The sequence below is a fragment of the Streptomyces sp. NBC_00996 genome, assembly GCF_045162675.1.
Taxonomy (GTDB): domain Bacteria; phylum Actinomycetota; class Actinomycetes; order Streptomycetales; family Streptomycetaceae; genus Streptomyces.
This window is the reverse complement of the sequence record NZ_CP108723.1, coordinates 228,988-285,016: the sequence shown is the minus strand read 5'-3', so window position 1 is coordinate 285,016 and position 56,029 is coordinate 228,988. Positions and strand designations below refer to the sequence as shown.

General features: G+C 68.3%; 52 protein-coding genes and 10 pseudogenes (2 of these 62 running past the window's edge). 34 read left to right on the top strand and 28 right to left on the bottom strand.

The window, feature by feature from the left end; genetic code table 11:
* Positions 1 to 436: the 3' end of an alpha/beta hydrolase gene (locus OG390_RS01425; protein WP_406164609.1), read on the top strand. It extends 620 nt beyond the left edge of the window; 436 of the gene's 1,056 nt are visible here — the last part of the coding sequence; the start codon falls outside the window, past its left edge; it ends in the stop codon at positions 434 to 436.
* Positions 437 to 801: 365 nt separating this feature from the next.
* Positions 802 to 2,700, top strand: a complete 1,899-nt coding sequence (locus OG390_RS01420) for a glycoside hydrolase family 15 protein (RefSeq protein WP_406164608.1) — start codon at positions 802 to 804, stop codon at positions 2,698 to 2,700.
* Between the two features lie 506 nt (positions 2,701 to 3,206).
* Here OG390_RS01420 and OG390_RS01415 read toward each other — a convergent pair.
* Positions 3,207 to 3,866, bottom strand: coding sequence for a response regulator (locus OG390_RS01415; RefSeq protein ID WP_406164607.1), 660 nt, complete (start codon positions 3,864 to 3,866; stop codon positions 3,207 to 3,209).
* Complete coding sequence (locus tag OG390_RS01410) at positions 3,863 to 5,050, bottom strand: sensor histidine kinase (protein ID WP_406164606.1); 1,188 nt, start codon at positions 5,048 to 5,050, stop codon at positions 3,863 to 3,865. Before OG390_RS01410 ends, OG390_RS01415 begins: the two co-directional genes overlap by 4 nt.
* A gap of 209 nt (positions 5,051 to 5,259) precedes the next feature.
* On the opposite strand from OG390_RS01410, the gene OG390_RS01405 reads away from it, so the two are divergent.
* Both OG390_RS01405 and OG390_RS01400 read left to right on the top strand, forming a co-directional pair.
* Positions 5,260 to 5,859, top strand: coding sequence for a DUF308 domain-containing protein (locus OG390_RS01405; RefSeq protein WP_406164605.1), 600 nt, complete (start codon positions 5,260 to 5,262; stop codon positions 5,857 to 5,859).
* A complete protein-coding gene (locus OG390_RS01400; RefSeq protein ID WP_406164604.1) occupies positions 5,856 to 6,287 on the top strand; it encodes an aldo/keto reductase in 432 nt (143 codons plus the stop codon). The genes OG390_RS01405 and OG390_RS01400 overlap by 4 nt, the downstream gene beginning before the upstream one ends.
* Before the next feature lie 327 nt (positions 6,288 to 6,614).
* On the opposite strand, the gene OG390_RS01395 is transcribed toward OG390_RS01400, so the two are convergent.
* Together OG390_RS01395 and sigJ are read right to left on the bottom strand one after the other, a co-directional pair.
* The gene (locus tag OG390_RS01395) at positions 6,615 to 7,067 is read right to left on the bottom strand and encodes a VOC family protein (RefSeq protein ID WP_406164603.1); all 453 of its coding nucleotides are present in this window, start codon (positions 7,065 to 7,067) and stop codon (positions 6,615 to 6,617) included.
* A gap of 121 nt (positions 7,068 to 7,188) precedes the next feature.
* Positions 7,189 to 8,121: an RNA polymerase sigma factor SigJ gene (sigJ, locus tag OG390_RS01390; protein WP_406164602.1), complete on the bottom strand. Its 933-nt coding sequence runs from the start codon at positions 8,119 to 8,121 to the stop codon at positions 7,189 to 7,191.
* A 207-nt stretch (positions 8,122 to 8,328) separates the two neighbouring features.
* Between sigJ and OG390_RS01385 the strand changes: the two genes are divergently transcribed.
* The 3 genes from OG390_RS01385 (at position 8,329) to OG390_RS01375 (ending at position 10,785) form a co-directional block, all read left to right on the top strand.
* Positions 8,329 to 8,907: an NADPH-dependent FMN reductase gene (locus tag OG390_RS01385; protein WP_406164601.1), complete on the top strand. Its 579-nt coding sequence runs from the start codon at positions 8,329 to 8,331 to the stop codon at positions 8,905 to 8,907.
* Positions 8,908 to 8,960: 53 nt separating this feature from the next.
* Positions 8,961 to 9,806, top strand: coding sequence for a nuclear transport factor 2 family protein (locus OG390_RS01380; protein ID WP_406164600.1), 846 nt, complete (start codon positions 8,961 to 8,963; stop codon positions 9,804 to 9,806).
* Positions 9,807 to 10,311: 505 nt separating this feature from the next.
* The gene (locus OG390_RS01375; protein ID WP_406164599.1) at positions 10,312 to 10,785 is read left to right on the top strand and encodes a carboxymuconolactone decarboxylase family protein; all 474 of its coding nucleotides are present in this window, start codon (positions 10,312 to 10,314) and stop codon (positions 10,783 to 10,785) included.
* 213 nt (positions 10,786 to 10,998) lie between these two features.
* Here OG390_RS01375 and OG390_RS01370 read toward each other — a convergent pair whose 3' ends face one another.
* On the bottom strand, positions 10,999 to 11,532 hold the full coding sequence (locus OG390_RS01370; protein WP_406177443.1) for a dihydrofolate reductase family protein: 534 nt from the start codon (positions 11,530 to 11,532) through the stop codon (positions 10,999 to 11,001).
* A gap of 341 nt (positions 11,533 to 11,873) precedes the next feature.
* Between OG390_RS01370 and OG390_RS01365 the strand changes: the two genes are divergently transcribed.
* Positions 11,874 to 12,410 carry a hypothetical protein gene (locus OG390_RS01365; RefSeq protein WP_406164598.1) on the top strand — a complete coding sequence of 179 codons (537 nt, stop codon included), beginning with the start codon at positions 11,874 to 11,876 and terminating at the stop codon, positions 12,408 to 12,410.
* Between the two features lie 176 nt (positions 12,411 to 12,586).
* Here OG390_RS01365 and OG390_RS01360 read toward each other — a convergent pair whose 3' ends face one another.
* From OG390_RS01360 to OG390_RS01350, 3 genes are all read right to left on the bottom strand, one after another.
* On the bottom strand, positions 12,587 to 13,027 hold the full coding sequence (locus OG390_RS01360) for a VOC family protein (protein WP_406164597.1): 441 nt from the start codon (positions 13,025 to 13,027) through the stop codon (positions 12,587 to 12,589).
* A gap of 82 nt (positions 13,028 to 13,109) precedes the next feature.
* Positions 13,110 to 13,502 carry a helix-turn-helix domain-containing protein gene (locus tag OG390_RS01355; protein WP_406164596.1) on the bottom strand — a complete coding sequence of 131 codons (393 nt, stop codon included), beginning with the start codon at positions 13,500 to 13,502 and terminating at the stop codon, positions 13,110 to 13,112.
* Positions 13,503 to 13,664: 162 nt separating this feature from the next.
* Positions 13,665 to 14,483 (bottom strand): maleylpyruvate isomerase family mycothiol-dependent enzyme, encoded by an 819-nt coding sequence (locus OG390_RS01350; protein WP_406164595.1) that lies wholly within the window; start codon positions 14,481 to 14,483, stop codon positions 13,665 to 13,667.
* A 604-nt stretch (positions 14,484 to 15,087) separates the two neighbouring features.
* Between OG390_RS01350 and OG390_RS01345 the strand changes: the two genes are divergently transcribed.
* Positions 15,088 to 15,720 (top strand): TMEM175 family protein, encoded by a 633-nt coding sequence (locus OG390_RS01345; RefSeq protein WP_406164594.1) that lies wholly within the window; start codon positions 15,088 to 15,090, stop codon positions 15,718 to 15,720.
* A gap of 198 nt (positions 15,721 to 15,918) precedes the next feature.
* Here the strand turns inward: OG390_RS01345 and OG390_RS01340 are convergent, their stop codons facing one another.
* Together OG390_RS01340 and OG390_RS01335 are read right to left on the bottom strand one after the other, a co-directional pair.
* Complete coding sequence (locus OG390_RS01340; RefSeq protein ID WP_406164593.1) at positions 15,919 to 16,302, bottom strand: hypothetical protein; 384 nt, start codon at positions 16,300 to 16,302, stop codon at positions 15,919 to 15,921.
* Positions 16,299 to 16,505 (bottom strand): hypothetical protein, encoded by a 207-nt coding sequence (locus OG390_RS01335; protein WP_399097371.1) that lies wholly within the window; start codon positions 16,503 to 16,505, stop codon positions 16,299 to 16,301. The genes OG390_RS01340 and OG390_RS01335 overlap by 4 nt, the downstream gene beginning before the upstream one ends.
* A gap of 272 nt (positions 16,506 to 16,777) precedes the next feature.
* Between OG390_RS01335 and OG390_RS01330 the strand changes: the two genes are divergently transcribed.
* A complete protein-coding gene (locus OG390_RS01330; protein ID WP_406164592.1) occupies positions 16,778 to 16,912 on the top strand; it encodes a hypothetical protein in 135 nt (44 codons plus the stop codon).
* A gap of 260 nt (positions 16,913 to 17,172) precedes the next feature.
* On the opposite strand, the pseudogene OG390_RS01325 reads toward OG390_RS01330, so the two are convergent.
* Positions 17,173 to 17,681: pseudogene (locus OG390_RS01325) on the bottom strand (CGNR zinc finger domain-containing protein).
* Positions 17,682 to 18,015: 334 nt separating this feature from the next.
* Here OG390_RS01325 and OG390_RS01320 point away from each other — a divergent pair.
* The 3 genes from OG390_RS01320 to OG390_RS01310 all read left to right on the top strand — a co-directional run bounded on the left by OG390_RS01320 (position 18,016) and on the right by OG390_RS01310 (position 21,146).
* Entirely contained in the window at positions 18,016 to 18,885 is an 870-nt protein-coding gene (locus tag OG390_RS01320; protein WP_406164591.1) for an alpha/beta fold hydrolase, read from the top strand.
* 135 nt (positions 18,886 to 19,020) lie between these two features.
* Positions 19,021 to 20,307, top strand: a complete 1,287-nt coding sequence (locus OG390_RS01315) for a DUF427 domain-containing protein (protein ID WP_406164590.1) — start codon at positions 19,021 to 19,023, stop codon at positions 20,305 to 20,307.
* 350 nt (positions 20,308 to 20,657) lie between these two features.
* Positions 20,658 to 21,146, top strand: coding sequence for a DUF4265 domain-containing protein (locus OG390_RS01310; RefSeq protein WP_406164589.1), 489 nt, complete (start codon positions 20,658 to 20,660; stop codon positions 21,144 to 21,146).
* Positions 21,147 to 21,694: 548 nt separating this feature from the next.
* On the opposite strand, the gene OG390_RS01305 is transcribed toward OG390_RS01310, so the two are convergent.
* Both OG390_RS01305 and OG390_RS01300 read right to left on the bottom strand, forming a co-directional pair.
* Positions 21,695 to 22,024, bottom strand: coding sequence for an antibiotic biosynthesis monooxygenase family protein (locus OG390_RS01305; RefSeq protein ID WP_406164588.1), 330 nt, complete (start codon positions 22,022 to 22,024; stop codon positions 21,695 to 21,697).
* Between the two features lie 359 nt (positions 22,025 to 22,383).
* On the bottom strand, positions 22,384 to 23,007 hold the full coding sequence (locus OG390_RS01300) for a BlaI/MecI/CopY family transcriptional regulator (protein ID WP_406164587.1): 624 nt from the start codon (positions 23,005 to 23,007) through the stop codon (positions 22,384 to 22,386).
* A 1,226-nt stretch (positions 23,008 to 24,233) separates the two neighbouring features.
* Between OG390_RS01300 and OG390_RS01295 the strand changes: the two genes are divergently transcribed.
* The 7 genes and pseudogenes from OG390_RS01295 to OG390_RS01265 all read left to right on the top strand — a co-directional run bounded on the left by OG390_RS01295 (position 24,234) and on the right by OG390_RS01265 (position 29,799).
* Positions 24,234 to 24,905, top strand: a complete 672-nt coding sequence (locus OG390_RS01295; RefSeq protein WP_406164586.1) for a TetR/AcrR family transcriptional regulator — start codon at positions 24,234 to 24,236, stop codon at positions 24,903 to 24,905.
* A 535-nt stretch (positions 24,906 to 25,440) separates the two neighbouring features.
* Positions 25,441 to 25,647: pseudogene (locus tag OG390_RS01290) on the top strand (transcriptional regulator); the annotation flags it as partial.
* Between the two features lie 253 nt (positions 25,648 to 25,900).
* Positions 25,901 to 26,062, top strand: a pseudogene (locus OG390_RS01285) (sigma factor-like helix-turn-helix DNA-binding protein); the annotation flags it as partial.
* 375 nt (positions 26,063 to 26,437) lie between these two features.
* Positions 26,438 to 27,022, top strand: a complete 585-nt coding sequence (locus OG390_RS01280) for an RNA polymerase sigma factor (protein ID WP_406164585.1) — start codon at positions 26,438 to 26,440, stop codon at positions 27,020 to 27,022.
* 596 nt (positions 27,023 to 27,618) lie between these two features.
* The gene (locus OG390_RS01275) at positions 27,619 to 28,002 is read left to right on the top strand and encodes an MmcQ/YjbR family DNA-binding protein (RefSeq protein ID WP_406164584.1); all 384 of its coding nucleotides are present in this window, start codon (positions 27,619 to 27,621) and stop codon (positions 28,000 to 28,002) included.
* 116 nt (positions 28,003 to 28,118) lie between these two features.
* Complete coding sequence (locus OG390_RS01270; RefSeq protein ID WP_406164583.1) at positions 28,119 to 28,256, top strand: hypothetical protein; 138 nt, start codon at positions 28,119 to 28,121, stop codon at positions 28,254 to 28,256.
* A 12-nt stretch (positions 28,257 to 28,268) separates the two neighbouring features.
* A pseudogene (locus OG390_RS01265) lies at positions 28,269 to 29,799 on the top strand (ISKra4 family transposase).
* A gap of 375 nt (positions 29,800 to 30,174) precedes the next feature.
* Here OG390_RS01265 and OG390_RS01260 read toward each other — a convergent pair.
* Complete coding sequence (locus OG390_RS01260) at positions 30,175 to 30,792, bottom strand: TetR/AcrR family transcriptional regulator (protein ID WP_406164582.1); 618 nt, start codon at positions 30,790 to 30,792, stop codon at positions 30,175 to 30,177.
* A 19-nt stretch (positions 30,793 to 30,811) separates the two neighbouring features.
* A complete protein-coding gene (locus OG390_RS01255; protein ID WP_406164581.1) occupies positions 30,812 to 31,165 on the bottom strand; it encodes a Rid family hydrolase in 354 nt (117 codons plus the stop codon).
* A 688-nt stretch (positions 31,166 to 31,853) separates the two neighbouring features.
* On the opposite strand from OG390_RS01255, the gene OG390_RS01250 reads away from it, so the two are divergent.
* The 4 genes from OG390_RS01250 (at position 31,854) to OG390_RS01235 (ending at position 35,607) form a co-directional block, all read left to right on the top strand.
* Positions 31,854 to 32,312, top strand: a complete 459-nt coding sequence (locus OG390_RS01250) for a carboxymuconolactone decarboxylase family protein (RefSeq protein WP_406164580.1) — start codon at positions 31,854 to 31,856, stop codon at positions 32,310 to 32,312.
* Between the two features lie 251 nt (positions 32,313 to 32,563).
* Positions 32,564 to 33,388, top strand: coding sequence for an isocitrate lyase/phosphoenolpyruvate mutase family protein (locus OG390_RS01245; protein ID WP_406164579.1), 825 nt, complete (start codon positions 32,564 to 32,566; stop codon positions 33,386 to 33,388).
* A 57-nt stretch (positions 33,389 to 33,445) separates the two neighbouring features.
* Positions 33,446 to 34,093: a nitroreductase family protein gene (locus OG390_RS01240; protein ID WP_406164578.1), complete on the top strand. Its 648-nt coding sequence runs from the start codon at positions 33,446 to 33,448 to the stop codon at positions 34,091 to 34,093.
* A gap of 599 nt (positions 34,094 to 34,692) precedes the next feature.
* A complete protein-coding gene (locus OG390_RS01235; RefSeq protein ID WP_406164577.1) occupies positions 34,693 to 35,607 on the top strand; it encodes an NADP-dependent oxidoreductase in 915 nt (304 codons plus the stop codon).
* Positions 35,608 to 35,693: 86 nt separating this feature from the next.
* Here OG390_RS01235 and OG390_RS01230 read toward each other — a convergent pair.
* Positions 35,694 to 36,032: pseudogene (locus tag OG390_RS01230) on the bottom strand (reverse transcriptase domain-containing protein); the annotation flags it as partial.
* Between the two features lie 951 nt (positions 36,033 to 36,983).
* Between OG390_RS01230 and OG390_RS01225 the strand changes: the two are divergent.
* Positions 36,984 to 37,247: pseudogene (locus OG390_RS01225) on the top strand (transposase); the annotation flags it as partial.
* A gap of 49 nt (positions 37,248 to 37,296) precedes the next feature.
* Entirely contained in the window at positions 37,297 to 37,791 is a 495-nt protein-coding gene (locus tag OG390_RS01220; RefSeq protein ID WP_406164576.1) for a transposase, read from the top strand.
* 358 nt (positions 37,792 to 38,149) lie between these two features.
* Here OG390_RS01220 and OG390_RS01215 read toward each other — a convergent pair whose 3' ends face one another.
* Positions 38,150 to 39,295, bottom strand: a complete 1,146-nt coding sequence (locus OG390_RS01215; RefSeq protein ID WP_406164575.1) for an acyl-CoA dehydrogenase family protein — start codon at positions 39,293 to 39,295, stop codon at positions 38,150 to 38,152.
* 142 nt (positions 39,296 to 39,437) lie between these two features.
* Entirely contained in the window at positions 39,438 to 40,031 is a 594-nt protein-coding gene (locus tag OG390_RS01210) for a TetR/AcrR family transcriptional regulator (protein ID WP_406164574.1), read from the bottom strand.
* A 127-nt stretch (positions 40,032 to 40,158) separates the two neighbouring features.
* Between OG390_RS01210 and OG390_RS01205 the strand changes: the two genes are divergently transcribed.
* Positions 40,159 to 41,241 carry a DUF2855 family protein gene (locus OG390_RS01205; RefSeq protein WP_406164573.1) on the top strand — a complete coding sequence of 361 codons (1,083 nt, stop codon included), beginning with the start codon at positions 40,159 to 40,161 and terminating at the stop codon, positions 41,239 to 41,241.
* A gap of 70 nt (positions 41,242 to 41,311) precedes the next feature.
* The gene (locus OG390_RS01200) at positions 41,312 to 41,962 is read left to right on the top strand and encodes a histidine phosphatase family protein (protein ID WP_406164572.1); all 651 of its coding nucleotides are present in this window, start codon (positions 41,312 to 41,314) and stop codon (positions 41,960 to 41,962) included.
* Between the two features lie 542 nt (positions 41,963 to 42,504).
* Here OG390_RS01200 and OG390_RS01195 read toward each other — a convergent pair.
* From OG390_RS01195 to OG390_RS01185, 3 genes and pseudogenes are all read right to left on the bottom strand, one after another.
* Positions 42,505 to 42,843: a transposase gene (locus OG390_RS01195; protein ID WP_406178333.1), complete on the bottom strand. Its 339-nt coding sequence runs from the start codon at positions 42,841 to 42,843 to the stop codon at positions 42,505 to 42,507.
* 94 nt (positions 42,844 to 42,937) lie between these two features.
* Positions 42,938 to 43,225, bottom strand: a pseudogene (locus OG390_RS01190) (IS5/IS1182 family transposase); the annotation flags it as partial.
* Positions 43,226 to 43,587: 362 nt separating this feature from the next.
* Positions 43,588 to 44,895, bottom strand: coding sequence for a helix-turn-helix domain-containing protein (locus OG390_RS01185; RefSeq protein WP_406164571.1), 1,308 nt, complete (start codon positions 44,893 to 44,895; stop codon positions 43,588 to 43,590).
* A gap of 132 nt (positions 44,896 to 45,027) precedes the next feature.
* Between OG390_RS01185 and OG390_RS01180 the strand changes: the two are divergent.
* Positions 45,028 to 45,387, top strand: a pseudogene (locus OG390_RS01180) (MFS transporter); the annotation flags it as partial.
* 55 nt (positions 45,388 to 45,442) lie between these two features.
* Positions 45,443 to 46,360, top strand: coding sequence for an MFS transporter (locus tag OG390_RS01175; protein WP_406164570.1), 918 nt, complete (start codon positions 45,443 to 45,445; stop codon positions 46,358 to 46,360).
* Here the strand turns inward: OG390_RS01175 and OG390_RS01170 are convergent.
* The 4 genes and pseudogenes from OG390_RS01170 to OG390_RS01155 all read right to left on the bottom strand — a co-directional run bounded on the left by OG390_RS01170 (position 46,256) and on the right by OG390_RS01155 (position 50,230).
* Entirely contained in the window at positions 46,256 to 47,080 is an 825-nt protein-coding gene (locus tag OG390_RS01170; protein ID WP_406177442.1) for a peptidase dimerization domain-containing protein, read from the bottom strand. The genes OG390_RS01175 and OG390_RS01170 overlap by 105 nt on opposite strands.
* A gap of 13 nt (positions 47,081 to 47,093) precedes the next feature.
* A pseudogene (locus tag OG390_RS01165) lies at positions 47,094 to 47,699 on the bottom strand (M20/M25/M40 family metallo-hydrolase); the annotation flags it as partial.
* Positions 47,700 to 48,235: 536 nt separating this feature from the next.
* A complete protein-coding gene (locus OG390_RS01160) occupies positions 48,236 to 49,822 on the bottom strand; it encodes an alpha/beta hydrolase (protein ID WP_406164569.1) in 1,587 nt (528 codons plus the stop codon).
* Between the two features lie 102 nt (positions 49,823 to 49,924).
* Positions 49,925 to 50,230, bottom strand: coding sequence for a hypothetical protein (locus OG390_RS01155; RefSeq protein ID WP_406164568.1), 306 nt, complete (start codon positions 50,228 to 50,230; stop codon positions 49,925 to 49,927).
* An 814-nt stretch (positions 50,231 to 51,044) separates the two neighbouring features.
* Between OG390_RS01155 and OG390_RS01150 the strand changes: the two genes are divergently transcribed.
* Positions 51,045 to 51,497 (top strand): hypothetical protein, encoded by a 453-nt coding sequence (locus OG390_RS01150; protein WP_406164567.1) that lies wholly within the window; start codon positions 51,045 to 51,047, stop codon positions 51,495 to 51,497.
* Positions 51,498 to 51,627: 130 nt separating this feature from the next.
* Here OG390_RS01150 and OG390_RS01145 read toward each other — a convergent pair whose 3' ends face one another.
* From OG390_RS01145 to OG390_RS01135, 3 genes are all read right to left on the bottom strand, one after another.
* Positions 51,628 to 51,900, bottom strand: coding sequence for an SMI1/KNR4 family protein (locus OG390_RS01145; RefSeq protein ID WP_406164566.1), 273 nt, complete (start codon positions 51,898 to 51,900; stop codon positions 51,628 to 51,630).
* Between the two features lie 184 nt (positions 51,901 to 52,084).
* Entirely contained in the window at positions 52,085 to 52,555 is a 471-nt protein-coding gene (locus OG390_RS01140) for a hypothetical protein (protein ID WP_406164565.1), read from the bottom strand.
* Between the two features lie 269 nt (positions 52,556 to 52,824).
* Positions 52,825 to 52,953 (bottom strand): hypothetical protein, encoded by a 129-nt coding sequence (locus OG390_RS01135; protein WP_406164564.1) that lies wholly within the window; start codon positions 52,951 to 52,953, stop codon positions 52,825 to 52,827.
* A gap of 178 nt (positions 52,954 to 53,131) precedes the next feature.
* Between OG390_RS01135 and OG390_RS01130 the strand changes: the two genes are divergently transcribed.
* The 3 genes and pseudogenes from OG390_RS01130 to OG390_RS01120 form a co-directional block, all read left to right on the top strand.
* Positions 53,132 to 54,598 (top strand): NB-ARC domain-containing protein, encoded by a 1,467-nt coding sequence (locus tag OG390_RS01130; protein WP_406164563.1) that lies wholly within the window; start codon positions 53,132 to 53,134, stop codon positions 54,596 to 54,598.
* Positions 54,599 to 54,655: 57 nt separating this feature from the next.
* Entirely contained in the window at positions 54,656 to 55,624 is a 969-nt protein-coding gene (locus OG390_RS01125; RefSeq protein ID WP_406164562.1) for a hypothetical protein, read from the top strand.
* Between the two features lie 279 nt (positions 55,625 to 55,903).
* A pseudogene (locus OG390_RS01120) lies at positions 55,904 to 56,029 on the top strand (ISAzo13 family transposase); its annotated part runs 831 nt beyond the window's last position; the annotation flags it as partial.

Here is a 56,029-nt window from a genome sequence, read left to right as displayed (position 1 = left end):
CATCCACCTGGGCATCTCGATGGGCGGGCACTTCTCGGCCCGCTCCGGCCTGGTCGGCGACGCCGACGCCGCGATCAACATCGGCGGCCCCGTCGCCACCGCCTTCGCCCCCGGCCGGGGCTTCGCCCACGGCATGAGCGGCATCATCGGCAACGCCCTCGGCTTCGACCAGGAACCCACCGAAGCCGAACTGGGGAACGCCTTCACGCCGTTCTCGCTGCAGCCCCTGCTCGATGACGACAAGAACGCACCCATGCTGGTCGTCAACGGCGCCGACGACGTCCATGTACCGCGGGAGGACACCCTGGTCTTCAACGGCCGCCGGGACACCGAGGTGCACCTGCTCCCCGGCACCGGACACTGCGCCATGTCCAAGTGGCCCGAAGTCGCCACTCTCATCGTCGAGTGGATCGGCCGTCGCCAGGAGAGGGAGTAAGCAGCACGCGATTCCCGCTTCCTTGGCCCTGGGGCGATGTCTGCGCCCATGGCCCGACGCCGTTGTTCCCAAGCCGCCCCCCGGCACGGCACACGTTTCCCACGACACCCGGCCCCTGCGCAGCAGCCCCCGGCCGCCCGAGACAGCAGACCCATGCTTCACGGGCCCTGCCCGCACGAGCCCCGCCACCACGAGACCAACGGCGCGTGCTTGCGCCGGGCTGCGCTGAGGGGGCCCGTGCACCCGCCCGCCCCACACCGCCTTTGAGGCCCCGCTCCCGCAGGTCCAGCACCCCGCCGACTCGTTAGCCTTAAGAGGACCCGCACAACGGGGGGCGGCTCGGGCACCAGCCCAGGGAGGCCGACATGGCTGAAACACCCACTGAGGCCACAGCGGACGACACCGCAGGCGGCGCCCGCAGCAGTAGTCCCCAAAGCCCCTGGAGCGCCGGCAGCACGCCCCGCTACCTGCCGATCGCCGAGCACGGCCTGATCGGCGACCTGCGCAGCGCGGCCCTGGTCGCCAGCAACGGCACCATCGACTGGTACTGCTGTCCGCGTTTCGACGCCCCGAGCGTGTTCGCCTCGATCCTGGACGCGGACCGCGGCGGGTCCTTCGAACTCGCCGCGGACGTTGCGGCGCGCACCAAGCAGTTCTACTTCCCCGACACCAACGTGCTCATCACCCGCTTCTTCGCCGACGACGGGGTCGGCGAGATCCAGGACTTCATGCCGGTCGTCGACGACTCACGCGAGGCCGACCGGCACCGCCTGATCCGCCGGGTGGTGTGTGTCCGCGGCGCGCTGCCCTTCCGCGCCCGCATCGCCCCCCGCTTCGAGTACGGGACCGTGCCGCACACCGTGCACGCCCAGGGCGGCCAGGCCCTGTTCGTCTCGCCCCACCTCAAGCTCGCCCTGACCTCCACGGCGCCGATCGAGGTCACCGGAGGGGACGTGTGGTCGCTGTTCAAGCTGCACGAGGGCGAGTCCGCGGTGTTCACCATCGACCGCGTCGGCGGGGAGGTGGCACCCCGCTTCTGCGCGGTGGCCGAGGCCGAGCGGGAATTCAACGCCACCGTGGCCTACTGGCGGCGCTGGCTGTCCCAGTCCCGCTACCGCGGCCGCTGGCGGGAGATGGTGCACCGCTCCGCCCTCACCCTCAAGCTGCTCACCTACGCCCCGACCGGCGCCATCATCGCCGCGCCGACCACCAGCCTGCCCGAGCAGATCGGCGGCGAGCGCAACTGGGACTACCGCTATGTGTGGATCCGCGACGCCGCGTTTTGCGTGTATGCGATGCTCCGCCTCGGCTTCGCCGACGAGGCCGAGGCCTTCATGGGCTTTCTGTCCGAGTGCGTGTGCCTGGAGGCGTCGCAGGCCCCCGGCGACAGCGGTCCGCTGCAGATCATGTACGGCATCGACGGCCGCCGCGAGCTGCCCGAGCGTGAACTGCCCCATTTCGAGGGCTACCGCGGCTCGGCACCGGTCCGCGTCGGCAATGCCGCCGTCGGCCAGCTCCAGCTGGACATCTACGGCGCGCTCGTCGACTCCCTCTACCTGTACGACAAGTGGGGCAGGCCGCTGTCCAGCGCGCACTGGGACTCCATCAGCGCGCTCGTCGACTGGGTGTGCGAGAACTGGGACCAGCCCGACGAGGGAGTGTGGGAGACCCGCGGGGGACGCAAGACCTTCCTGTACTCGCGGCTGATGTGCTGGGTGGCGATCGAACGCGCCATGCGGCTGGCCCGGCACCGCGGCCTGCCCGCCGACCTGGTCCGCTGGGGCAGCGCCCGCGACGGCATCTACCGGCGCATCATGGCGCGCGGCTGGTCCGCTGAGCGCCGCGCATTCGTGCAGTACGAGGACAGCGACATCCTGGACGCCTCCCTGCTGATGATGCCGCTGGCGAAGTTCATCTCCCCGACCGACCCGAAGTGGCTGGCCACCCTGGACGCGCTGGGCCAGGACCTGGTGTCCGACTCACTGGTCTACCGCTACGACCCCCAGGCCAGCCCCGACGGCCTCAAGGGCGAGGAAGGCACCTTCTCCATCTGCTCGTTCTGGTACGTCGAAGCCCTCACCCGCGCCGGCCGCCTGGACGAGGCCCGCCTGGCCTTCGAGAAAATGCTCACCTACGCCAACCACCTGGGCCTGTACGCGGAGGAGATCGGCCGCACCGGCGAACAGCACGGCAATTTCCCCCAGGCCTTCACCCACCTCGCCCTGATCAGCGCGGCCTTCAACCTCGACCGCATGCTCGGCTAGACAGGGCCGCCCGGATCACCCATCGCCGGGCGGACCGCAGGAGGAGGCCCTGTTCTCGGATAACTACGGCGAACGGACATGTAGCACTGCGTGATGCTCGGGGCTGGACCCAGCGCGAGGGTCAGCGGTACAGCAAATGGCGGTAGCAGCCGTTCCGCTTCCTGGGCGAATGAGTCCGATACCCGGGCCGGTGTGCGAGCTTGAAGAGACGGCGCTCAAGATCATGTTGTGACGCAAGACCTGAACACCCTTTTGACCGCGCTGTACGTGAAGATCGACGACGAGATCGGAGGGACCCGGTGGATGGGACGGCCGCCGCCGATGACCGACTCCGAGCTCGTCTGCGTTGCCGTGGTGCAAGCCCTGCTCCGCAGATACAGGTCCAGGTACGCCGCTCGCGCAGCGCGACGGCGAGGTCTTCCTGGTACGCGCCCACGCTGTCCCGCCCACCGGACTGCTCGGCATCGCCGCGGCGGTCACCTGTTTCGGGGTTCTGCTCGGCAGGCTCAGGGGTAGAGGCCGGCCCGGAAGGTGAACGAGACGAGTTGCGCTCGATCACGTGCGCCGACCTTCGTCATGGCCCGCACCGCATGCGTCTTCACGGTGAACGGCGACACGGACATCTGGGCCGCGATCTCGTCGTTGCCGAGACCGCTTGCAACGAGAACGACCACGTCCCGCTCCCTGGGTGTCAGAGCGCCGAAGCGTCGTAGCAGTTCCTGGTCGATCACCGCGGGCGGACTGTCGGTCATGTGACCGATGAGCGCGGCCGTCGCGGCGGCCGACAGCGCACCGCCACCGCCAACGACCTCGGTGATTCCGGCGACGAGTTCAGCAGGGCTCACGGTCTTGCTCAGGAAACCGTTGGCGCCCGCGCGCAGGGCGGCGAGAACGACGTCGTCCTGGTCGAAAGTGGTCAGCACGATCACCTTCGTCTTTTCGGGTGGATGCTCTTCGCGGATCCGGCGGGTGGCTTCGACACCGTCGATGCCGGGCATCCGGATGTCCATCAGGACCAGGTCGACGGGGTGGTCCCGGAGGAAGGGGACGACCTGGAGTCCATCGGAGAGATCACCCGCGACAACGAGACTCGGGTCGAGCCGAAGCATCGCCCGGATTCCGGCCCTTATGTCGTCCTGGTCGTCGACGATCAGAATCCGCGTCATCGGACGACGGCTCCCAGGGGGCTGAACTCCGCATGGACCCGGAATCGCCCGTCGTGACTGTCGATCGTCAGCCGCCCACTGGAGGACTCGACGCGTTCGCGCATCCCCACCAGTCCGAGTCCGCTGCCTGAGTCGGAGCCGCGGGGTGAGTGACCGACGCGGTTCTCCACGGTGACGCAGATCCTGCCGTCGCGCTCGCGCACATCCACCGTTGCCGTCCCCTCTCCATGTCGGTAGGCATTCGTGAGTGCTTCTTGAACGACCCGGTAGACCGTCACGCCGACGCTGGGCTCCACGAAACCGGCAGGGATGTCGATGGAGGGTCGGATGTCGAGGCCGATGCTTTCGAAAGAGGCGACAAGTCCTTCCAGGCCACTGAGCGCCGGGGTCGGCCGGAGCGCCTCGCCGTCGTCGGAGACGTCGTCCCCGAGGCGGAGGAGCACGAGGATGCGTTGCGTTTCGGCGACGACGGTGCGGGCGCTGGACCTGGCTGATACGAGGGCCTGCCGGGAAGACTCGGCGTGTTCGGGCAGCCCGATTTCCGCTGCACCGAGGTGCAAGCTCAGCATCGCGACCTGGTGGCCGATGACGTCGTGGAGGTCTCGGGCGATGCGGAGTCGTTCTTCGGTCACTCGTCGGGTGGCTTCGATCTCGCGGGTAGCGATGGCGCTTTCGGCTCGTTCCTCCAAGGTCCACCAGTGGTCTCGATGGATGCGGAGCGCGGCCCCTGTCGCACCTCCTGCCATGGCTGAGAAGAGGGCGGCGGCTCCCACTACCGCACCGCCACGGAATCCTCCCACCGTCATGAACGCCCCCAGGAAGAACGCCGCCACGATGCCGGTTCCGGCCAGCGGCTGCTTCCCCCTGAGGGTGACCGAGAACAGCACGAGCACCGCCATCATCCACACCGACAAGGGGTCGTGGCCCACCGCTGTGACGGCGAAGGACGCCGCGCTCGTCACGACCAGTCCTGCCCACGGCTTCCACCATGACAGGGCGACACCGCCGCCGGCGAGGAGCACGGACAGGGCCGTCGGCCAGTCCGACCCTCTCAGTAGCACTGCCACGATCTGACCGGTGAACACCAGCGCGGCCACGGAATAGGCGACTCGGTGCAGCACCTCGGGGCGGCGGACCCACAGCGGTGCCGCGGGCCCGTCCTGACTGTTCTGCGCCTTGACCATGAGCTGATTCTCGTTCACCTGTGCGGCGGCCGTGTACTTCGAACGATGTACACGGCGAAGCTGCTGCGGTCGATGGAGACGGCAGAAATCATTCCATCGAAGTGGATGGCAGAACTACTTCGTTCGAAGTACACGGCCCCTGCCGAGGCCACTGAGACTCGTCATCGAGGCGACCGTCTCACACCGTCACGATCACAACGGGACACCCGATGACTCAGACCACCGTAACTTCGACAACTTCGACCACGGCCACGACGACGCCCTCCGGGCTCCGATCGCTCTACCTGATCCGAGTCGTCTTCTCCCTGATCTGGGTGGCACTCGTCTTCACGACCTCCGCCTCGCTCGTGTCGACGGACAGGACCACAGTGATCGCGGCCGTGCTACTCATCGTCTACCCCCTGTGGGACGCCATCGCCACGCTCCTCGAGCGTCGCCTGGCCGGCACCGGGTCCACGAAGCGCGTCAGTACCATCAACATGGGTCTCGGCCTCGCCACCACAGCCGGAATGATCATCGCCGTCTTCTCCACCATCGGGACGGCCCTTCTCGTGTTCGGCGTCTGGGCCTTCCTTTCCGGAGCCATCCAGCTCGTCGTAGCGATCCGACGCCGGCGCACCGTCGGCGCCCAGTGGCCCATGGCCATCAGCGGCGGACAGTCCGTCCTCGCCGGTGCCACCGTCGCTGCCACGTCCGCCTCGGCGACGAGCAGCCTGTCCACCGTCGCCGGATACTCGGCCTTCGGTGCCTTCTGGTTCCTTGTCTCCGTCATCGCCCTGAGCATCCGCAGCCGACGCGAAAAGCGTTGACCACCGCCGTTGGAGCCACCGCCTCTCCCGGAGGCGCGGCGTCTTCACCACAAGTACGACCACCTGAGGAGAGACATGACCATCGACATTCAGCTGAGCAACGGAATCACGATGCCCGCCAGAGCCCACCGGACAAAACCACCGCCGCGGTCGCGGCCGCGCTCCACACCGGCTACTGGCAGATCGACACCGCGGGCGCGTACTTCAACGAGAAGCCGGTCGGCGAAGGGGGACGCCGCTCGGGCCCTGACCGCAGCGAAGTGTTCATCGAGGCCAAGGTCTGGGTGCCCGACTTCGGCAGAAGAGACCCTCCAGGATCACCGCCCAGGGCGGGGCGACGGAAAGGGCCTGTTCCAGGTTCGGATCATGTTGGTCGGAGGCTGCGGATCCAGATCATGGCGCCGCGTAGGTGGAGTCCGGCGAGGTAGCTGGTGGGGGTCTGGTCGTAGCGGGTGGCCGGCCCTCTCCTTGATCTCGTTGATGCAGCGTTCGACGCAGAAGGAGGGAAACCCGTGAACTGGTCGAGGACCAGCGTCGCGATCCCTTACAAGCGGCGACTCCACCATCTGGCACTGGTCCTGGGGGCGCTGGAGGGACAAACGATGTCGCCCGACCGGTTCGAGGTCATCGTCGGGGCCGAGGAGTACTGCCAGGACCTCGTCTCGGTCTGTCAGGCAGTCAGCCACCGCCCGGAGTCGGGCTCGTCAAACTACGCGGGAGAGCCCCTCAGAAACGTGCCGCCGGCACCACAGCGTTCAGCCTGCGGTGAGGCCGGAGAATGCTTCGGTCGTGAGCTCCTGGAGCTCGGTGAGCGGGACGTCGCGGAGATGCTGCGTGAGCCCCCACCGATGACCGAAGGGGTCGAGCAGCTGACCTTCTCGCTCGCCCCAGAAGGTGTCGCTCAACGGGCGAATCACGGTGGCCCCGGCACCGACGGCCCGCTGCCAGGTGTCATCGACATCGTCGACATGCAGGTAGATGGCACCGTAGGTGCCGCCGAAGTGCTGCGGCCCGAAGGACTCCATCTCAGGGAACTCGTCGGCCAGCATCAGGGTGAGCGTCCCGATGCGGACCTGGACGTGGATCAGCCGGCCGCCGGGTACCACCAGCCTGGTGAGCTCCGTGGCTCCGAAGGCCTGTTGGTACCAGGCGGATGCCTCGTCCGTGCCGCGCGCGGTCAGGTGCAGGGTGTGGGAGTTGAACGACATCGGTGCTTCCTTTCTGAGATCTGGGTGCGGCCGGTTCGAGCACGGCATCAAAGCGCGCCGACGGCCCGACCGATCGACGGCCTTGCAGCGGGAGTTGTCAGGCTCGAGGTCGACGCGCGCCTCAGCTGCCCCATGACTGCAGCTTGTCCGGGTTGCGAATCGCCCAGATACGTCGGATGTGGGACTCGTCGATGTCGAACGCGTACACGGTCAGCACCTCACTGCCGTTCACCGCGACGAGGCCCGGTTGGCCATTGACGGTCCGCTCAAGGAGGTCGAGTCGGCGGGCGAGACCCGCCAGGTGTACCAGGAACTCCGCAACACGGAGGTGGCCCTGGACCGGCACCGGCGAGGCCATCGCGCGACCGCCACCGTCGGCGATGGCGACGACTGACGGGTCGAGGAGTCGTACCAGGGCATCAACGTCCTTGGCCTGCCAGGCCTGCCGGAACTCACCGACGATGGCAGAACGCCGCCGCGTCCCTGCACCGCGGGTGCGGGCAGCAGCCACTCGTCGACGACCCGACGAGGCGAGTTCGCGGCAGGCACCCGGCGTGCGGCCGACGATCTCTGCGACCTCGTTGAACGGCACCCGGAACACATCGTGCAGCATGAAGGCGACGCGCTCGGCCGGCGTCATCGAGTCGAGCACGACCAGGAACGCCATCTCGACGGACTCGTCCAACGTGATGTGGTCGGCGGGATCTCTCGCCGTCGATCCGTGGGAGAGCGCGCTCCACTCGGCCCGCGCCGGCAATGGCTCTGGAATCCACTCACCGACGTACCGCTCTCGGCGCATACGCGCCGAACGGAGCTGGTCCATGCAGATCCGGCTCGCGACGGTGGTCAGCCAGGCTGCGGGATTGGCGATAGCGGCCCGGCGCTCGACAGGTTGCGCGAACCAACGGGCGTACGCCTCCTGGACGGCATCCTCCGCCTCGGTCAGCGAGCCGAGCAGCCGGTAGGCGAGATTGGCGAGGTTGCGCCGCTCCGACATGAGCGGCTCGTCCTCAGGACGCGCCGGAGCGTCTTCGTTTCCGCCTGTGATGTCCATTCGGTCAGCGCCTTTCGCTCGCCACGTACGAATCCTTCCGCGAGATACGACGGATCAGGACCCGCCGACGTCAGCGGGCGACAACGGAGGCCCGTCTCCTGACGATCGAGGCCACTACCGCGTCGGTGTGGGTGTTGGCACAGCGGCCGACCACAACGGCGACCGCGTGCCCGTGGTTCGCCCCAATTCGCGACAGGAGAACGCATCATGACCAAGATCGGCATCATCATCGGCAGCACGCGTCCGGGAAGGCTCGGCGCGCAGGTCGCCGGGTGGGTCCACGAAGTCTCGGCGCAGAGGTCTGACGCCCAGTTCGAGCTCGTCGATCTCGCCGAGTTCCGACTTCCGCTCTTCGACCAGGCGGTTCCACCCGCCATGGGCGGAACCGGAGGCCCCGAGACGCAGGCCTGGGTGCGCGCGATCGATACGCTCGACGGATTCGTGTTCGTCACGCCGGAGTACAACCACCAGCTCCCCGGCGCACTCAAGAACGCCATCGACTTCGTCTGCGCCGGCTGGGCGAACAAGGCCGCCGGGATCGTCTCCTACGGCGTCGCCGGCGGCGCCGGGGCCGCGGCCCAGTTGCGGCAGATGTGCGGTCTGCTCGGGCTCGCCGACGTGCCGGCCCAGGTCTCCCTTCACCTGGCCACGGACTTCGAGAACTTCACGGTGTTCGCTCCGAGTGAGTCCAGGGCACGCTCGCTGGAGGAATTGCTCGACCGTGTCGTCGCCTGGACCGCGGCACTCGAGCCCATGCGAAGTGCCCGCGCGGCGTCCATCGCCTGAGTCTGCCTTCTCTGAGGGACAACCGATTGAGACCAGAAGGGAGACGATCGATCATGCCTCATCTCACCGTCCACGCTCTCGAGCCTCAGATCACCGGGCACGAGAACGACCTCATCGCCCGACTCACGGACGCGGTCACCTCCGTCTACGGAGAGTGGGCTCGCAACCTCGTGGTCGTACAGCTCGCGGGACTCACGGTCGGCCGCTGGGCCGTCGGCGGGGTTGCGCGCCATGAGGTAGCGCCGACCGTGACGTTCACCATCCGGGAGAAGGCGCTCACCCGGGCCGACGGTCCGCAGATCGCGGCCCGGCTCGTCGCAGCAGTGACAGACGCAGTCGCAATGGCGCTCGGCGAGCAACACCGCGGCGGGATCGTCGTCGACCTGGTCGCCACACGCGACGATCGCACCGCCGTCGGCGGCCGTCTCGTGAGCGAGACGGTGATGAGTGAACCGGACGAGCTGAGGGACCGCGTCGAGATCGAGGCGCTCCGCGCGGAGTTCACGGACGCGGCGATGATGAATGACCACGATCGACTTGCCTCACTCTTCATGCCAGACGGCGTTGTCCGAATTCCGGACGCCGGCATCGAGGCCGCCGGCCGCGACGGCATTCGGGGTCTCGGGCAGCAACGTGAGGCCAGCTTCGAGGTCTTCGCCCAGACGACCCACCCCGGGGCCATCTCCCTCTCCGGAGACACCGCGACCGGCCGCGCCTATCTCTCCGAAGTCATCCGTATTCGTGGTGGCGCCTCGCACCTCAATCACGCGATCTACCACGATCGCTACCAGCGCACCCCAGACGGCTGGCGATTCGCTGAACGCGCGTATGAGATTCGTTATCTGGACTCGACGCCACTCGCCGGGAGTCCTGGTGGATCCGTCGCGGATCACGGATAGTCGCATTCCGTGCAGGGCTCGTCGCTGAGGGGTTGAGCGGCGAGGACCCGCTCCAGGTCCCGCTCAACCTTTCGCAGCATGTCGACACGACTCCCCCAAGAGCTCCTCAGTCGACCGAACGTGTAGATCTTGACAATGACAGCGACTTGTCAATGCTGTCGCCGAGGACCCGCTCCCACAGCAGCCCGTCCCGCCAGCTCCCGTCGAGAAAGATCGAGGAGTGCGCGACGTCGTAGGGGCTGAATCCGCGGATCCGTTCGCCGTAGCTATACGAGAACAGGGCCGAAGCGCCGCACGCGCGAGCCGGCCCCCATGAGACGCCGCCGATGGTGAGGAGCGGGACAACGCCCGGGCAGCGGCCCCCAACACCCCCCAACGCGGCCCGAGGCGGCCCCTTGCGCCGGTGCCGGCGGGGGAGAGACACGTCACATCCGGTCCTGTCACATCCTGCCGAGCTGCAGCGTCAAAGAGGTGTAACCACCCGCAACGACACAGGAGTCCAGCCATGGATGCTCGCTTGAACCTCTTCGGCAGCCCGCTCGCCGCCAAATTCCTCAGGCACATCAACTCGGCGGGCAAGGCGATCGCGGACTCGTCCCTGCCGGCCGCGACCCAGGAACTGGTCAAGCTCCGCGCCAGCCAGATCAACGGCTGCGGCTTCTGCACCGACATGCACACCAAGGACGCCGCGCACGCCGGGGAGACCTCGCAGCGCCTCAACCTGGTCGCCGCCTGGCGGGAGGCCACGGTGTTCACCGACGCCGAGCGCGCGGCCCTGGAGCTGACGGAGCAGGGCACCCGCATCGCCGACGCCGCGGGCGGGGTCAGCGACGAGGCGTGGGCGAACGCCACCAAGCACTACGACGAGGAACAGCTCGCCGCGCTGGTGTCGATCATCGCCCTCATCAACGCCTACAACCGCATGAACGTCATCGTCCAGCAGCCCGCCGGCGACTACCAGCCCGGCCAGTTCGGATAACGAGGAGCATCCGGGCCGGACCAGGACGTGTGGTGCCGTCTTCCACCGGCGCCGGCACTCGCCCCGGCCCCCTCGCCGCAGGCCCGGCGCGTGGTGCCGGCACGCCCGGCGCTCCCACTGGACCGGATGGGCCGGCCCGGGCGAGTTCGTGTGGATCACCGGGCGGAACTACAGGAGGATGCCTGCGCCGCGGTGCGCACAGGCCCACGCTCCTCAGTCCGCAGGGGCGGTCCTTGCATACCGTGCTAGGACGGCGGCGCCGGCCCGCTCGGCGGACCGGCACCGAAGGAGGGCGGGCGGGGCGCCGGCGGGGAAGAGCCGCTCGCCGGTGCCCAGGACGGTGGGGAAGATCAGGAGCCGGTACTCGTCGATCAGGTCCTTCGCCATCAGTGTGTGCACCACGCTCAGACTGCCCGTGATGATCACGTCCCGGTGTTCGTGCGTGACCGCGTCGACGAGAACGCCGTCGATGACCCGCGAGTTCGCCCACGCCGAGGTGTTTGTCAGGGTGTGGGAGCCGACCAGTTTCGGCACGGCGTTCATCCGCACGGAAAACGGGTCATCGCGTTTCGGCCACAGCCGGGAGAAGAGCTGCCAGGTCCTGCGCCCCAGCAGCAGGACCCCGGCGTCCAGCGTGCTGCCGAGCTGGAACTTGTCCCCGGCGACCGTCTCGGGGCCGTGCCGAAACGCCCAGCCGCCGGCCGGGGTGGAATCCGATCCGTCCGGATCGGACACGATTCCGTCCAGGGTTCGAAGTCCACCGGCCCATCATGCCGTTTGTACGGCGGCTGCCACGGCCCGCGACGAGATCTTTTCGCGGGCGGTCCCGGATCGCCCGCGGGCACCGGGCCCGCACGGCACTCGCACGCCCGGCTCACGGCGCGGGGCTTGCGGCTCGGTTCGGGCGCAGCATGGTGCCGGCCGCGCGACGGCACGCGGCCGGCTGTGACGCAGGTCCTGTCACCGCGCGGGCGCCCGCCCGTACCGTTGCCCGCCACACCCGCACCCCTCTCCCGGGGCGTGGGTAAGCGCCCCCCGCGGCCGGATCGTGCACCGGCCGGGCGGGCACCTGCACAGGACGGTCCGCCATGCCCAGTGATCTCTCGCCCGTCATCGCCGCGTCCGCGCGCTGGCTGCTGTCGGCGTTCCCGTCGGCCACGGGCCCGCTCGACGGTGCGCTGGCCGAGGCACAGGCCCGGCACGCGGCCACCATCGCCGCCGCACTGCGCTACCCCACCGCACTGGACACCGAACTGCTCATGCTGCTCGGCCCCGGCGGCTGCGCCGGGCTCGATGCGGTCACCGGCGCCGGCCACCACCCGCGGCCGGGCCCGGCTCCAACCTGGCGCACCCAGGTGGACGAAGTCGTCGTCAGCTGGGCAGCTTGCCTGCTGGCCGATCCCGACCTTGCCGCGCTGGCGGCGGCCTGCCTGGGGGCCACCCATCACGGCACGGACGGGGTGGGCGATGCGCGCCGGCTGACCGTTCCCAGCCCCCGCGACCACCGGGCGGCGCCGCTGCTGCGCCACCCGGACCTGCTGGGCCCGGTCGCGGACCTGCACCGCCAGACGCTGCTCGGCCTCCTTCACGCCGGCCCGGCCGTCGGCTCACCCGGCCGGACATGATCCCCATCCCGCGCCGGGCGGCCCCCGCAGGGGCGGTTTTCAGCATGATCTAGCGCGGAACTCCGAGCGTTCACGCCGGAGAGGGAGCGCTTCTCGAGGGATTGGTGTCTGGACGGAGGAGACCACCCAGCAGCCAGTTGGGCTCTACCTCCAAGCCCGGTCCTTTTAGGGCCGGGTCAAGTTGACGCCTTGGGCTGGGTGAAGCGGATGCTGTTGCCGAAGGGGCCACGCAGACCGCAGTCGATTCCGTACGGGCGGTCGGTGGGCTCCTCGGTGAACTCCACGCCCCGGCCCCGCAGCGTCTCGTAGGTCTTGCGGCAGTCGTCGGTGCTGAAGATGCGGCAGTCGTCGGTGCTGAAGATGAGGGAGCCGCCGGTCGCGCCCTTGGTGACCAGTTCGCGGACCTGCTGCGCGGTCTGTTCGGACATCGCCGGAGGGCCCGGCTTTTCCAGCAGGATCTGGCGGTCGCTGTGGCCCGGGATGCTGACGGTCAGCCAGCGCATGAAGCCCAGGTCGACGTCGGCGTTGACCTCCAGGCCGAGCTTGCCGACGTAGAAGTCGAGGGCCTCGTCCTGGTCGAGGACGTAGATCTGTGAGTGCGTGATGGCGTTGAACATGCGTCTGACGCTACTGGCCGGGCGGGGCGGAAACTTATCCGAAACTGCTCAGCCGTCGGACCGGCCGGGGCGGTGGCGCGGGTCAGGTACTGGGCCGTGTCCACGCCATCGTGAAGCATGTCGGCACGTGGGTGGCCGCCGCCTGCCTGCGGTAGGTCCTGGGGCAATGGCCGACGATGGCGCTGAAGGTGCGGCTGAAGGTTCCCGGGCTGGTGAAGCCGACCTGGAAGCAGATGTCCGTCACGCTGCCATCGTTCTCGCGCAGCAGGAACATCGCCCGCTCGACCCGGCGGCGCTGCAGGTAGCGGTGCGGTGTCTCGCCGAACGTGGCCCGGAAGGTGCGCGTGAAGTGCGCCGGTGACACGTGGGCGATACGGGCCAGGGCCGCCACGTCCAGCGGTTGCGCGTAGGCGCGGTCCATCGCATCGCGTGCCCGCAGCATGCGGCGGTTGCTCTCTTCGGCGGCACGGCTCACGACGCCATCACACCACGGGCCCACGCCGGCCGGGCCAGCCCCGCCGACCTGCCCGCCCCCAGACAACACGGTGCACCTGCCCCGCCCCCCGGTGCACCTGCCGCCGCGCCCCCGGCATGGTGCACCGGCCGCATTGTGCCGGGCTGCCGCGGCCGGCGGTGCTCAGGGCGCGGTGAACAGGGCCGGGAAGCGGGGAGCGAGCCAGGGCTTGCGGCCCCGGACGAGGATGCGGCCCCGGGCGAGGGCGCTCGCCTGGCCGCAGCGGCCGAGTGCCATCAGCAGGAAGGTGACCGGCTCGATGAGGATGGTGCAGTCCGGGCGCTTGGGCGGCGGGCCGACCGACACGGCACCGTCGGCCACGGCCACGCCGAACTGGCCGCCGCCCCACAGGCGGATCGTGTAGGAGGCGCGCAGATGGGCGGTGCGGGCGATGTCGGTCACCCGCGGCATGGCGGTGATCATGAACGGCAGGGTCAGCCCCACCCGCACGCGGTCGATCATGTGCGCGCGCCCCAGCGCGCGGGCGAGGTCGTAGCCGTGGCCGAGCATGTGGGTGAGCAGGTAGGACCCCAGCACGTCCAGGTCCATCGGCCCCAGCGGAGTGACGACGGGTTCTGGCGCGCCGCGCTCGGTGAGCGCCGTCAGACACGCATCGGCCTGCGCCACGATCATCGCGGCCAGCGGTTCGGCCCGGCGCTCGCCGAACTCAGCGAGTGACTGCGCGTTGGCCGCGGCGAGGCTCTGCGGCGTGCCGTCCCCGTAGCTGCGCTCGCGTCCCGCCGCGATATCGGCCATTAGCTCGTTGGCCAGCGCCAGGTGCGCCGCCGCCTGGCCGACGCTCCACTGCGACCCGGGCACCGGGCGTGCCATGTCGGCGCCCTGGCGCAGCAGCGCGGCGATCTCCTGGGCGGTGTCGCGTATGGCCACATCCAGCCCTTGGGGCAGCGCCCCCCGTACGTCCTGCCCGGCCACTGATTCCACGCTGCTTTTCTCCCTGTTCCCGCATCCGTGCCCGGATGCGTCCTTGCGCCCGGGCGCAAGGAACGCGTTCTCGATCATCGGGCGTACAGGAGACCAGGCCACCAGGGCTTGTTCAAGACCCTGAACACAGCGGGCGCCCCGGACAGCGACTGGGTGGTTGCCCGGCGGGCAACCACCGGCGGTCCTATCGGGGATCCCTCGGCCCACAGCACAGCGCGGCGTCGATGCCGGGGAGATCAGGCACAAAGCGCCCCTCGACGCGTGGCAGGGCGGCTTCGAGCCCGGCGTCGACCCGTGCGCCGCGACTACGCGAGCTTCGCCGGGTTGACCGACCCCGGCGGCAACGCGTGGACGCTGCAGGAGCGCGGTTTTCGTCCCCCCTCAGGTGCGGCCGCCGCATCCGGCTTCCCGGCCGTCTGCCGGCCAGCGAGATCGTGGAGGGGAGTCGTGAACCGCTCGGTGCTTGCCACTGCCGGGAAACGCTCCTCGGGTGCGCCCGCAGGAGCGCACGGTGCCGGAGGCTGGAGCGATGACAGAGCCTGTTCACGGACCGGATGGAGTGGATGGACCGGATGGACCAGGAGGAGGGGCGACGACGTTCGGCGTGGAGCGCGATCCTGCCCGGGTGGTCGCGTTCAGCGACGGCGTCATCGCCATCGCCGTCACGCTGCTCGTCCTGGAGATCCGCCCGCCGCACGACGCCCGCCACCTGTTGCACGGCCTCGTCATGCTCTGGCCGTCCTACCTGGCCTACGGCTTGACCTTCATGCTGATCGGGCAGGTGTGGGTCAACCATCACCTCATGTTCGACCACGTCCGCAGCGCCGACCGCGTGGTGCTGTTCATCAACACCGTGCTGCTGATGGACGTCGCGCTTTTGCCGTTCGCCGCCTCTGTGCTGGCGCGGGCGTATAGGGACGGACACGGGCAGCGCACCGCGGTCGTCCTCCACGGCGCCGCCTTCGCGTTCCTGGCCGTTGTGTTCAACGTCCTGTGGGGCTACGTCCGTCGTGATCGCCGGCTGCTCACCGCCACCATCGACTCAGCCGGTGTGGGCGCCATCAGCCGGCGCTTCAGGCTCGCCCTGGTCTGGCTGGCCGCCGGGATCCTGCTCGGCGCCCTGGTTCCCGCAGCCGGCGTGGCCGTGATCGCCGCCTTCATCCTCTACTACTGGCTTCCCGTCGCGGGCGAGATCGCCGCGGCCAGGCGCCGGCGTCGGCGAGGACACCGGACGTGACCGCCGGGAGCCGGTGAAGTCGTAGGGACGAGGCAGGCGCACCAGCAGGGCAGCTGTAGGGCGCGCTGGGCTTCGCAGCGACGTTTGGGGCGCCCGCGCGGATTGCCGGCGAGGGCGCCTTCCGTTGTCATGCCGCAGGCACAGTCCCTATGACCTCGGGCCCCGGTACAGGTCCCGGCACAGCTTTCGACCCGGGTGTTACGCGCTGCGCCACGCCTCGAGGCGCTGGGCGAGGGCCCGGAGGTCGACCTCCTGGGCGCGCACAGCCTGGGCGAGCTCGAACAGTTCGTCGTCCTTGGCCTGGACGGGATGGCCGGACAGGTGCATGTACTGGTGGGTGCAGCCCCAGCCGATGACGAGGTTGTAGTCCGTGAAGGGGCGCAGCAGCAGGGAGGTGTGCAGGAAGGTGGCGGCGCGGGAGGGAACCTCTTCGTAGTAGAGGCTGCCGCGTTCGCGTTCGAACTTGTGCCGGTCGGCCATGAAACCGAGGGCGCCCCAGTCCGCGATCGGCACGTTGATCGGGGAGATCGAAGCCTGGATCTGCAGGACCCAGCCGACGTCGACGCGGACGATCGGGCTCACCGCAGGCCTGCGGGGAAGCGGTCCATCACGCCGGGCAGGATCCGCTCGGCCTCAGCGGCGGCGCCCTCCACGAAGGCGATCCGGTCGGCCTCCTCCACGGTCACGTCGTGGACGTGCTGCTTCAGGCTCTTGCCGGTGATCGTCGCTCGCTCGCGGAGACGAGCCATCTCGGCCTCGGAGAATTCGATGTTGAGTGCTGGCATACCTCCACGGTACCCAGATTGGTACCACCTTGGGTACCTGTGGTGGCCGCAGACTGCTCAGCGTTCCGGCACACCAAAGTCCTGCCGTGCGGCAGGCCACCACCTAGTGTCCTGCGCCATCAATTCGTCGTTAGTTCTTGGTGCCCCACTGCCGCCGACTTGGCCGAATACTCGCAGGCCGGGGCTGGATGGGCGGACAACCAACCCGGCCGGGCAAGGCGCGAATCCACCGACGAACTTCTGGCGCAGCGCACTAGCTCTTCCTCAACGCCGTGCTGCTGATGGACGTGGCGCTCCTGCCCTTCGCCGCATCGGTGCTGGCTCAGGCGTTGCGGGACGGACACGGGCAGCGCACCGCTGTCGTCTTCCACGGCGCCGCCTTCGCATTCCTGGTACGTCCGTCGTGATCGCCGGCTGCTCGCCGCCACCATCGATGCGGCCGGCGTGGCAGCCATCAGCCGGCGTTTTCGGTCGCTCTTGTCCGGCTCGCCGCCGCAATCCTGCTCGGCGCGCTTCTTCCCGTGCTCGGCGTGGGCGCCTCGCTGCGGCGAGGCGCCGGCGTCGGCGCGGACATCGGACGTGAGGGCCGGTGGCCGGCCCCCGTCGCTGCCTTGGGGGAGGCTTGCGGTCGGTGTGTCCACCGGCGCCGGGACGGCAGCCCACTGTGTCAGGCGGCCTGCGCGTCGCGGGTGCGCTGGTAATGCCGCCTTGCCTTCATACGGTTGCCGCACAGGGCCATCGAACACCAGCGGGCCTTGTTGGTCTTGCTGCGGTCGATGAGGAACCGCCGGCACTGCGGGTTGGCGCACGGCCGCAGCCGGCCGGGCATCGTCTGCTGCAGCGTGCTCCAGGTCATGACCGCCTCCACCGCCATCCTGCCGCGGGGGTGTCGAGCTGCCAGGTCACTCCGGCGGGGGAGAGGTGCGGGCGGGAGGTGACGTCTTTGAGGAGCGGGGCCAGCGACGTGGCGGGCCGGCTGCCGCGTACCACCTCCTGCAGGGCGTCGTGTGCCCGCAGGAGATGGCGGAGCTCGTCTGCGGTTGCGCTGCCGCCGTGGGCCTGCTGCCAGTGCCTGGCCGCGTGCTGATCCGCCAGCTGGTCTTGGACGACGCCGTGGACCACCGGGGTGCTGTTGAGGAGCTCCAGCGGTGCGTCGTGCTGTTGGCGGTCGGCCACCCGCACACCTCCTAACCGCCTTGACTCACTTTACGGGTTATGTGAACACGCTCGGCCCGGTCGGAGCGGCGCAGTCGGCACGGCGGCCGGCGCACCTCTGACGGGCGGAGGGGTGCCCGGGTGGCCGCCGCCCGCCCGGGCGGGGGCGAGGTGGCGGTGCGCTGGCTGATGGCCGTTCGCGGACGGAGGCTTGAGGTGGGCCGCCATTGTGCCGCCCGGGTGTGGCGGCGCCGGGCACACCCACCGCAATCTAACTGATAAAATCATCTTGACAGGTTAGGTTGAGCGTGTTCGGCTGGAGGTAACCACTGAAGCTCGAAAGAGAGGTTAGATAATGGCTCTTGCAGTCCACCACCGCACCGCCACCGTCAACGGTCTCGAGGTCTTCTACCGGGAGGCCGGTGACCCCGAGGCGCCCGCCGTCGTGCTCCTGCACGGCTTCCCGACCAGCTCGCACATGTTCCGCCACCTGATCCCGGCGCTCGCCGACCGCTACCACGTGATCGCCCCCGACCACATCGGCTTCGGCCAGTCGGCGATGCCCGCCCTCAAGGACTTCCCGTACACCTTCGAGGCCCTCACCGAGGTCACCTCCGGTCTGCTCCAGCAGCTGGGCATCGACCGGTTCGCGATGTACGTGCAGGACTACGGCGCCCCCATCGGCTGGCGGCTCGCGCTCAAGGCCCCGGACCGCATCACGGCGATCATCACCCAGAACGGCAACGCCTACGAAGAGGGCTTCGTCAAACCCTTCTGGGACGGCCTCTTCGCCTACGCCAAGGCGCCCGGACCGGACACCGAGGCCCCCCTGCGCGGCGCCCTGACCCTGGAGGTCACCCGCTGGCAGTACGTGAACGGCGTCGCCGACCCCAGCCTGGTCAGCCCCGACAACTGGGTCCACGACCAGGCGCTGCTGGATCGGCCCGGCAACGACGAGATCCAGCTCAAGCTGTTCCGCGACTACCCCACCAACGTGGACCTCTACCCGCAGGTCCACCAGTACTTCCGCGACTCCCGGGTGCCGTTGCTGGCGGTCTGGGGTGCGAACGACGAGATCTTCGGCCCCGAAGGCGCCCGGGCATTCGCCCAGGACCTGCCCGACGCCGAGATCCACCTGCTCGCCTCCGGGCACTTCGCCCTGGAGAGCCACCTCGACACCATCACCGAGCACATCCGCGACTTCCTCGGCCGCGTCCTTTCCTGACGCGCCAGGCACCGAGACGGCCACACCACACACACCATCCGTCCGCCGCGGCCGGCAAAGGACCTCCATGCCACACCTCGCCCAGCACGCCTTTGACGCCACCCCGCAGAGCGTGCGCACCGCCCGTGACTTCGCGTGCAGGCCCTGACCGCCTGGGGCGGCTGCCGGCGGCGCGAGGACATCCGGGCCTGCGTCTCGGAACTGGCCGGCAACGCCGTCCGGCACGGGGGCCCGGACGGCCGCCACTACCTGGTCCGCCTCGTCCGGCACACCCACTGCCTCCACCTCGAAGTCCACGACAGTGCCCGCCACCGCCCAGTCCGCGTCCCGAGCGCCTCCCTCAGCCGGGAGAGCGGACGCGGCCTGCACCTCGTCCAGGAGCTCTGCGACGACTGGGGAGTCAGCACCCTCGCCGGCAACGGCAAGACCGTATGGGCCTGCTTCCGCCGCCCCGAGGCAGCCCCAATCCCGCTGCTCCCATACACCCTGACGGAACCGGCACCACACCACCCCACCCCGGGGTGGGCCCGAGGCCCACCCCGCACCCGGAAGGAACACGTCATGGGACTGTCCTGGCAGCAAGGCCCCCTGTCCGCAGGAGCCGTCGGACACTTCCTGACCCCCCACCCCCTGCCCGAGCGCCTGCTGTTCGCCGAGCGGCTGCGCCGCCGCATGCGCGTCAAGTTCAACGGCACCCGGATCGCCGACAGCGAAGACGTGGTCCTGCTGCACGAACCGGGCCGCTACCCCGTCGCCTACTTCCCCCGCGCGGACGTCGACGCACAGGCCCTGATCGCCAGCGGCAAGGTCACCCGTCACAAGGACCTCGGCGACACCACCTGGTACGCGGTACGGGCCGGCGAGCGCACCACCGAACGCGCCGCCTGGGAATTCACCGCCCTGCCCAAACATGCCGCCGAACTCCAAGGCCGCATCGCCTTCGCCTGGCGCGCCATGGACGCCTTCTACGAGGAGGACGAACGCATCCTGGGACACGCCGCCGACCCCTACCACCGCATCGACATCCGCGACACCTCCCGCACCCTGGAAGTCCGCCTCGGCGACATGGTGATCGCCCGCTCCCAGCACCCCCTCGTGCTCTTCGAGTCCGGATTCGTCCCCCGCTGGTACGTCCCGCGCACCGACATCGACCAGACACAATTGACCCCCGCCCAGGGACAGACCTTCTGCCCCTACAAGGGCCTGTGCGACTACTACGACATCGGCCAGGCACGCCGCGCCGCCTGGACCTACCCCCACGCCTACCGGGAGGTCGACCGGATCGGCGACATGGTCTCCTTCGAACCGGACCAGGTCGAGGTCTACCTCGACGGCCAACGCCTCGAACTCGAGCCCGGCCAGCAGGTCATCGCGCACGGCGTCGACCGCAGCCTGGACGCCGACGAGGCCAAAACCCGCTGAGCCCCGTGCCACCGGCCCGGTACGGACTCCCTCGGCGCCGCCCGGTCTTGCTGAACACCGGCACAGCCGCCGGGGCCTTGTCTGCGGTCCAGCTCCTGGTCGGCTCCTTCACCCGCGCGGCTGCACCCTCCCCTCACCGGCCGCGGCCGGTGAGGGGAGGCCCGATACCAAAAGCGCAGCCAACGAAGGGCGTCAGCATGCCCTGACGCGAGAGATTTCCGTTCAGCAGGCACCAGCTGAGGTTCATTCAAAACACCCGCCGAACGTGTTCCTTCCCCTCGGCTGCCCCCTCAAGGCAGAGGCTGACCGCCAGTTCAGACCCGGTACGAGGTATCGCTGACGACCCGCGCATGATGGCCGTCATGGACAACGCGGACGAGAAGATCAAGGTCTGGTTCCGGTTCACTCCTCGCGAGGGGTGGTTCCCGCAGGACACCGAGGGCCTGTGGGCGCTGAAGCTCGGCGATGACACGGCCAGCATCCAGAACGCCCCCTTCCTCCAGGACGGAGTGGCCGAGGGCGACGTAGTGCGGTACCGGACCGACGCCGACGGACTCCACTGGGCGGTGGGGCGGGTCAGTTCCTCCGGCAACTGCACGATCCGTGTGGTGCCCATTCCCACCGGCCCTCTGGGACGCAGTCCTCGGGCGGTGCATCAGCGGCTCTCAGCCTTCGGGCTCGGCGGCGAAGTCTTCAGCGAGGACTTCCCCATGGTGGCCTTCACCGCACCGGGCAAAGCGGACTTCGCCGGGATCAAGGCACTCCTTGCCCGGGGGCAAGAGGGCGGGTGGTGGCACTACGAAGTCGGCTGCGGCACCGACGAGTGGTGGAACGCCTGATCTCCGCTCTGCAACGGCCCGCCAGTGGCACGCTCTGGCATCGAACGCTGCACGTCAGGTATCCGCAATGAGCGGTCAGACCGTCATGGTCTCCAGGCGGCCCGGCGATCGCCGCTGAGGACCTGGCGGTGAAGGGACGCACCCGCACACGAACCCGGCCCAGTCCGTGCACGACGCGAAAAAAGGGGGCACAGCGCGTGTCCTTCCCGGCGTACAGCGCCGCGACGTACGGCCGGACCTTCCTCCAGACCGGCCGATTCGAGCCGACCTCACAGGCCTGCCCACCCTGCGGCCTCAAGACCGGCCCCAAGCCCCTGCACATCCGGGAGTGGACGTGCAGGGACAGGCGGGACCGCACTGGACACAGACATCAACGCGGCGGACAACCTCGCCAAGACCGCCGCACGGGCACTGACCGCCCGCGAAGCGCAGGCGAGCCCGGCTTCGCCCGCGGCACAGCCCGTGGAAGCACAAACGCCCCCCGAAGCTGCACCCGACAACGATGCGGCAGACAGGGGGAATCGCTCTCGTCGAGGAAGGCGAGGAGGTCAAGCGCGTGGCGGCGCCGCCTGCTGCACGACCTCGAAGGACCACAGCGTGGACCCGCTCGCCGCCGGCTTGGGACGTTCGCCGCTTTGCGCGTCGCCGCCCTGGTGGGCCGCCTTCATGGGGCCCTCCATCCAGGCCTGGAAGGAGTCCTCGTCACGCCAGCGGGTGTAGACGAGGTAGTTGTCGGTGCCTTCGACGGGGCGCAGGAGTTCGAACCACTCGAACCCGTCGGAGCTCTCCACGGCATGGGCGCGGGAGGCGAAGCGCTTCTCCAGCGTCTCCCGCTGCTCGGCGGGCACGGCCAGTACGTTGATCTTGACTACACTCATGGGCCCATCCTGCCGCACGGCGGCCGGGAGGATGAGCAGCGGCTCGTGCCGGACGCGGTGGTGTGCCGGATGCCGCCGGCACTGGGAACCGGCGCCGTGACACGTCACGGCGCCCCCGGTTCCCGCACCTCCCGCCCCACAGCCCGGCCCGACTCCGGCCAGGGCCTGGCCCTGGCCGCCGCTGAGTTCGGCACGCCAGGTCTTGTACGACGCACCGCTGCTGCACTGTCTGCTCGACGAACGGCCCACGCCTCTCCCGCCGAAGTCGCGGGACAAGCAAGCCCCCAGCAGAATGTGCTCCCTGGCATGCCCGGCGCCGCCGCGTCCCGGCGGCGGTGCGAGGGCACGGGTGGGGGAGTTCAGCCGGCTACTGCCTCCTGCTGCGGCTCGGCTGCGGCAGGCTTTTCCGCGGCCGTCGCGGTGTAGTAGACGGATGAGCCCTGCTTGGTGCGGTGGGCGTGGCTCTTGGCGACCAGGTTTTCCAGGGTGGTGCGCACGACGGTGGTCTTGATGTTGCGGTCGGGGTGGGCCTGGGTGAGTGCGGCGCAGATTTCGGCGGCGGAACGCGGCTCGCTCTGTTGTCCGAGGTGGTCGCGGATCAGGTCGACAAGGGTCGGCTTGGCGGCTGTCGTGGATGCCTGCGCGGGCGAGGCGCCGGTGCCGGTCTTTTTGGGCGCCTTCTTCTTCGTACCCGTGGCGGCGGCCTTCTTCGGCTTGCTCTGCCTGGGTGCGGCGGATGCCTGGTGCGGCACGGCCGGCGCGGCTGTGGTGTCCGTCTTGGTGGCGGGGCGTGCGTCGCCGAGTGCCTGCTGCATGTTCACCAGCACGGTGTGGTCGTGCTGCAGGGCACCCAACTGCTCCTGCAGGGCCTCGATGTCCGCAGCGATACGTTCCTGCTCCTTGGTATTGCTCTCAAGGTCGCCCGTCACCTGGGCGAGGTACTGCGAGGTCAACTCGGTGGTGTGGGTCTGGCTTTCAGACATGACGTGGGCCTTTCTTTTGTGGTCCGCGGGCACGGCGGTGAAAGCAGGGGTGTGTCCGCGAACGGATGGAGCCGGATGGAGAGTGTGTCTTGTCGGTGATGGCCGGTCCACCCGCAGGACACAACTGCCGCGGCCTGCGGAAGTGTAGAGATAGTACGCACGAGTGGAACCGGATGTTCCTTGTCTTGTCGGTCGATGCTTGACGTGGTGGCTCCACCGGATGCTTGACACCGCTTGCCGCGGCCTTGGCTGTGCGCGTCTGATCGGCGCGTGCAGGAAGGGCCGGGGCCGTGCCGGTGGAGTTGAGGTGTCACGACAGTCGGTGCACTCCTGTGGCCGTTTTCCGGGCGGCGGGTCACCCTGCGGCGGGATGGCCGAGTGCTCCACGGGCTCAACGAGCATGGATCGTGCAGGTCACCCTGCCCAGCCTCCAGCCTCCAGCCTCCAGCCCCCAGCCGGCTTCGGCCTGCGGACCTCTGCAAGGTGGCCGTCGGGTGATGTGCCATGTGCTGATGAGTACGACGGCCCTGTTGTCTCTCAGCGTCGCTCGAATCCGGTTCAGGAACGGATTCCGTGAAGGGCACACTGAGGCAGTCACGATCTGTACTCGGCTGGAATCCTGCTCGGTCAGCTGTGCCGGCAGATTGCTGCGAGGGAGAATGCTCGGCATGACGACTTGAAGAACACCGGCCGGGCGACAGCACTGGCGAAAGGTCGCGACCTGGGACACGGTTCCCGACGGCGATCGACGAGTCTGCGCCGCCTGCGGAACGTCCGTCTGCTCGTATCAATACCGCTTCCATCCGCCCGAGTCCTCCATGTTCGAGCGATGTATCGGGTTCGCTTGGTGCTCGGGTTGCCGGGTCTACTCCAGCAACCTGGTTCACGTTCCTCGCAAGCAGGTCCTAGGGCCTGTGGGGAGTTGTGATCAAGGCTGTGATCCGAGGTGTCGGATCCCGAGGAGGCCGGCGCATAATTCGAGTCCGGCCTGGTAGCTTTCAGGCTTTTTGTCGTAGCGGACAGCGAGACCGCGCCAGTCCTTGATCTTGTTGCTCGGCTGTCGCATCGAGGGGGCGCCGGGTTCCAGCTCTCCGGTCTCTTCGGGGTGGCGAGGCCCGGGGCAATGGCTCCAGCCCGGTTAGCCCAAGAGCCGGAGACGGGACAGAAAAGGGACCTTGAGGTCCACTCTGAATCCTGCTAGCGTTCGCACCGGTAATCTGGTCAATGTGGCGGAACAGGCGAGCGACAAAAACGGCTCCCGGTTGACTGAGCGCGGGCGGGCGACTCGAGAGCGCATTTTGAGGGCCGCCGCCGACATGATGTACGTCAAGGGCGTGGGTCCCACGACCCTCGACGATGTCAGGGCGGCCAGCGGAACGAGTAAATCTCAGCTCTACCGCCACTACCCCGACAAGGATGCGTTGGTGCGGGATGTTGTCGCGTTGCAGGCCGCGGAATTGCTCGAACGCCAGCACCAGCTACTGCGGCGGCTCAACTCCCTCCGCGGGCTGGAGCGCTGGCGGGACGCAGTGGTCGAACACAACGCGCTCCGAAACGGGGCGTACGGCTGCCCGCTCGGCTCCCTTGCAAGCGAGCTGGCCGATCAGGACGAAGAGGCGCGCAAAGCGATCGCGCGGCACTTCGGCACCTGGGAAGGGCTGCTCGAGGCCGGGCTCGCACGGATGAAGGACTCGGGAGTCCTCCGCGCCGACGCGGACACTGGACAGCTCGCCACCGGCCTCATGGCCGCCCTTCAAGGCGGCTATCTCCTTGCCCAGACGGCCCGGAACGTCCAACCTATGACAATCGCCCTCGACATGGCGATTGGCCACATCAAGACTTATGCCGTGCCTGCCGAGGACGGCAATCCGTCTGCAGAGGGCATGGGAGGGCACTAAAACCGCCCGGACGAGGCGGCGCCGAGAAGGCCCAGTGCGGCACCCCAGGCGGTTGCGCCACGGTCTCCCTACCGGCTGGGCTTCACTGTCCTCCCGGCAGGCCAGAGACGCGACGGTGGCCCCTGCGCAAAGGCAGGTCGCTTTCCGTCCAGCTCTCCGGCCGGCCGGAGAGCTGGACGGGTCGCCCACTCTCGGCTGCATGCCGTCCTCCATACCGAGGTCACCGAGTGGTTCGCCAACCGCTACCAGTCACGGTCCTCGCGAGCACACACCGCCGCCCGCGAGGACCGTGACGGCTCCGAGCCTGCCCGCTTGTCATGAAGAGTTACTCGACCGCGGCCAGGACGGCGCCGTCCGGTCATGCCAGCGCAGCGCCGTGGCCGCCCTGTAGTGCGAGGTGCCAGTAGGTCTGGCCCAAAAAAGGGACTATTTAGTCCGGAAAATTGGACCGACCTGCGGTACGTTTGGGGAAAGTGGTCCCTCGCGGACCGCCAAGCAGTCAAGCCTCACAAGGATCCCCAAGGCGGTAGGCACCATGTATGCGGGCGTCCAGTTCTCAGTGCTCGGCCCGGTCCGGCTACACAGACAGAGGGTCGAGGCCGGAGCCGGTCAGCCGAGGCAGTGGGCAGTGCTCGCTTCGCTGTTGCTCAGGGCAGGCAAGCCTGTAAGCCTCTCGAAACTGGTGGAGGACGTGTGGGGCGACGACGCCCCACCATCTGCCCCAGGCTCTGTGGGCACGTACGCCTACAGGCTCAGGCAGGCACTGGGGGAGCAGAGCGACCGCTCCGTGAGCCTGGTCGACGGGGGCTATCTGCTGCGCATCCAACCGGACGCTCTGGACCTAAACAGGTTCGAGGAAACGACGGCAAGGGCGAGGGCGGCCCGGACCGCCGGCGACCTGGCATCCGCGGCGAGCCTGCTGACCGAAGGCCGCGAGATGGGGAAAGGAGTCTCGCCGGGGTCCCGGGGCCGTTCGCGGGCCAGCAGCGCAGCGCCGGCTCGCTGTGTACCTCGCAGACGTCGAGGGCCTCTCCTGCCGCGAAATCGCAGAAACGATAGAAACCCCTGTGGGCACCGTGACGTCGCGCGTCCACAGAGGGCACCAGCAGCTCCGCCAGCTGCTGCCGCAGTACACGCCCGGGCTGCGCACGGCGTGACCGCCTGCCAACGGCGTGGCGGGTCGCAGGCCTCCACGGTCAGCCTGCTCACCAACCAGCCGCAACAGTACGGAAACGCGTGCCCCACGCCGCGCGTGAGTCCCTCGTCGAAATACGCCGGAAACCCCGCCCATGAATCTCAGGATGCGCGCACGGCGAAAGAAAAAACAGTGACTTCGCGTAGACGTTCTGTAGATGGTCTGGTGACGGGCTTGTCCGCACGAAATGACCTGGGGATTGAGAACCATGCACTCTGCGGATGTTAGAAAAACGTGCCGCTCGGCTCCGGATAGACATGCCGGAACCAGCGGCAGCCCCCCGCCAGCAGGGCCCGCCACGGGCCGACGGCAGCTCGACCCGGAGTCCGCCGCCTGGGTGGACGCGCTCGAGGGCGGCCATGGGTCGCACTACGAGCAGGCTTGCACGCAGCTGCACGAACTGCTGGTGCGGATCGCCATGAACGAAGTGTTCCGCCGGGGTCCTCGTTACCGAATTACCGGGCCCGAGCTGAACGATCTCGCCCACCAGGCGGCTGCCGACGCACTGATGAGGATCACGCACAAAATCCAGGAATTTCGAGGCGATGCCAGGTTCACCACGTGGGCGTTCCGATTCGTTGTACTTGAAGTGTCCAGCAAGCTGGACCGCCATTTCTGGCGTGTTTCAAATACCTTGTTCGACTTGGACGAATGGGCGCAAGTGCCCGACCGCTCCGGTAGCGACCCCGTCAGCCACTGGCAGGCGCGAGAGCTGGGCGAAGCCGCGCGCAACGCAGTCGAGACAGCCCTGAGCGCCCACCAGCGGCAGGTCTTCACCGCGGTCGTCAACGGGGTTTCCCTGGAAACGCTCGCCAGTGAGCTGGAGACGAGCCGTAACGCGCTCTACAAGACGATGTTTGACGCCCGTAAGAAACTGCGAGCTCAGCTGATAGCCAGCGGACATCTCAGCGCTGCGGGCTGATGCAGCGGCGACGACGTCGGCCCGGCTGCGCTGACCTGGGGGCTCGCACCGCAGCCGAATACGCCCCCCGGGAGCCTGGCAGTCGTCCATCCGGTGCGGACAGGAAAGACTGCGCCGCCAGGAACTCACCTTCCCGACGGGCCGGAGGTAAGAAATCGCCACCCCCGGGCGCTCACCTCCGAAGGGCCCATAGGGGCCGCCCCGGACAAAGGACGGCGGTGTTCGTCGAGCAGACGGCTGCCTACCTGGTGCTCCCGGGCCATGCACCTGAGCGCGTACGTACCGAGCGCTGCGGAGACAGTGGAGGGTGAAACGGCGTCCGTAGAGCTCGGCGGCCCAGACGCGGACGACACCCACACCGGGTATGTCGACGGAAAGCCGGTCTTTTGCTCAGAAAACGGCTCGCACGTGTGGACGGACGCGCGCATACGCGCCGGTCACGACCAGAGCGGATTTGGCCGCCTGCGTCGCACCGCCCGCGGTTGCCGGCGTACTGGCGCCGCCGTTCGTGGCGGCCATGCGATAGACGCCACCTTGGGCCTTGGTCGGTCGGTCGATCGGTCGAGGCACTCGGATCGATAGAGGAGTTGATCACCTTGGACGGACAGGAGCTGCAGAAGATCGCGGGCGACTGCACTGTGGAACTGCCCGGCGCCGACCTGGAGCATCGTTTCGGCCCCGACTGGGACCTCTACAAGGTGCGCGGCAAGGTCTTCATGCTCATGACCGACATGCCGGGGCGTCCCGTCGTGATCCTGAAAGCTGATCCGGACGACGCCGCGGCCTTGCGTGAGCAGCACGGGAACATTACCCCCGGCTATCACATGAACAAGAGGCACTGGATCACGGTGGAAGGCGGGGGCACCATCGACGAGAAGCTGGTGAAGGAACTCGTGATGGACTCCTACCGTCTCGTGGTCGGCGGGCTTCCGAGGTCCGAGCATCCCGTGGATCCGCACACCTACGGCCGCCACGTCTGACCTTCGTCATTCCCATCAGCAGCGAGAAGCTCCAGGACAGAGCGCGCGGCACAGCACTGGCGCTGCCCGGAGTCGGCCCAGGGCGCCCGTTCACCGAGCAGCTGGACGTCTGCACGGTGGCGGGCAAGGTCTTCCTGATCGTCACGGACGACCCAGACGAACGCATCGTCACCTTCGAGGCAGAACCGGAGTACGGGCGAATGCTGCAGGACGAACACCCATCGATCACCGCGGGCCTGCCAACCAAGGGCTGAAAGAAGAGCCCGGTGGAACAGTACGACGCCTTACCCGAACCTGATCCGTACTCCGCCTCCCGTGATGCCTTCGAACGCCTCGTCTGGACACTGGCCGACGGCCCGGCCGCCGACTTGCCTCATGACGAACTGGAAGTGCGGCTCGAACAGCTGGGACGCGAACTGCTGCGGCAGTTGATGCAGGACCACCTCGATCTGCGTGCCAGGAAGGAGGAGGACGCGGTGCGGGCGGACACGGCCATCCGGTGATCATCGGTCCGGAAGGACTGCCGCGGGCCTGGCGGGAGAGGGGGCACCGTCGCCTGCTGACCTGTGTGTTCGGGCCGGTGAGCGTGAGCCGGATCGCCTACCGCGGCCGGGGCGTGGCCAACGTGCACCCGGCGGACGAAGCGTTGTCGCTGCCCGCCGGCCGGCACTCGCGCGGACTGGCCCGGCTCGCGGCCCTGGAAGCGGTGCGGGGCTCGTTCCACCAGGCCGCCGCCGCGATCGAGCGCCGATGCGGAAAAGTGCTGGGCAGGCGCCGCCTCACAGAACTGGTGGTCGCCTCCGCCATCGACATCGCCGCCTACTACACGGCGAAGATCCCCACCCCGTGCACCCGCGAGATGCCCCTGGTCATCCAGCCCGACGGCAAAGGTGTGGTGATGCGCCCGAGGCACTGCGCGAGGCCAACCGCCGGGCCGCGGCCAAGAGTACGGCGGCCGGGCGCCGCGGACGCCTGGCCCCGGGCGAGAAACCCAACCGCAAGCGCATGGCGACGGTGGCCTGCGTCTTCGACACCGCTCCCGCCCCTCGCCTGCCGCACGACATCATCCACCCGCCCGGCGGGCGCAACGGGACGCTGTCGCCGCGGCCGGGCCCGAAGGCGGAGCAGAAATGGTGCACTGCCTCGGTGATCCGTCCCCCGGAACAGGTCGTCGCCGACGCCTTCGACCAGGCTGCGTCCCGCGACCCGCACCGTCTGCGGGACTGGATCGTGCTCGTCGACGGCGCCCGCCACCAACTCGGCCTCATCCATGAGGAAGCCGCCCGCCGCGGCATCCGCCTGAACATCCTGCTCGACTTCGTCCACGTCGCGGAATACGTGTGGACAGCCGCGCAGGCATTCCGCCCGCACGGCAGCCGCGAGGCCGAGACCTGGGCCGCGGACAAACTCACCGCGATCCTCGCCGGACACGCCGACCGCGCCGCCACCGAGATGACCGCCCAGGCTGCAGCCGAACAGCTTCCCGCCGCCCGCCGTGAGGCAGTCACCACCTGCCACCGCTACCTCACCGGTCACCTCGGCCAGCTCCACTACGACACCGCCCTCGCAGCCGGCTGGCCGATCGCCACCGGCGCCGTCGAAGGCGCCTGCCGCCACCTGATCGCCGACCGCCTCGACATCACCGGCGCCCGCTGGGGACCCGCCGGCGCCGAAGCCGACCTCCAACTCCGCGCGCTCATCACGAACGGCGACTTCGAAGACTACTGGACCTTCCACACGGCCCGCGAACACCGGCGCCTCTACCCCAGCCAGCAGGACTACAGCCTCACCGCTTGATCCCGGTCGTCACTTCAGAGGATCCGCACCCCCCGGGGGTGGAGCGCCTTGGGCGCCACGCTTCCCGATAGGCCGATCACCCTCGCCATCGACGGACCTGCCGCCTTGGGACTGGTCTGCGGCCGTCAAGTTGCTGAACTCGGCGCCGGAGGCGCGCGGGCTCGCCGCCTCGGCAACCGATCTCCGGGCCCGCCACGCCCCTGGCCGGCGATCCTCGAGCGCACAGGGTCCGGGCTCGTTGACGACCTGGACTCCAACCGGCTCGCGGAAGGCACCCTTGCGGCCGGCGTGTTCTTGGGCCGCGCAGGTATGCCCAGCTGGCCTCAGGAGGCAGCGACCGCCTGAGAAGTGTGTTGTGTAACTGCGAACGTGTGCTCAGCGGCGAGCGAAGGAGGCGATGTGGTCCAGGGCCATGTCCAGCGCGACGGCCATCGGCTCGGAGTTGTGAGCGTTCTGTGCGAGCACGTAACCACCCTGCAGAGCAGCCAGCAGACCAGTACCCAAGCGTTGTGGGTCCGCGTGCTCGGCAAGTACGCCGAGGACGCGGAGCTGGGTCAGCGTTTCGACGAGCATCCGCCGCCACGCATCGATTGATGCGTTGAGCGCTTGGCGGGATTGCTCATCGTTGTCGGACAGCTCAATCGACATCGCGCCCAGCGCGCACCCGTACGAGCCGTCATGCAGTGAGTTGGCCTGGATGAGAGCGTCACGCCATCGGCGCAGACCGGTGAGGGTCTTCACGCCGCGCAGGCGCTGTTCCTCGCGGGCGAGGACGAACTTCGACTGCAGGTCGATCACGGCGTGGATCAGCGCGAGTTTGTCCTCGAAGTGGTTGTACAACTGCGACTTACTCGTGCCGCTCGCCAGCCGGACGTCATCGAGCGTGGTGGCGTTGACGCCCCTGACATAAAACAGCTTGGCCGCCGAATCAACGATCCGGGAACGGGTCTCCAGGCCGCGTGGCGTGCGGCGAGTACCGCTGGTTCCGGGCACGGTGCCTCCCTCGGGCACGTCACTCACCCTGCTGCTCGGCCGCGGACTGCATCACAACCGCGGTGGCCTCGATCTCCAGACGGAGACTGGGCCGGATCAGTTGTGGCACCAATACGAGCACATACGCCGGTCGGTGAGAGATGACGTCCTTGCGAACCTTCACGTAGGCGTCGATGTCGTGGCGGTCTGTGAGCCAGGACCGGACCTGGCCGATGTCGCTCAGTTCGGCGCCGGCCCGCCGCAGCCCCTCGCACACGTTGTCCGAGGCTTGCTTGCTCCTCGGCGAAGTCTTCCGGCAGGGTTGCGTCCGGCCGCAATCCCGGGGTGCCGGACAGGACGACCTGCGTGGCGCCGACCGGGATCGCGAGCGCATCGGAGTAGGTGCCGATGAGGAGCGACACCCTGGCGTCGATGAACTGTGTTGTGGCGGCCATATCAACCAAAACCTCCTCGTAGACGGATGCGAGATGGAGGCGCAGGCAGATCCGGGAGATCTTGCCTTCGGTAGAGTCAGTCTCATCTAAGGTTGGACTAAATCGTCCATAAAACTTAGTCGATCGGGTTCGAGTCTGACCGACTCGAGGGGCTCGAGCTCGCCCGTCCAGACCGCCTGAGCTGCTCGCAACGTAGCCCTATTAGGCATCTGAGCTGCACATTTACCGATCCGACGCGACATTGACCCACCTGCATGCAACATGGCGGACGCGATCCACCCGAGGAGGAGGTTGCGTAGGAGTTTCTGGTCTGTATAGTCCTTCCTATGTGGTGTCTGGGGTGGCGAAGAGATCTCCGGACTCGGCGCCGACGGAGTCACCCCCCCGCAATGCATGGCACCAGGCGCAACCGACGCCACCGGCCAGGTTGCAGCCAACGCAGGTAGGGCCTGCGACGGAACTCCGAACCACTTCGAGCCCGACCTGGGCGCAACGACGACTACACACAACCCGACCGGAGGTCGACTCGCCGTGTCACGACTGAACGTTCCCCCTCCAGAGGATGTGCCTACCGGCGCACAGCAGATACTCGACAACGTTGGTGCGCAGCTGGGCTTCGTCCCGAACATGTTCAAGAACCTCGCGTCGAACCCGACCGTTCTTGAGGTCGTCACGACTCTGCAAGGCACCCTGAGCCGGGTTCTCGACGCGAGGACGCGGCACAGCATCGCGCTGGCCGTCTCGCAAGCCAATGGCTGCAGTTACTGCGTGGCGATGCACACTCACGTCGCGACCAAATTCGGCGGCATGTCGGGCGACGACATCGAACTCGGCCGCGTCGGGAGCTCAGTCGATCCCAAACGTGCCGCGGCCGCCCGCTTCGCACAGCGGGTGGTCGAGAGCCGCGGGCAGGTCAGCGACGCCGAGCTCGCGGGTGTTCGGGGCGCCGGGTACACCGACCCGCAGATTCTGGCGATCGCCGCGGTGGCGGTGCAGTTCCTGCTCACCAACTTCATCAACAATGTCAACCAGACCGACCTCGACATCCCCGCTGTCGACTCGGTCGATACGACCGTGCCCCAGTGAACCCGCACCCGGATCCGTCGGCGCCCGGCATGGCATGCGAGAGCGTGATCGAGCATGGTCGAGTCCACGGACATCGTCCACGGATTCAGCGCGCGTCATCTCGTCTGCTGGGGCTGGGGCGGCTTTAGGAAGCTCCGCGCCGCCGCCAACAACACCCCACCCACCGGTTGATCTTTGGAACCCTCGGCGCGGTCCAGGCACCCAGCCGGCAAACCCCTCACTGAGTCAACGATCATTCAGGAAGGCTCGACATGCCGGGTTCCGAACTCTATGAGAAGTTCATGGCGCTGCACACCCGCGACGGTGGCCTCGTCATGCCGAACGCATGGGACGGCCTCTCGGCGCTGATGCTGGCCGATGCCGGCTTCGAGGCGATCGCGACGTCGTCTGCGGCGATCGCCGCCACCCTCGGCCGCCTCGACAGGCGTCACGAAGTCACCCGCGAAGAGCACCTTGAGCATGCGCGGCTACTCGGCCGCCTCACCGGGCTGCCCGTCAACGGAGACTTCGAAGACGGTTATGGCGACATGCCTGAAGACGTCGCCGCGACCGTTGAGGCCGCCGTGGAGTCCGGCCTGGCCGGTATCGGAGTGGAGGATACTTCCGGCGATCCCGATCAACCGATCCGCGACTTCGACGAAGCAGTCCATCGCGTACGTAGCGCCGTCGACGCTGCCAAGGGGCGCATCGTCGTTACCGGCCGCACCGACAACTTCATCCAGGGACGGCCCGATCTTGACGACACCATTCGGCGTCTGACGGCCTTCGCTGAGGCGGGCGCGGATGTGGTCTACGCGCCGTTCCCACCCGACCGCGAAGCACTCGTCGCGATCGTCACCGCGGTCGCCCCGACACCAGTCAACGTCCTGGTGTCTCCGTCGGACAAGGTGCTGACCGTCGCTGAACTGCAGCATGCCGGGGTCAAGCGCATCAGCCTGGGTCCGTTGCTCTACACCCACGCGATGGGCGCACTCGAGCAGGCTACGAAGGCGCTCCGCGCGGGCGACCTCGCTTCGGCAACGACAGGTATGAGCTTCGCGCGCGTCAACGAAGTGCTTGCCCGTGGCATGAACTAACCCAAACAGTAGGAATCACTAACTCTTCAACCAGTGATTAGACAAAGGCAGGTTGCCATGAATCTCGACAAGCTCATGAACAAGCACCTCACCAGGTACTTCGACCCCAGCAAGAGCATCCCGGAGGAGACACTTCAGCAACTGCTGGGGTTCCTGCGCTCGACACCGTCGTCGACGAACGTACAGCCCAACCACTTCTACGTCCTCGCCACGCCCGAAGGCAAGGAACGGCTGGCGGCCAACCTCGGCGAACGATTCCAGGACAACAGCGAGAAGATTCTTGACGCCTCACACACCGTCATCCTCACCACCAGAGCAGATCTTCCCGACAGCCACCTCGATGCGGTGTTCACCAAGGAGAGGGCCGACGGCCGGTTCGCCGACCCGGCAAAGCACGAGCTGTGGGAGTTCATGACCCGCGACTTCCTCAACCTGCGCACGTACGGCTACAAAGACGTGAACCACTGGATGGAAAAGCAGACCTACCTCGCAATGGGTCTGACCATGATGGCGGCTGCTGAGCTCGGCGTCGAAGCCATGCCGCTCGAAGGGTTCGACCCGACCAGCGTCGACAAGGCATTCAAGATCCGCGAAACCGGACACACCACGACAGTGCTGCTGGCCCTCGGCTACCCCGACCCCACGAAGGTGTACGCCAGCCCGATTTCGCGCTTCGAAACCGACCGGCTGTTTACCTTCGTCTAAACGTCCCCGGCACCGGGAACAGCTGTGGCCGAAGTCCGCAGGCCGCGGACACCCCTGGCCTCGATGTCGGCCCACCCGCACAACCAGACCGGCGGCCGGTGCCGCCGGTCATCACGGCCGTCGCGATGTCGGTCGCGGGGCGCCGGCCGGCGCCTCAATCGTTGGGGCCTGGATGACCCAACGCCGTCCGCGGACCTCCGGCATCGGGTTCTCCGACCCGCACTGCGGGGTCGTCGAACGGCTCGGCACGGAACTGCTGGTGGTAGGCGTCGACGAGATCCAGACCGTGCCAAGCCGGCACCCATCTCGGCGACGCCGATCGGGTCGGGCGGTGCCTCCCGCGGCGCCCCGATATCCACGGCGTACTGCTCGTCGAGCGCCGCGGCCTCCGCGACGCGGAGACGCGGACTGATGGCGGCCCGCCGCCGGCGGCAACGCTGCTGTCTGAGGCGCTGGAGCCCGGTCGGTCGGACTGAGTACGAAGATAAAGATCTACTGTGAAGGCATGTGGAATGTCCAGTTCGACACCGCTGCCGGATTTGAGTTTCCGGCCCGTACCTCCTAGTCGGCCGGACTGAATGAGAGGACAACGATCTACTGTGAAGGCATGCGGAGTATCCACGGCCGAGAAGGAAGTCGTCCTGCTGGAATTGCCCGAACCGTCATCTCCCAAGCCCGGTCAGATCGTGGTGGAGGTTGAGGCAGCCGGAGTCGGCCCCTGGGAGGAACTGGAAATCGACGCCAGCTGGGACGTAGGGCTGCGCCCCCCGGCGGCACTGGGAGTGGAGGGCGCAGGCAAGGTGCTGGCCGTCGGTGCGGGTGTCACCGGGTTTGCCGTAGGCGACCGGGTGCTCGCACACGAGGCCCCGCTGCCCGGGGGAAGCGGCTTCTGGGCCGAACGCGTTCTGATCAACGCGGAACACGCGGCAGCCTGCCCACCCGGGCTGGACGCCGTGCACGCGGCGGCACTGCCGGTCAACGGGCTCACCGCGTTGCAGGCACTGGAGAAGCTTGACCTCAGCCGAGGACAGCGCCTCCTGATCACCAACGGAGGCGGGGGCACCGGAGCCCTGGCCATCCAGCTCGCCGCGGCCAAGGGCATCGAGGTGACCACGACCGCTTCTGCTACCGCCGCAGAGCGCCTGGCTGGTCTGGGAGCGACGGAGGTCGTCGACTACCACGACCCGAACTGGTCGACCAAGGTGCCCGGCGGGTTCGACGCTGCCCTAATCATCGCTGCCGGCACGGCGGACGCGGCCCTGCCGTTGGTGCGGGACGGCGGCCAACTGTGCTCCCTGACCTCGGACGCGCCTCCGGAGGAACGCGGCATCACGAGCTGGGACCTCTACATCGAGCCCAACGGCGCGCAGCTCGTCCAGCTCGCGGAGCGGGCCGTGGCGGGAACCTTGAAACTCGCACCGGAGCCCCTGCCGCTGAGCGAGGGACCGGCTGCATTTACCCAGGTGGTTGCCGGACGGGCCGGCGGTAAGAAGATCGTGCTCATCCCAGCATGACCCGACCGGGCACCGCCCATCGGCCGGTCCACCACACGCCGTGCCACCTGGGCCATCAACGCCTCATGGTCGATCGTGACGAAGCAGTCGCGGATATCGGCCTCGAACACCCATTCCCGCCGCTGGTTCGCGGCGACACGCACTGCTTCGCACGCGTCGATCGCGGACCGCTTCGGCAGGAATCCGTAGCTCGCCTCAGTGAACTGGGCCTCGAATACTGGTTCAAGGACCAGTTTCGCAGCCGTCATCACCACTCGGTCCGCCACTGTGGGGATCGAAAGCGGTCGGAACTCTCCCGGTCGCCCCGGTTTGGGAATCTGGACCCGCCGCAAAACTGACGGACGATACGTATGCGTCCGCAGTCTCTGCGAAAGGTCCTGGAGGAATGCATCCACTCCCGAGGTTTCCACCGCGTCGACGGTCATGCCGTCCACGCCGGGGGCACCCCGGTTTGCGCACACACCGGCCCACGCCCGCCGAAGAACGTCCATGCGGTGGACATGGCTGTACAGGGCGTGAAACCGGTGTTCGGGTTCTTGCTCGGCACAGCGGTAAAGCGTCCGTTGCAGGGATCGGACCTTGTCCTGAGGACGACGGCCCGGTCCTGCGGCGCCTTCCTCCCGGCGGATGGAACCAGCCGAAACGGCACTCATCCGGGCCCCTCCCTGGTTGCGAATCGCATCGATGAAGCAGGGGCCCTTCGCTCCCAGCGGGTTGTGCTGTCCCGCCGATCGTCGCTACTACGACCCCCTCCGACTGCCTCTCGACAACCTCCCATTTCCCGGCTCTGCCGGTTACAGGAAGGCCACGCTTCCCGGGCCGCAAACCCGGGACCGAGGAGGCTCTGTCCAGTTCCCAGGACAACCTTCCGACCATTCCACGCCCCTTACGCCGTGAGGTTCTTCGGCGACCGCTCCAGGTCCAAGATCGCCTTCCGTGGCCTTCGCCAATCAAGCACAGGCTCGGCTCCTCCTTGGCCCGCCCTCGGGCGGGGGTCAAATGACGACGCTGCAGGTTTCACTTCATGTTGCGGACTGGCCGGTTGCACACCCCGAAGGGCGCTTGTCACTCCACTTCGACGCCACCATTTCGAGTGACGCCGGGAGTCAGCCACCAGGGACCCTGGCGTCTCCCCGGGACCGGACTTCCACCGGCTGGCTACCCTGACCTTGACGTCCGGTTACATCACTCACATCCCTTCTGAGCTGGGAAGACGCCCGGACTCCTGGACGTACGCTTGTTATTTAACCTCTGGCCTCGAACAGCGTGTCGTACGACGTCACCCACCTGGGGATTCGCCGGACAGGCGGACGGCCTTCGCATGATTCTGCGTTCCGCCACGGAATCAGATTCATACGAAGGCCGCAGAGGTGAGTGTGCTGCACGACGATGCCCGGCGCGTCGCGTTCGACTTCGCGTCACACTTCCGGGAGGACCTGTACGCGTGCCTCACCGCACGCAGTGACACCCTGTTCGAGCTGTGCGACGCCATGCTCTGCGAGAACGGGCCCGTGACCTCGCCGGTCGACCTGACGCTGCTGGCCGAACACCGCCGCGGCCACGGCGCGCTCTACGACGCGCTGAACCGCGGCCGCATCGACGCGGCCGGGCTGCGGCACGCGCTGGCGGTGCTGTCCCTGGCCGGTCCGGGTGATCGTGGACTCCCAGTCCGTCAAAGGTGCGGAGACGGTGTCGAACGCGACGCGCGGGTACGACGCGAACAAACATATAAATGGGCGGAAGCGGCATCTCATCGTTGACCAGGACGGCCTTCTGGTCGACCTGCTTGTCACCCCCGCCGACGTTCAGGACCGCGACGCGGCCCGCATCCTGCTGACCCGCCTTCACGCCGAACACCCCGAAATCGTCTTGGTCTGGGCGGACAACGGCTACGGCGGAGAGGAGTTCAGCACCTGGGCCCAGGACACCCTGGGCATCACGATCAAGGTCGTTCCCCGCCCCAAGGACGCCAAGGGCTTCGTCCTGCTGCCCAAGAGGTGGGTGGTCGAACGGTCGAATTCGTGGACGATGCGGGCCCGGCGCAATGCGAGGGACTACGAGCGCCTCATGTCCCACGCCGAAGCCCACATCCAGTGGGCGTTCATCACGCTGATGTCTCGCCGTCTGGCCCGACCGCGACGCCGCCCGGAAGCGGTCCCGGTCACCCTCGTGACAGCCGCCTGAGTCCTCCGCTGCCGTTCGGATGCCCGTCCAACGGCGCCCAACCGAACGGCAAGCAGAGTCACCACGACGCTTGGCGACGCTGTGACCTGCGGAAAGAGGATGTGACACAGTTTCTGACTGCGGTCGGCGTTCGTGCTGGGCGGACAAGGCCTATCAAGGAGCCGACACCACTATGCGGGTGCCGGCTCACCCCGGCCCTGGACCGCCGGACGTTTCGAAACCTCCGCCGGCACATGCCCTGCCCCGCCAGGGCGTCGAAACGCAACCGGCCCGGCCCGGGAGGATCACCGGCGACGGCGACGGCAGCGGAATTTCACTCGCCGCTCACCTCGCTCGACCGGTGCTGGAAGCGGGCGGGTCACAGACCGAGGTCGCGGCCGATGAGTTCCTTCATGATCTCGTTGGAGCCGGCCCAGATCTTGGTGACACGGGCGTCGCGCCAGGCCCGTGCCACCCGGTACTCGTTCATGAAGCCGTAGCCGCCGTGCAGTTGGACGCAGGCGTCGAGCACGTCGTTCTGTACCTGTGCGGACCACCACTTGGCCTTCGCCGCGTCCACGGCGGTGAGTTCGCCGTCGTTGTGTGCCATGACCGCCTGGTCGACGAACGCCTGGGTCACCTCCAGTTGTGTCACCAGTTCGGCGAGCAGGAACTTGTTGTACTGGAAGGAGCCGATCGCCTGGCCGAACGCCTTGCGCTGCTTGGTGTACTCGACGGTCTCCGTGAGGATCTGCGCGGCGTGCGCGAGGTTGGCGACCGCCGCTCCGAGGCGCTCCTGGGGCAACCGCTCCATCATGTGGGCGAATCCGCGGTCGACCTCGCCGATGACATGGGCGTGCGGTACCCGGACGTTGTCGAAGAACAGTTCCGCCGTGTCGGACTCGGTCTGCCCCACCTTGTCGAGCTTGCGCCCCCGGGTGAAGCCCTCCAGCCCCCTCTCCACGCCGAACAGGGTGATGCCGTGCGCCTTCTTCTCGGGACTCGTCCGTGCGGCGACCACGACCAGGTCGGCCGAATAGCCGTTGGTGATGAAGGTCTTGGATCCGTTGAGCACCCACCCCTCACCGTCCCGCACCGCGGTGGTGCGCAGGGCCGCGAGATCGGAACCGCCGCCGGGCTCGGTCATCCCGATCGCCGTCACGATCTCCCCGGAGCAGAAGCCGGGCAGCCAGCGGCACTTCTGCCACTCGGTGGTCAGATCGACCAGGTACGGGGCGACGATGTCGGTGTGGATGCCCAGGCGGGAGGAGAGCGCCGCGGTCACCTTGGCCAGCTCCTCCGCCAGCACGGTGTTGTACCGGTAGTCGCGCGCCTCGCCGCCCCCGTACTCCTCGGGGATCTCCAGCCCCAGGAAGCCCTGTTTGCCGGCCTCGGTCCATATGTCGCGCGGGATCGCGGCCGCCTCGATGAACTCGTCGGTGCGCGGGTGGACGTGGCGGTGCAGGAACTCCCGTACGGAAGTCCGAAAGATCTCGTGATCCGCTTCGAACAGGCGGCGCTTCATGGTCGGTCACCTCTCTGTGGCTGACTAAGCGCTTGCTTAATGCGCACTGGCGGTCAACCTTGCGGGTGCGCGGTGCCACCGTCAACCACCGGCCGTCACGGCCCCGCTATGAGTCGGATCACAGGGCGCGCCCGTGCCGGGCTCAGTCCCGCGGCACGCGCAGCGCGTTCGTCCAGAGTCGGGTGACGGTCTCGATCAGCGTGTCGAAGGGCACGGATTCGCCCAGGGCGAAGGTCACGAACGCCAGGCGGCTGACCATCGCGCTCAGCGCCCGTGCGGTGATGCCCGGGTCGAGCTCCGGGTCGGCGAGGCCTGACTGCTGGAGGCGGGCTATGGCGGCGGCACTGCGGTCAATGAACACGCGCGACCGTTCCAGTCGCAGCCGCACGAACTGCGGGTCGACGGCGGCGGCCTGTTCCATGGCGGCCATCAGGGCGGCGTTGCGGCGATAGGACTCCAGATAGGCGCGGTTGGCGTCCTCGACCCCTCGCCACAGGTCCTTGCGCCCGCCGTCGCCGCCGTGGTCAGCGCCGTCGCTGACTCCGGCGTGCAGCATCTCGTCCTGCAGCCGTGCGAGGACGGCGGCGAACGCGTCGTCCTTGGATGCGAAGTGCGTGTAGAAGCTGCCGGTGGCCACTTTGGCCTCGGCTGCGATGTCGACGATGCGGGCGTCCAGATAGCCGTCCCGCTCGAAGATCCGCCGGGCCGCGGCCACCAGGGCGTCACGGGTGCGCATGCCGCGCCGGGTACGCGCCCCGGCCGGCCGGGGCCGCGCGGGCTGTTCGGTTCCAGGGTCAGGGGAGAGCATGTGCGCATCCTAGCCTGGTATTGAATCCGAATCCGGATTCAAGTACGTTCCAGTCATGAACACCACCGCTGCCACCGCCTGGAACCTGCTCGTCCGGCGCAACGACCTGTCAACCGCGGAGCTGGCCGACGTCCCCGTCCCGCAGGTGCGGGACGGGGAGGCGCTGCTGCGCGTCGACCGGGTCGGCCTGACCGCCAACAACGTCACCTACGCCGCACTCGGCGACTCGTTCCGCTACTGGGAGTTCTTCCCCGCGCCCCGCGCCGGCTGGGGCATCGTCCCCCTGTGGGGCTTCGCCGACGTCGTCACCTCCCGGGTCGACGGCGTCGCGACCGGCAGCCGCTACTACGGCTATTTCCCGTCCGCGAGCCACCTGCTGGTCCGCCCGGACCGAGTGGACGAGCGCGGCTTCCGCGAGGCCGGCCCCCATCGCCGAACCCTGCCCCGGCCCTACAACGCCTACGCCCTCACCACCGGCGACCTCGCCTACGAGGCCGGCCGGGAAGACCTTCACGTTCTGTACCGCCCGCTCTTCTGGACCTCGTTCATGCTGGCCGACTGGCTCGCCGACAACGCCTGGCTGGGCGCGAAGACCATCGTCCTGTCGTCCGCCTCGAGCAAGACGGCCTACGGCGCCGCCCACCTGCTCCAGGGGCAGGGATGCGAGGTGGTCGGCCTGACCTCCCTGCGCAACCTCGCCTTCACCGAGGGCCTCGGCTGCTACGACCGGGTGCTGACCTACGAGGACGTCTCCAGGCTCCCCCGCACGCAGACGCTGTACGCCGACTTCGCGGGCGACGAGCAGCTGTCCGCCCGGCTGGGCGCCCACCTCGGCGACTCCTTGGTGCACCAGGTGGTCGTCGGCATCACCAACCAGGAACCCGCGCCCGCCGGCACCCTTGCGGAGACCGGGCCGGGCATGTTCTTCGCCCCCGACCAGATCCGCAAGCGCATCGGCGACTGGGGGCGGGAAGGGCTGGACCACCGCTTCGCCGAGGCGTGGAAGGAGTTCCTGCCCGTGGCCCAGGGGTGGGTCGACATCGTGCACAGCCACGGCCCGCAGAGCCTCGAGCGGGTCTGGCACGAGGTCCAGTCGGGGCGGACCTCGCCGCGCACCGGCCACCTCATCACCCCATAGCGAGGCCGTTCCGCTCGACGCGCGGCCCGTTGCGCACGGCCGTCCTCACCCACCCCTCGAAAGGTCCCCCATGCCGGTCATCCACCTCATACGGCACGGCCAGGCATCGTTCGGTTCGCAGACCTACGACGTACTCTCGGAACTCGGGCGGGAGCAAGCCACCGTCGTGGGCGCCCAGTTGGCACGGCGCGGGCTGCGCGACCCGCTGGTCGTCTGCGGCTCCCTGCACCGCCAGTACGACACGGCCGAGCTCCTGCTGAAGGCGGCCGGACTCGGCGGCGCCCCCCTCCAGGACCCGCGCTGGAACGAGTACGACCACCTCCGCCTCCTCGACCGCAACGGCCCGCCCGCGCCCGGGACCCTCGCGGATTCCCGTGGCACACAGCAACTGCTGGACCGGGCACTGGAGGCGTGGATGAACGACCCGGACGACGACGGCTGGACGGCATTCTCCCAGAGAGCCTTCGCGGCCCTGGGCGACCTTGTCGCCTCCCTCGGCCCCGGCCGTGACGCTGTGGTGGTCACGTCCGGGGGAGTGCTGGCCGCGCTGTGCGGCAGGCTCCTCGGCACATCGGTCGCGGGGACCGTCGGCCTCAACCGCGTCGCGGTCAACGCCGCCGTCACCACGCTCGTGGCGGGCGGATCCGGCATCAGCCTGCTGACCTTCAACGACCACTCCCACTTCACCGGGGAGCGCCAGGACCTGCTCACCTACCGCTGACCGGCAGGCCGCTCGCGGCGAACGTCGGGTCGGCAGCCTGCCCTGTTCCTGCGGGGGAGGGCCAACTCGTCCTGGCCGACCGTGAGTTCCTCGGTGCCCCCTTGTGACAGGCGTTCACCGCCACCCGCGCTGATCTGCTGTGGCGAGTGCCCGCCAACCGGGTCCTGCCGGTCACCAGGCAGCTCCGTGACGGCTCCTGGCTCTCCCGATCCGCGCAAGCAGCGGCCCGGCCCGGTCGACATGAGCCGGTCCGCTATGTCCTTCGAACGGTGCGAGCCTGACGCATACCCCGGCACGGATTCGTTGCCGTCCGGCAAGGTCCCCGGGCCGCATCCGGCGCAGCGCGGCGGGGTGACCGTGGTGTGCGCGGGCCCGGCGCAGGGCGTCGGCGCGGTCGGCCGTGCCAGCGGCAGTGCCTGGCCTGCCGCCCGGAAAGCCGCGTCAGCGGCCGCGCCCGGGGTGTGAGGGGCCTGGCGCCGCTTACGAGTTGGGGAGCGATTGAGGTCGGGGCGTGCTCGCCCGGCGGTTCGGCTGGTGCGTGATCAGCAGGCGGACCGTCGGGCGAGCACCGGGTCGGTGCTCGTCGTGCGGCGGGTGGCTCGGGCTGCTGCCCGCTCGCATACCAGCTCGGCGATGGCCGGGTGGGTCTCGGCGTAGGCGTTCCGGCGGCCGGTGTACCGCTGGAGAGGTCTCCACTGCTTGAGCTCGGCCTGGGCGTGCTCCACACAGATTCGCCGCGAGGACTGCCTCTGCCGATGCTCCCGCCAGGCCGGCTTGTCGCCCTCCGGGGAGTTCTCCTTCGGCTTGCGCGGAGGGGCGCTGACCTGGTCCGGGAACTCGTTCGCCAGCCCGCTGTAGCCCTCGTCGACGTCGGCTGCCACCTCGGGTGGAGACGGAACTGCTCGCCGATGCCCTCGGTGCGAAGGCGGTCTGGTCGTGCATCCGCCCCGGCCGCACGACCCCGCTGAACAGCGTGCGCCCCTGTTCGTCGCAGAACGTCGTGGTCTTGATCGTGTTCTGCCTGCGCTTGCCGGAGAGGAAAGAGAGGCGTCCGACACGGTTAACCCTGGGACGACGGACCTGCACTTCCGTGCCGTCCATCCGCAGGCGCACCTGCTCCGCGTCGGCGCAGGCGAACAGGTCGTCCAGGGTGCGAAGCCGCACTCCCGGCCGGTCTGAAACGGCGAAGCCCCGCGCCGCGAGCAGGGGCCGCACCTCACGCACTGCCCGCGAGACGGTCGAGCGGTCCACGCCGTAGAGCACAGCGAGCGCCGCGTGCGGCACCGCGACACGCAGCACCACCCGCGCCACCAGCACCCGGTCCACGAACCCAGCCGATGATCCGGTCCAGCGCCGGCAGCGCGACGCCGCGCACCGCCCCGACGCTCGTGCAGGGCCGAGTCGCACCGAGCTGTCCACTTCGGAGCGAGTTCTTCGACCAACTCGCCGAGACGTGCGCGGGACAAGCCCGTCAGGGTGGTATGAGAGCAGGCCGCGCGGGCCTGAGAATGCGTCACAACATCACCAACCCGCACTGCCCTTGTCACGTCATGGCGGCGCCCAACTCGTTGGAGCACTGAGCAGCGCACGCGCCTCTCGGCACCACGGGGCGAGCGGTCGTGGCGTCAGAGCGGGACGCTGCGGCCGATGATGCCGTGGTAGTCGTCTTCCACGTACCCGATCATCTCGGCGTAAATGTCAGTCCCCAGGAACGCCCGCAGCCCTTGCTCGGCGTGAACGGTGCTCTCCCACTCAAGACGGTCGGCCCAATTCTCCTTTGCCTCGTAGAGCTCGTAGCCCACGAAGCCAGGTTGCAGCCGGAGCCAGTCCACCATCCGGCGCGTGACATCGAGGAACGCCTCGCGGCTCGCTTCAGGGCGCAGCCGCGAAATGACGATGTGGACGCTCGGTCGGCTGTCAGGCACCCGGTCTCCCCTACGCACACGATGTGGACTGCATCGAGTCTCCGATCGCCGCCACGCCACGCGAGCGGCCGGCGCAGACACCGGGCCGGCATCGCGCCCTGGCACGTTAGCGCGGCTGGTCGGTGGGCTCTGGCGCCTGGGACTGGGTGGCTGCCAGGCTGGCGAGGAGCTTGAGCCGGTCTTCGGAGGTGCTGCCCGGTTCGTGTAGAGGGTCAGGTCGGGCACCGCCCGGTTGGACATGGGCAGGTCCAGAGACTGATAGGACAGCTCCAGGTGACCGACCTCGGGGTGCTGCAGCCGCTTGATGCCGTCGTGGCGGATACGGACGTCGTGCGCGGCCCACTGGCTGCGGAACTCGGGACTGAGCGTGGACAGCTCGCCGATGAGGTCGCGCAGGGCCCGGTCGTGGGGCTCGCGTCCGGCTTCTGCGCGCAGCAGTGCGGCGGTGGCGACGGCGGCGGCGTCCCAGTCGACGAAGAAGTGGTGGGCGCCGGGGTCGAGGAAGATGTAGCGGGCGATGTTGGGGCGGCCGCGCTTGTCGATGGTGTTGCTGTCGAAGACCGGTGCGTGCAGGGCCCGGGCCAGCGGGTTGCTGGCGACGATGTCCTGGCGGCCGTTGCGCACGAATGCGGAGGACATCGTCATGGAGTCGAGCAGCCACTGGATGCGGGGCGGCACGGCGACGTCCTTGCGGCGGGACGACGTGCGGTTCGCGGGCCGGGCCGCGCGGGCCAGGTCGAACAGGTAGGTGCGTTCGTCCTCGTCCAGCTGCAGTGCCCGGGCGACCGCGTCGAGAACGTCGTCGGACACGCCGCTGATGTGGCCCTTCTCCAGCCGGGTGTACCACTCGGTGCTCACGCCTGCGAGTACCGCGACCTCCTCGCGCCGCAGCCCCGGTAACCGGCGTCGGCCGCTGGTGGGCAGCCCTGCCTGCTCCGGGGTGATCTTGGCGCGCCGACTGGCGAGGAAGTCCCGGATCTCCGTGCGGTTGTCGCTGCGGTGGTCCATACATTCCACGGTATCCACGGACGGCAGAGAAGGGAGGTTGAGCTTGTCCCCCCTATAAATGCGACCTTCTCCGCGCACGATGAAGCCGGTTTCGTGGGATCAGCACCTCGATCACACCCACGGAGTTGATGTATGAGTACGCGAGGAGGAGTCCTCCACGCCCCCGCCGAGGTACGGGCCGAAGACCGCGGGAAGCCGCCGCCCGCCCGGCTTCCGCTCGTCGTTCACGTGCTGGCGCTGGGCACTTTCCTGATGGGCACGACCGAGTTCGTGGTGGCTGGCCTGCTGCCGGCGATCGCGGGCGACCTGCAAGTGAGCGTGGCCCAGACCGGACTGCTGATCACTGTCTTCGCGGTCGGGATGATCGTCGGCGCGCCGCTGATGGCGATGCTGACGCTGCGGATGCCCAGGCGATTGACCCTGATGCTCGCCCTGGGCGTCTTCGCTGCCGGACATGTCATCGTCGCGCTCGGTTCCAGCTTCGCCCTGCTGCTGGCGGCGCGGTTCCTGACGGCGCTGGCGACCGGAGCGTTCTGGGCGGTGGCCAATGTGGCTTGCCACCCGCGCGGCAGGGCCTGCCGCGAGCTCCCGCGCCCTGGGTCTCGTGGGCGCCGGAGCCATGCTTGCCAACGTCGTCGGTGTGCCGCTGGGTGTGTTCGCCGGGCAGCTCATGGGCTGGCGGGGACCGTTCTGGGCCCTCGCAGGCCTTGTGGTGGCCGCCGTCGCGCTCATCGCCCGCATGGTCCCGCACGACGGCCCGGCGCAGCAGTCGGGGTCGATCCGGTCCGAGCTGTCCGCTCTGCGCTCCGGCCGCCTGTGGCTGGCGCTGGCAGCCTGCGCCACCACGACCGGCGGCGTCCTGGCGGCGTACTCCTACATCTCGCCGCTGCTGACCGGCCGGGCCGGCATCGCGGCAGGGCTTGTGCCGCTGGTCCTCGTCGGCTTCGGCATCGGTGCCCCGGCAGGCTCGATCGTCGGGGCCCGTCTGGGAGACGCCCGTCCGCACACGACGACCATCGTGGCAGCCGCGGCCACCGCCCTCCTGCTCCTCGCGATCTGCCTGCTCTCCGGCTACGCCGCGGCCACGATCGTCCTGGTCACCCTGCTGGGGTCTTTCGGCCTCGGCGCCAACCCGGTGCTGATCTCCATGGCCGTCCGCTTCGCAGGCAAGGCGCCCGCTCTGGGCTCCGCCCTCAGCATCTCCGCGTTCAACCTCGGCACCACTGTCGGTTCCTGGATCGCCGGCCTCGCCCTCGGCTTCAGCCTGGGATCCACCGGCCCCGCCGCGGTGGGCACCGCCATCGCCGCACTGCCCCTGATCCCCACCGTCGCCCTCGCCGTCAACCGGCACCGCCGCTCCTCAGCACCCGGCGCCGCGGGCTTCCAGAGTGCGGCCGTGCCGAACAGGCTTGAACCGGGCCGCGAGCCGGGCCGGGCCCGCACTCACGTCATCATCGTCCACTGACCAGCACCGCTCCGAAACAAGCACCCACCCCATCGGAGAGCACCTCATGCGCGCAACCCTCATGCACGGCGCCGGCGACGTCCGAGTCGAGAACGTCCCGGACTCCGTCATCAAACTGCCCACCAACGCGCTGGTTCGCGTCACCGCGGTGGGCTGGAGGACTGGTGCGAAGCGTGGGCTGTGGTTGACCGGGACATCCTCGGCCACTGTGCCGCGTTGCCGGGCGCCCTGATGGGTGTCCGGATCGATGCAGCCGAGGGCCCAGTACGTGTACGGGATGCCGAAGGCGTCCGGGATGCGGCTGAAGTCCTCGCTGGCGCTCTGCAGTTCGACGGTTCCCGAGCGCTTCCCGAAGACTGTGGCGAATGCGGTGGAGACCGCGCGGGTCACCGCTTCGTCGTTGACGGTCGGCGGAAAGCGGGTGCCCTCCTCGATCTGCGGCTCACGGGTTGCCCAGGAGGCGTCGCACTCGCCCTTGACGATGCGCCGCACGGCGGCCAGAACTGCCTGGCGGGTGTCCTCGTCGTAGGTGCGCACGTTCACCAGCAGCTCGGCTGACTCCGGGATCACGTTGCCGCTCGTACCCGCCTGCACGGAACCCACCGTGAGCACCACCGGGTGGGTGGCTGCCAGCTCGCGCGAGACGATCGTCTGGAGACGGACGACGATCATCAGGGTCGATCGCAGCTTGTGGAGCCGACCCGTGAGCGCCCCTGCCATAGACAGCGATCTTGATGTTGTCCGCCGCGGGGAGAAAGGACCCGGCGCGCGTACCGACCTGACCGGCCGGATAGGGAAGCACATGCTGAGCGAAGGCGACCTCCGGGTGCGGAACACGGTCGGCGAGCCCGTCGGCGAGCATCCGGTCGGCGCCGTCCCCGGGCTCTTCGGCGGGCTGGGACAGAGCCACCAGCGTGCCCCGCCATGCCCCTTGGGCAGCCGCCATCAGACGGGCCGCCCTCAGCAGACAGGTGACGTGCAGGTCGTGACCGCACGCGTGCGCCACTGGCACCCCCCGGCCGGAGGCGTCCTTGGCGCCGGCCGTGCCGGCGTACGGCAGGCCGGTCTCCTCGCGGATCGGCAGGGCATCCATGTCGGCGCGCAGCAGAACGGTCGGACCGTCGCTGTTGGCCAGCAGGCCGACCACACCGGTGCCGCCGATCCCGTCGTGCACCTGGTAGCCGCAGCTCCTCAGGCATTCCGCCACACGAATCGCGGTCCGGTGCTCCTGGTGGCCCAACTCGGGGTGGGCATGCAGGTCCTCGTAGAGGTTTTCCAGCTCGGACCGCACGTCACCGAGCCTTGCAACGACCGCGTCCACGGAACCCTTGAGGGTCATGACGAGTAACACCTCCTGGCTCCGCCATGCACGTGTCCCGTCGCGCGTCTGCCGGCGCGTTTTCCAGCGTGCTCCGCTGTCGGGCCGGGCGCACTCTGGGATTGCGCGGGCTCGAGGCCAGGCGCGCGAGCCCGGCCGCCGCGGCGGCGCTCGAGCCGGCGAAGACGAACGGCATCTTGCGATAGCCCTCGTACCAAGAAGGCACCGCCGTGTCCGAGATCAGGACGGTGGTGCATGTGGCGACCGCCGGCCCGAGGACGGCGGCCGGCCCCGTGGCGGCCGAGCCGGTAGCGGCCGCGACATCGCTCGCCGCCGCGGCCCTTGTCGCGTGCGGGGTGTCTTTGGCGTTTGGTGGGGGGGCTGGTATCGCGTGGGTGTGGTGCCGTGTGCACGGAGTCGGTGCTGTGGCTGTGAAGTCGGCGCGGTGAATAGGAAAACACCCCCTGCGGTCTTTGGGCCGCAGGGGGTGTTTTTGCTTTTGTGTTGTCGGTTGGGTGTCGTGTTGGTGGGGCGTGCCGTGTGGCACGGGTGGGGTGCTAGGTGCAGGTGGTGTTGGGTGGGGGAGTGGTGTTGTTGAGGAGGTAGTGGTCGACGAGGTTTTTGAGGCAGGTGTTGTTGCTGGTGTAGCCGCCGTGGCCCTGGCCGGTCAAGGTGATGTGGATGGCGCTGGTGCCGAGGGCGTGGGCCATGTGGCGGGCGCCTTCGTAGGGGGTGGCGGGGTCGCCGGTGTTGCCGATGACCAGGACGGGGGCCGCGCCGGGGGCGTTCACTTGGGAGGCGTCGGTGGTGGCGGTGCTGGGCCAGCCGGTGCAGCTGGTGAGGCTCCAGGCCATGGCGTCGCCGAAGAGGGGGGAGGCGTTGCGGAATTGCTTGAGGTGGGTGTGGACGTCGGTGTCGGTGTAGCGCTGTTTCTGGTCGGCGCAGTTGATGGCGGTGTTGGCGCTGTTGATGTTGGCGTAGCGGCCTTGGGTGTCGCGCCCGTTGTAGGCGTCGGCCAGCTGGAGGAGGGTGTCGCCGCGGCCGTGGTGCTGGGCTTCGTTCAGTGCGCTGGTCAGGGTGGGCCAGGTGCTCTGGGAGTAGAGGGCGGACATGATGCCGGTGAAGGCGAGGTCGGCGGTGAGCTTGCGGCCGTCGCGGGTGGGCAGGGGCTGCTGGTCGAGGGCGGTGAGCAGGGCGGCGAGTTTCTGATTGCCGTCACTGCCGCCGGTGCCGGTGGGGCAGGCGGCGTCGTGGGCGGCGGCGCAGTCCTTCATGTAGTTGTCGAGGGCGAGCTGGAAGCCCTTGGTCTGGGCGAGGGCTTCTTGCAGCGGGTCCTTGGTGGGGTCCATGACGGCGTCCAGGACCAGGTGGCCGACATGGTGGGGGTAGAGGTGGGCGTAGACGGCGCCCAGTTTGGTGCCATACGACATGCCGAAGTAGTTCAGTTTGCGGTCGCCGAGGACTTCACGCATGAGGTCCATGTCGCGTGCGGCGCTGACGGTGTCGACGTGGGTGAGGATTCTGCCGGAGTTGTGCCGGCAGCTGTTGAGGTAGTGCTGGGCGAAGGCGGCGGGGTCCTGGAGCGGGGCGACGACGTCGGAGGGCCCCTCCCCTGAGTAGTAGGCGTCGGTTTCCTTGTCGCTGAGGCAGGTGACGGGCGCGCTTGCGCCAACCCCGCGGGGGTCGAAGCCGACCAGGTCGTAGCGGGAGTTGAGGGTCTGGAACTCATTGCCGGTGCTGGGGAGTATGGAGACGCCAGAGGCGCCGGGGCCGCCGAAGTTGAACAGCAGTGAGCCGATGCGCCGGTCGGGGTCGGTGGCCTTGGTGCGGATCAGGGCGAGGCTGATGGTTTCGCCGTCGGGGTGGGTGTAGTCCAGGGGGGCCTTGAGGGTGGCGCACTGCCAGGCGCGGCCCGGGGCGGGCTGGGTGCCCTGTGCGGGGGTCGGTGGGGAGCAGGTGTGCCAGCTGAGTTTCTGGGCGGTCAGTGAGCTGGGTGGCTGGCCGGCACTGTCCGCGTGTGCGGGCGAGGTGTGGGCGGTCCATCCGGCGAGGGCGGTGGCGATCACTGCGGCGGTGGCGCCCAGCGCGCCGGTGCGCCGGGCCGGGGAGAGGCCGGTGCGCCGGGCCTTGGAGAGGGGGGACATGAGAGGGGTCTCCGTTCTTTCGTACCGGGTGGGGAGGGCTGCGAGGGCTGGCCCCGGCCGGTAGGGGCGGGCCGGCGGGAGAGGGGCACAACCGTCAAATCTTCAACGGCGGTTGTGGACTCTTGCCGCGCGGCTGCGGGCCTGCTGGTGCGGCCCGCACTTCGAGTAGGGCCCGGGCGGTGCCACCGCGTCACGCTGCGACAACTCGGGGCTTGACGAGGTGGCCGGTGTGGTGCGGGAGCCCGCGAAAGGGCGGCAGGGCCGCCCGCAGGCGTACGCGGCGGCGGGCCCCTGCGCGTGGTGTGTCACCGGCCGGGCGAAGGGCGGATCGGGCGGTCCGCTGGGGCCGGGAACCGGCGGGTCCCGGCGGCCCGTGACCTCGGCGAGAGCGGTGGCGGGGGCCTTCATGTGTGGGCCGGGAGTGCTCTGCCACGCAGCGTGCGTTCGACCGTCGGCTTGGGCGGGCAGGGGGAGCCTGCGGCGGCGTCGCAGGACCGGGCGGGCTGTGGCGGGGACCGGGGCTGCGACAGAGGGCAGGAAACGGCAGGCCTGGGGGCTGGCCGGGCCCTGGGCGGGGTGCGCGGATGTGTCCGGGCGGCCCGCTGCGCTCACAGGCCGTGCCGGCGGCGCGGAGTGGGGCCGCCGTGGATCGCCGGGAGGGGGCAGGCCGGGCCGGCGGGGATCTGGCAGGATCCGGTGCGTGGCCGCCGGTGCGGGGGGAGCGTGGTGGTCTGGGGCGCATCGCCGGGCCGGGCGTCAAGGCGCGCGGACCGTGCCGGTCGGCCTGTCGCGGGAGGGGCCGGAATCTGACGCGGAGGGCAGGAGCTTGCCCCTGCGGTGTCGGGCGTGGCGGGTTCGTGCGGGCCTGTGCGCCGGACAGTGCAGGTGCGAAGGCGCGCCCTTCGTTCGGGAGGGCGCGCGTCGGCCGGTCATGCGGCCGACGGCGCCGGCCGCATGACCTGACTGGCGGGGCCCTTTTAACGCGGCCGTGGTGGTGTGTCAAGCCCCGACATTCAGCGTCATGACGCGGCGTTGCTGCCGGGGCTTAATTGAGGCATGGGTTCACACAGATCAGGTGGCCCGCCAGCACCGCCGAAAACAAACTCTGGCGGAGCGTTTTACGGGGCGTGAGCCCCGGCCGAAAAGGCCCACAAAATTGTGGTAAGGGGCCGTTCGGTAATCCACCCCTTTTTTCGCAGCTTTTCCCACCGGAGGAATTCTCATGGCCCGCACGTCCTGCACTCGTCGTATCGCGATGCTGACCGCCTCGACCGCGCTGGCAGCAGGAGGCGCGATGCTGTCCTCCACCGGCGCCTTCGCCGCGACCCCGGCACACGTGCCCGCCGCCGGTGTCAGCACGATGGCCCACGCCCAGGGCCACCACGACAAGCACGACAACCACAACAAGCATGGGAAGAACGGCAGAGGCGGGAAGGGTGGCCGCGGGGGTGTTGTCGTCATCATCAACAACACCAACACCAACACCAACACCAACACCAACACCAACACCAACACCAACACGAACGCCAACAAGCCTGCCGATAAGGAAGCCGGCAATGGCAATGGCAACGGGAACGGGAACGGGAACGGGAACGGGAACGGGAACGGGAACGGGAACGGTGGCGGCAACACCAACACCAACACCAACACGAACACGAACACGAACACGAATTAGGGTCTGACCGTCGTGGACGGTATTGCGTGAGGTTCGGGCGGGTGGCGAAGTCGTGGGACACGCCACCCGGCCGCGTCGGCATGATCGGCTGCCACGCCTCCTCTGAGCAAGGCATCGTGGCCCGCTTTCGCTACTGGTACGAGTCGTCCCCGCTGTGCGCGAGAGACCGGCCGAGGTAGTCCTGCAGATCCCGGGCAACCCACCGACGGCTGTCGTCCTCGTGTTCCCACACGAAGGTGTCGGCCCGGGCAGGCGTCCGCACGAACGCGAACTGGTCGCCTCCTCCGTTGTCGCCGAAGAAGAGCAGTGATCCGAACGGCATGTACGTGGTGGCGAAGGTGGGGTCCGACCAGAAGGGAAGGTTGTCCTTGACGATCCGCTCCAGAGACCAGACCGTGTTCACCCGGTCTGCCCCACAACGCCGTTGGTCTCCTCCAGCAGGCTCACCAGCTCACCCGGTGACGGTCACCTGGGACCTTCGGGCCTGGACGGGTCGGCGGGCCACCGGGCGGCCAACCCGGCGCAGGCCGCAGTGCTCGCAGGGCGGGGCGCCGTCCGGGGTGGTTAGGGCGTGTATGGGAAGTGGATCAAGTCGTAGTGGCGAGTTCGATGAGGTGCCGGGCTGTGCCGGCAGGATCGATGATCTGATGGAGGCGTGCGCCGGGCAGGTGTGCCACGCGCCAGCCGCGTTCGCGCGCCTCGGCGGCAAGGTCGTCATACGGAGGGCCGAACAGCAAATAGGAGCAGGGATGTTCGTCCCAGCCGTCGGGGACGGGGATGTGCTGTTCGTAGTAGGACAGCGGCAGGGTGGGCTGCTCCTCAATGACTGTCTGCTGCACCATCGGATCAGAGAACATGGGGGCGACGTCTGTCTCGTCCCACCAATCGGTCCAGCGTGGCAGCCTGCCGTTCACAGCCATGGGCCTGAGGAACTCCAGCAACTCGGGCGAGGCGACAGGGGTCGGCCCGATCCGGGCCGGCAGCGCCGCATCGACGAAGATCGAGCTGGTTACGGGGTTGCGGCGCCGGCCGAGATTGGTGATGTGAAGTGGGCGCACGAGGTGTTGGCGGCCGGGGTCCGTGAACGGGACCTGTGTCCGGTGGGGTTGACGGCGTTACATGCCATGGTCCGCCGTGATCTGACCCCGGGGTTCACGGCGGGGCTGAGGGAGGGGGTTCCGGCGGCCCGGGGGTTTGGCCCCGGCGTTCAAGCGGAAGATCGAGGCACTGGGCGTGGCGAGGGGCGGGCACCCCTCCCAGCAGGAAGAGGTGCCCGCCCCTCGGGCTTGCTGCATAGCAGGTTCAGGCGTTCAGCTCGCTGGTGTTTTCAGTGGTGGGTGATCCACCAGGTCGCCAGGGCGATGAGGCTGCTGCCGAGGGCAGTGGCGGCACCGCGGATCGCGGCGAAGGCGATGGTGGTGCCGAGGCGGCTGGTCGTGCTCCGGGTTCGCTTCATGGGGGCTGGTTCCTTGATGCATGCGGCCCGGCCGGGTGCCGGTGCTCGCGTCACATCACAGTTCGCGGCCGCGGCGAATTGAACGGATTACGGATCCGGGGTGGGTGTGCGCGGTTAGGCTCCTGTTCGAACCGGGTTCCGGGATAATCCGGGTTGGATCCGGGAGGGAGGCAGCGCGATGGTCGGCACCCCGTTTCGACCGGTGGGTTCGCAGTCCAGGGTGCTGGCCGAGCTGGCCCGGTTGTGGGACCAGGCGGCGCATCGGGCCCCGGTGACGAAAGTCCGGGTCACCCAGACTGAGTTGGCCAAACAGTCCAGAGTGCCGATCCAGACGGTGAACTCCTGGGCGAAGGGCGCGTCCACGCCCCGCGACCTCGACCAGCTCACCGCCGTCGGACGAGTTCTGGCCGGATGGGCTGGGGAAGCGGCACCCATGGCGGCGACGTGGGGCGAGCTGAAACGCATGGACCAGGCCGCACCCCCGGCTGACCATCGAGGGGGGACGGGTGGCGGCCATCCGCTGGTCGAGATGACCGGCGCCGGGCCCGAGCGAGTGTCGGTCGATCCAACCGATCGGTCTGCACCACGTAGTTCGGCCGCACCTACGTCCGTCAAGGCGAGTCAGGAAGTCGTAGCCCAGGTCCCGCCGATAGAATTTATCGGGCGCCGTGAGGTCTTGGCCACGCTTCGGGCGGTCCTGAGGAATCCGCAGATTCCGCTCATCACCCTTAAGGGCATGGGGGGTATTGGGAAGACAGCGCTTGCGCAGGAAGCCGTACGCAAACTGGCGGATGAAAACCTCTTCAATAGCATTTTCTGGCGCAGCACCCAGACAGAGAGGTTCATAGGCGAGGGCGTGGTGCGTACCGAAGTTGCGGACTATTCGTTCGACGCGCTTCTAGACGATCTGCTTCGGCACTCGCAGTTGGCCTGGAGTGCTGACGCACCCACAGTGGCGAAAGAGCAGATCGTCAGGAATTGGCTGGCCGGTAGCGATAACAAAGTGCTCATCGTGCTGGACAACTTGGAAACCGTGCCAAACCGAGACGCGTTGGTCGCCTCGCTGATCGAGATTCTTGGTCGAGGTAAGATCCTTGTCACCAGTCGCTACTCTGTCCTCCGCGAGCGCGCGTTTTCCTTGGATCTTGAAGGACTGTCGCCGCAGGACGGCATCGCCTTTCTTGTGAGGACTGCTGAGCGCCAGAACAACCGGAACCTGATGAGCGCCGCCACTGACACGCTGGCCCGCATCCGAGACGTGGCCGGCGGGGCGCCATTGGCAATGCAGCTGATCAGCGGGCAGATGGACTACCAGCCGGTGGAACAGGTCCTTCGAGTGGTCGAGGAAGCCGGATTTAATAACCTGAGTTACGAGTTCTACAGCTTCTTGTTCCGGCGGATCTGGGATGAGCTGGATGGCCCGGCCCGCAAGGTGCTGGTCGCCATGCGACATTTTGAAGGAAACCCGACCGCATCCGCGATTCAGCACACGGCAAACGTGATCGATGACGAGTTCTATTCAGCGACCGCGAGGCTGGGACAGCGATCCATGCTCGCTATGATGGGGGGCCGCGAAGTGCGGTACTCGCTGCATCCGCTGACAAGGTACTTCATCAACACTGACATCGTCGCCCGATGGGAGTGAGTGGTGGCTCGCGCAGTCCCGGACGGACCCGATCGCATGTTCGATGGGGAGTGCCGCATGCGGCGTATGCAGTATCTCATGCGGGAGGTGGTGGCCAACGCGGCCGACAACGCTGCGTTGGAAGCAGACCGAGTCGACATTATGTCGGCGTTGGCAGTGGCGCGGGAGTGCTGTCGGGGAAACGACCTCGAGCAATGCTGGCTCTATATACGCGCGGTGGGAGCCCTGGCGAGATTCCTGGGATTCCGTAATGCACTGAGCGAGCGCGTCGTTTGGGGGAAGTCTGCACTAGAGGTGGCCGAACTCATTGGGGACGACTCGGCGATCGCCGAACTTTGTGCCTCGACCATTGCCTGGCCGCTGCTCCAGCTCGGCGACTACCCTGAGGCAGAGCGTTACTGTCTGGAAGGGCTCAAGGCGGCACAGCGATGTGGCGATTCACGTGTTGCGGCCCGATGGGCCGGCAACGCCTCACGATCACTCTCCGGAATCGCCCGGGATGCCGATGACGGTCCCAAAGCGCTGTATTGGGCTGAGCAGGCGGCGATATACGGTCGCCGCTGTGACGACGAGTTGCTGACACGCGGGGCAAAACTGGATTTCGGGTACGCGGCCCTGCTACTGGGAAATTTCGAAGAGGCGGAGCGTCTGTTTGCTGCTCTACTGGCACAGGAGGAACGCGGCGGCGACGAGGAGCGGATCGGGAACCGCTGCGGCGATGCCGCGCTGGCGATCATGAACCGGGCGTTGAGGTCCGACGTTGCCGCTGAGCGAACCCGATTATGCGACCAAGCCCGCGCCAATGTGGAGCGCAGCCTGCGGCTTGGTGAGAAGATCAAGCACGCCGTCCTTGTCGGCGAATGCGAGCTCTCTCTGGCGACTCTGGCGCGGATCCGAGGCGATGAGGACGAGCACCGGCGATTGATGGCCAATGGCCGACGCCGCTTCGAGGAGCTCGGGATCCGCCGCAAGGGCCGCGCCGAACAATTCGTCACCTTCCCTGAGGTAGGGGTGCAACAGGGCTGAGGAGAGCGAGAAGCCGGATCCCACCCGACCTTGGAACGTGCGGGTCGAACGGGGGTCCTGGTCGGGTGATCTTCCGGCTGTACGCGCATGAAGGCAGACACCTCACCTTGCTATGCCGTCAAGCGAGTTCGGTGGGGAACGCGGTGTGTTCGTCGAACAGCTTGCGGTGCTGGAGGCAGTGGTAGAGCTGTCCGATCATGCGGTCGAAGCAATGCCGCGTAGTTAGGGCCTGTAAAGAATCAACACGTTGCTTCACGGTCTCCCTGTCGTTGGTGTGGTATGCGCATACCGAGCTCGGTTCATGACCAACTTGCCCTGAGATTCAGGGTGTTGTTCCCCCATCTGAATGAGCGACAGCAGCGGCTGGCGCTGGCCGCCGAGGCCCGGCTCCTGGGGCACGGCGGG

Bases quoted from the DNA above. Each gene is read 5' to 3' on its own strand.
- OG390_RS01155 (WP_406164568.1), bottom strand. From the start codon at position 50,230: ATGAAGGCCCCCGCCACCGCTCTCGCCGAGGTCACGGGCCGCCGGGAC.
- OG390_RS01360 (WP_406164597.1), bottom strand. From the start codon at position 13,027: ATGTTCAACGCCATCACGCACTCACAGATCTACGTCCTCGACCAGGAC.
- OG390_RS01250 (WP_406164580.1), top strand. From the start codon at position 31,854: ATGTTCAAGAACCTCGCGTCGAACCCGACCGTTCTTGAGGTCGTCACG.
- OG390_RS01200 (WP_406164572.1), top strand. From the start codon at position 41,312: ATGCCGGTCATCCACCTCATACGGCACGGCCAGGCATCGTTCGGTTCG.
- OG390_RS01125 (WP_406164562.1), top strand. From the start codon at position 54,656: ATGCGGCGTATGCAGTATCTCATGCGGGAGGTGGTGGCCAACGCGGCC.
- OG390_RS01365 (WP_406164598.1), top strand. From the start codon at position 11,874: ATGCCCAGTGATCTCTCGCCCGTCATCGCCGCGTCCGCGCGCTGGCTG.
- OG390_RS01240 (WP_406164578.1), top strand. From the start codon at position 33,446: ATGAATCTCGACAAGCTCATGAACAAGCACCTCACCAGGTACTTCGAC.
- OG390_RS01210 (WP_406164574.1), bottom strand. From the start codon at position 40,031: ATGCGCACCCGTGACGCCCTGGTGGCCGCGGCCCGGCGGATCTTCGAG.
- OG390_RS01415 (WP_406164607.1), bottom strand. From the start codon at position 3,866: ATGACGCGGATTCTGATCGTCGACGACCAGGACGACATAAGGGCCGGA.
- OG390_RS01420 (WP_406164608.1), top strand. From the start codon at position 802: ATGGCTGAAACACCCACTGAGGCCACAGCGGACGACACCGCAGGCGGC.
- OG390_RS01135 (WP_406164564.1), bottom strand. From the start codon at position 52,953: ATGAAGCGAACCCGGAGCACGACCAGCCGCCTCGGCACCACCATCGCC.
- OG390_RS01375 (WP_406164599.1), top strand. From the start codon at position 10,312: ATGGATGCTCGCTTGAACCTCTTCGGCAGCCCGCTCGCCGCCAAATTC.
- OG390_RS01305 (WP_406164588.1), bottom strand. From the start codon at position 22,024: ATGAGTGTAGTCAAGATCAACGTACTGGCCGTGCCCGCCGAGCAGCGG.
- OG390_RS01130 (WP_406164563.1), top strand. From the start codon at position 53,132: ATGGTCGGCACCCCGTTTCGACCGGTGGGTTCGCAGTCCAGGGTGCTG.
- OG390_RS01320 (WP_406164591.1), top strand. From the start codon at position 18,016: ATGGCTCTTGCAGTCCACCACCGCACCGCCACCGTCAACGGTCTCGAG.
- OG390_RS01160 (WP_406164569.1), bottom strand. From the start codon at position 49,822: ATGTCCCCCCTCTCCAAGGCCCGGCGCACCGGCCTCTCCCCGGCCCGG.
- OG390_RS01410 (WP_406164606.1), bottom strand. From the start codon at position 5,050: ATGGTCAAGGCGCAGAACAGTCAGGACGGGCCCGCGGCACCGCTGTGG.
- OG390_RS01185 (WP_406164571.1), bottom strand. From the start codon at position 44,895: ATGGACCACCGCAGCGACAACCGCACGGAGATCCGGGACTTCCTCGCC.
- OG390_RS01170 (WP_406177442.1), bottom strand. From the start codon at position 47,080: ATGGCAGGGGCGCTCACGGGTCGGCTCCACAAGCTGCGATCGACCCTG.
- OG390_RS01300 (WP_406164587.1), bottom strand. From the start codon at position 23,007: ATGTCTGAAAGCCAGACCCACACCACCGAGTTGACCTCGCAGTACCTC.
- OG390_RS01215 (WP_406164575.1), bottom strand. From the start codon at position 39,295: ATGAAGCGCCGCCTGTTCGAAGCGGATCACGAGATCTTTCGGACTTCC.
- OG390_RS01150 (WP_406164567.1), top strand. From the start codon at position 51,045: ATGGCCCGCACGTCCTGCACTCGTCGTATCGCGATGCTGACCGCCTCG.
- OG390_RS01255 (WP_406164581.1), bottom strand. From the start codon at position 31,165: ATGCGCTCGCGATCCCGGTCGGCGCCACGCAGGTCGTCCTGTCCGGCA.
- OG390_RS01245 (WP_406164579.1), top strand. From the start codon at position 32,564: ATGCCGGGTTCCGAACTCTATGAGAAGTTCATGGCGCTGCACACCCGC.
- OG390_RS01380 (WP_406164600.1), top strand. From the start codon at position 8,961: ATGCCTCATCTCACCGTCCACGCTCTCGAGCCTCAGATCACCGGGCAC.
- OG390_RS01405 (WP_406164605.1), top strand. From the start codon at position 5,260: ATGACTCAGACCACCGTAACTTCGACAACTTCGACCACGGCCACGACG.
- OG390_RS01175 (WP_406164570.1), top strand. From the start codon at position 45,443: ATGTGGCTTGCCACCCGCGCGGCAGGGCCTGCCGCGAGCTCCCGCGCC.
- OG390_RS01395 (WP_406164603.1), bottom strand. From the start codon at position 7,067: ATGTCGTTCAACTCCCACACCCTGCACCTGACCGCGCGCGGCACGGAC.
- sigJ (WP_406164602.1), bottom strand. From the start codon at position 8,121: ATGGACATCACAGGCGGAAACGAAGACGCTCCGGCGCGTCCTGAGGAC.
- OG390_RS01205 (WP_406164573.1), top strand. From the start codon at position 40,159: ATGAACACCACCGCTGCCACCGCCTGGAACCTGCTCGTCCGGCGCAAC.
- OG390_RS01385 (WP_406164601.1), top strand. From the start codon at position 8,329: ATGACCAAGATCGGCATCATCATCGGCAGCACGCGTCCGGGAAGGCTC.
- OG390_RS01335 (WP_399097371.1), bottom strand. From the start codon at position 16,505: ATGCCAGCACTCAACATCGAATTCTCCGAGGCCGAGATGGCTCGTCTC.
- OG390_RS01310 (WP_406164589.1), top strand. From the start codon at position 20,658: ATGATGGCCGTCATGGACAACGCGGACGAGAAGATCAAGGTCTGGTTC.